This window comes from Pseudoalteromonas luteoviolacea (genome assembly GCF_018100925.1).
Lineage (GTDB): Bacteria > Pseudomonadota > Gammaproteobacteria > Enterobacterales > Alteromonadaceae > Pseudoalteromonas > Pseudoalteromonas obscura.
This window is the reverse complement of record NZ_JAGJEH010000003.1, coordinates 230,687-288,357: the sequence shown is the minus strand read 5'-3', so window position 1 is coordinate 288,357 and position 57,671 is coordinate 230,687. Positions and strand designations below refer to the sequence as shown.

The window sequence follows — 57,671 nt, the reverse complement described above, 5'->3', positions numbered from 1 at the left end:
ATGATCGCGCGATATCACTGATACGTAAATATGGTCATCAGTCAGGTGAACTTTGGCAGCATATACGTGCAGATATGCCAAATGATATTATGGACTAATTCAGAAAAAGCCCCGCAAGGGGCTTTTTTATGTCTAAAGTTTAACCTCATCGAATTTTTAGATTGTACCTATCGGATAATTCGATTGTTATTTTTCTCCAGAGCTGAATAAACTTAGGCAAATTTTTTCAAGGGGTTGTTTTTCTTAAACAGCGCCTCAATAATTAGAATCAAATTACAAAATGATTTGTATATTGGAACTAAACCTAACTATTTGGAGAAAACAATGGGTGTATTAGTTGGCCGTCAGGCTCCTGACTTTACAGCAGCAGCAGTACTAGGTAATGGTGAAATCGTAGATAGCTATAATCTACATGAGCGTATCAAAGGTAAAAAAGCGGTTGTATTCTTTTACCCACTAGACTTCACTTTTGTTTGTCCTTCAGAGCTTATCGCGTTCGACAAGCGTTTCGAAGAATTCCAAAAGCGTGGCGTTGAAGTTATCGGTGTTTCTATCGATTCTCAATTCTCACACAACGCATGGCGTAACACACCAGTAAACGAAGGCGGTATCGGTCCAGTTAAATATGACCTAGTTGCTGACGTTAAGCACGAAATCTGTCAAGCATACGACGTTGAGCACCCAGAAGCTGGTGTTGCTTTCCGTGGTTCTTTCCTAATTGACGCTGAAGGTAACGTTCGTCACCAAGTAGTTAACGATCTACCTCTAGGTCGTAACATCGATGAAATGCTTCGCATGGTTGACGCACTAGCGTTCCACGAAGAGCACGGTGAAGTTTGTCCTGCAGGTTGGACTGAAGGTAAATCAGGTATGGACGCAAGCCCTGAAGGTGTTGCTAAGTTCCTATCTGAAAACGAAGGCGAGCTATAATTAGCATTTGCGTCCATCGTTTAAAAACCCGCCTTGTGCGGGTTTTTTGTCTTCGTCAATAACCACTTCATCAAGTTCTCTCCGCAAACCATTTATGACTGATCATCTTAATGGTTTCTATTGAAAAATAAGCCAGCAATAAGCTCACTACTGGCATCGCTAATAAGCTAATCAATGTTACTTCACTAAACATATTAGTTTTCCTTTTGAACCTGCTCAGTTTCAGGTTGAGTGGTTTTAATGTCCTTATTTGTACGGATGAAACTATCTACTAGTGCCTTTTTAGTATTAAGCTTTAACTCAACTAGGCTCGATTGAATATTCTCACTCACTCGATTTTGTACATCACTTAGCATATCACTGGTCATGGTGTTCGCATTTGCTGACGCAGATATTCCAATGAAAAGGCTGGTAGTTAGTAATTTAGTAAATAAGTTCATGGCGTTGTTCCCTTTGATTGTTTAGACGTAATAACTATTACAAAGGTTGTGCCAGCTTGAATCTTTATTTTAAGCGTTTGATTTTATTGTGATTTTAAATTTGTGATCTAATTGGCCAAAAATCAATTTGGTGTTTTTGGCCAAGGGAAGTGGTTAAAATAACTAATATATAGTTAATTTTGTTCAAGCATTTGATAAATGAGCTGTTTAACGATATTTGGCTCAAATGGTTTATCACACATAGCATTGACACCTGATTGTGCGACGTTGGCAAGGTGTGTCTCGTTTGCTTCAGAAGTCACCATGAGTACAGGAACGTGGGCATGCTCGTCTGAGCGGCGAATGGCTTCAGTAAGTTCTTGTCCATTTACTTCTGGCATATTGTAGTCTGTTACTATGAGGTCGAACATGCTCTGCTGTAATACCTCTAATGCCTGCGCGCCATTCTCTGCTTCGCTGATCCGTGTTGCGCCCAAGTTTTGCAAAACCCGTTGTATGTGGTTGCGGGCCAACTTGGAGTCATCTACCACCAAAATTCTCAAATCTTGAATATCATATAGCTCAAGCTCAAGTTCCTGTGGCGACAACAAATCAAGCGTTGCATTGATTGCTTTGCCTAAATGCTCCTTTGTAAATGGCTTAGGTAGAATTGCAACCACTCCAGATTGTTTGTATGCCTCAAGCTGCTGTCTGCGAGTTTCACTTGAGACCAACATAAAGGGCAGCTGATGATCGCTAAAATGTGTGTGCACGTGGTCGAGTAATTTAAGTGCATCTCCGTCAGCAAGGTACAGGGTAGAGATGATCAAGTCGGGGAGGTTTTGGTTCAATGCGTCAATTGCTGTGCTAACAGAGTCAGCAAAATCAATATTTTGCACGCCTTCTTGTTGGAGCTCATGGGCAATAATCTTTCTTTGGGTAACTGAAGGTTCGACGAGTAATATCGTCAAATCTGTACTGAGTAAATCGTTCATTTTAAGCCTGAGGGTAGTAGCAGAAACTAAATGTACAAGGCCCGCGTTTTTATGTAGCACCCGTTGTGGGTACAACCTTCCCGCTGACTTCGTATTGTTCAGCTAATATAGCTTATTTGTAAATCTCAGGCTAGCTTGGTTGAGTAACTGCGTTAATAGTTGTTAACGATTATCTACGAAACTCTAAATTTTGTGGCAAATCAACCAAGATTAAAATCGCCCCTTTTCCACCATATTCCAGTGGAGCTTGATGCATCGCAAGAATGTCGGGGTGTTGGACTAAATAATGTGGAACTTTGTGTTTTAGAATACGCTCACCTATGCCATGTACAATGCATGCGCAGCTGACGTGCTGTTTTTTACATGCATGAATGAGAGCTGCGAGTTCATCTTTAGCTGTTTCTTTATTCATACCGTGCATATCTAAGATCAATTCGGGCGCGTAATCCCCACGTCTGAGCTGTTTTGCAAGGTATTTATCAGCACCAGGCCTGACGTAGTTAACGGTTCCGTTGGTATCAATATCGGGCACGTATTCGTCGGAAAAGTAGAACTCGGCTTGATGCTGCTTTTTTTGTTCTGCAATTACTTCGCCTTTGAAGCGCGTTGCTTTCTGTTTGTGTACCACGGTGTCTTGTTTAAGTGGTTGTGTTCCGGAAATCGCATCGCGGAATAAGTCAAAGTCGTCAGAGGCCATAGCTACTTCAGGGTATTCTCTAGTCATTTACGTATTTTAAATAAAAAAAGCATAAAAACCTAGCCTAAAAACCGCTACAATGCCGCTATCTACATAGTGTGAGAATTATCATGAGTGAATTATCAATAACCAACGAAATCGCCCAAGAGGCTTATGAAGATTTGGTAACGATACAAGATTGGCTGCGTTGGACTGCAAGCCAGTTTGTTTCAAGTGGACTATTTTTTGGTCACGGTACCGATAACCCTTGGGATGAAGCGGTGAATTTACTCTTACCTACCCTTAATCTACCTATTGATTCACCTAAAGATTTAATGCAGGCCCGACTAACAGGTACGGAGAAAAGGCGTTTAGTTGAGGTGATAAAGCTTCGCATTGAACAGCGAATTCCAGTGCCTTATTTAACAAATCAAGCGTGGTTTGCAGGTATGCCTTTTTATGTGGATGAGCGAGTATTGGTGCCTCGATCACCATTTGCAGAGTTAATTACAAAGCAGTTTCAACCTTGGGTACAAGCACCTGAAGAGGTAACTCGCATTTTAGATATGTGCACAGGCTCGGCGTGTATTGCGATTGCTTTGGCAAAATACTTTGAAAATGCACAAGTAGATGCGGTAGATATTTCATTTGATGCGTTAGCCGTAGCCGAGATGAATATTAACGATCATATGATGGATGATCGTGTATTTGCAATTCAATCAGACGTCTTTAGTGGTGTGCCGGGTCAGAAATACGATTTGATTGTCGCAAATCCACCTTATGTTGACGCCGAAGATATGGCCGATTTACCAGATGAATTCCACCATGAGCCAGAATTAGGGCTTGCATCTGGCGATGATGGTCTCGATGTTACACGTATATTGCTCCGAGATGCGGCTGAACACTTAACGGAGAGTGGTATTCTATTTGTCGAGGTGGGTAATTCTATGGTACATATGGAAGCATTATATCCAGGTGCACCATTTACTTGGCTCGAGTTTGAACACGGCGGTTTAGGCGTGTTTATGATCAGTAAACAAGAGTTGGTTGCCTATTTTAACGATTAACCTTTGCGGTACATTGCTTGACCGTGGACGATATCCATTGTTGGTTTGGTACGGCAAAGGGAGATGCGCAGAGAAATTTGTCGAATATTCGGGGGATGTTTACCCCACATAGGTTCAGATGAACCAAAACCGTAACGAGGAATGAGGAAAGTTAATGGCAGGCAATAGCATAGGCCAGTTGTTTCGGGTCACGACATTCGGTGAAAGTCATGGTACAGCACTTGGTGGTGTTGTCGATGGTGTACCGGCAGGGCTTGAAATCAATGAGGCAGATTTACAGGTTGATCTAGACAGAAGGAAACCCGGACAAAGCCGCTACACGACACAGCGTCGTGAAGGGGATGAAATTAAAATATTATCCGGAGTATTCGAGGGAAAAACCACAGGAACTAGTATTGGATTGTTGATTGAGAATACCGATCAACGCTCAAAAGATTACAGCAAGATCATGGATGTATTTCGTCCTGGTCACGGTGACTATACCTATTGGCATAAATACGGGCATCGTGACTATCGTGGTGGGGGCCGCTCATCTGCACGTGAAACGGCTATTCGTGTAGCTGCGGGCGGTATTGCTAAAAAGTACTTAAAGCAAGTTCATGGTATTGAAATTCGAGCATGTTTGTCTCAACTAGGACCGATTAAAGCTGAATCTTATAATTGGGATAGTGTTGAGCAAAACGCTTTTTTCTTCCCCGATGAAAGCAAGTTAGACGCACTTGATGAGTATATGAGAGACCTTAAAAAACAGGGCGACTCAATCGGTGCTAAAGTCAAAGTAGTTGCTAAAAATGTCCCTGTAGGCCTTGGCGAACCTGTTTTTGATAGACTGGATGCCGAACTTGCGCATTCATTAATGAGCATTAACGCGGTGAAAGGCGTCGAGATTGGTGATGGTTTTGACGTAGTCGAGCAAAAGGGTTCTGAGCATCGAGATGAGCTGACGCCTGAAGGTTTTGTTAGTAATCATGCCGGTGGTGTGCTTGCGGGTATATCTACAGGGCAAGACATCATCGCTTCTATTGCCTTAAAGCCAACATCAAGCATTACAGTGCCAGGCCAGAGTATCAATACCGCGAACGAGTCTGTGGAAATGATCACCAAAGGCCGTCATGATCCCTGCGTAGGTATTCGGGCGATCCCCATTGCTGAAGCCATGATGGCTATCACAATTATGGACCACCTACTGAGGCAGCGTGGACAAAACCCGCATGTTGAAGTTCCTCAAGGACCAATTCCTGCTCAAGTAAAATAAGAAAAGGCACCATTTGGTGCCTTTTTACGATTTTGCACAGATAACAATACCTGATTAATTTCCTTGGTTCATTTGAGTTAACTTGTCGCCAATTGGTTTTGAGAAGTTATACCCATCATACTTATCCCAATTGATTGACCAAGTCATCACACCGCCAAACTTTGGATAGTTAAATGCGGGTTTGATAGTGCCACAGCTGAGGCCTTTGGTTAAGCAGTCCAACGCTGCGATGATGTTTGCTGTTGGTGCTTGTCCTGAGTTAGCTGATTTCGGACCAGATGGCAAACCGATAGCAACTTGGTCATCTCTTAGTGGCGCAAAGCGTGTGCCATCGGCTAGGTCAAATCCTTCTATGAGCATTTTAGCGTGAGCGACCATCATATTAACGGAGCCCTCTGGTGCGCTACCTGGCTCGTATGGGTTAGGTAAACCACCATTGTTGTAAAGTTGCACGTGCAGTAAGTCTAATGTATCTCTAAGTGCGTCAATTAAAGGAATATAGGCACCCCAAATGCCGGTATATGCTACCATACCTCCATGAACATAAGGGTGCTCCGGTGCCATGGTAAGTACCATATTGCCGCCGATATTTTGTTCGATTTGTTTGAGTGCACGAGGTAGACGAGCTTGTATTTGTGAACCATGTACTAGGTTAGAGCCACTTTCTAAATCGATATCCAGCCCGTCAAATCCCCACTCTTGTATGATGTTGGTTAGGCTAGATACAAACTTTGCCTCATCAGCATCGGTATTAAGTGTAATGGTACCTTCTGCACCACCTAGGCTTAAGACGAATACTTTACCCTGTGCTTGTAGTGCTTTCATATCTGCTTTGAATTGCACCGGGTCAATCGGTGGGCAGTTGGAGCGAATGTCTTTTTCAAATGGCTGGAAGTGAACCGTGCCATCGGAATTTCGGTCATTTTCTGCAAACGCAATATCGATAATATCCCATGCAGGTGACATCTGCGCGAGTGGGATAGGGCAGCCAGCTGGATTGACAAAGTTATGCCAATAACCGATCAATTTGTGTGTCTTACCTATCGGCTTATCGATGACATTAATCGTGGTGCCAGCACTGCTTGCTTGGTTCCCGGCACTGTCTTTTGCAACAGCTGTAAGTGTCTGAGTGCCAAGCACTGCAGGTGTGTATACCCAACTGTATGGCGACGTTGTGTCACTACCTAATAGTGTGCCGTTGGCATAAAATTCCACACTGCTAACTGTACCTGTAAGTGCTTGAGCCTGCGCTTTAATATTAACCGAGTCACCAAGTGTGTATTGTGTACCTGCTGTCGGTGAAGTTAAGTCCACAACTACAGGCTTATCCGTGATATTCACTTGAATTTGCTCAGTGCTAACATTCCCTTCATTGTCTGTAGCACTCGCTGATAGAGTCACAGCACCAAGCGTAACAGGCTGCCAATTGACCGAGCCCGTTCCACTGGTAAAACTACCCAGCAATGTTTGATCTGCATAAAGCTCCAGTTGTGCCACAGTACCATCTGCATCTGTTGCTACAATGCTGACTTCACTGCTTTGCCCCTGAAGAAGTGTACTGTTTGGCTCTGGCGAAACGAAGCGAATTTCAGGTGCTATTGCGCAAATACCAAGATCGCTCCATGCATCCTGCCAATGTTGGCCCGCGCCTGGTTCGTATGCCCATTGTGCATTCGAACTACACCAGCCACCAACATCACAGCGGTATTTCCTATTGTTATGGGAAACCAGCTCACCAGTTTGGTATGTCTGGCCTGCTAGGTATGATTTAAGACCTTTACATCCACCTTGGTTGGACGATGCGATGTTGATATTAACGCTTGCATTACTGCTGGCATTTTTATCATCAACGGCAGATATCTTTATTTGCACTTGGCCGGTTGTATCACTTACCCAGTTATAAGAGATATTTCCATTTGCAAATGTCGCAACCTCTAAATTGTTGATGGATATTGATGCCCCAGAAATAGAGCCGTCCTGATCTGTTGCTGTCGCTTTGATGCTTACTGTATCACCCAGCGTAAATTGATTGTTATTGCCGGGAGATGTTAGCTCGATCGCCGGCGGTGTATTGATTGTTCCATCGGTAACCTCGATTGTTGCCGAGCTAGCTTGGCTGACAGCGCCTTGATCATCTGTTGCCACGGCTGAAACTACATGCGGGCCGAGCTGTGCTGACCATGTGACCTGATAAGGGGCTTGATTGTCAAAACCGACAGACACATCATCGACGAAAAACTCTACCTGGCCTACTGCACCATCTATATCTGCCGCATCAGCTGATAAGACAACGCTGTCATTAAGGGTGAAAACACTTCCTTGAGCAGGTGTTACTAATGTAACTTCTGGGTTTTGGTTGCCACCACACGCACCTAAGTTTTTCCAGACCTTAAAATCGCCAAAATTTTGCTGTGGGTCTTCATTTTGACTATACCACCTTGCTTCAAAGGCACTGTTTAAATGTTTTACTTGATCACCAGCGCGATACACATCGGAAGCTTGCCAAGTGGTCAAGCCGGTACAATTTGCTGCCAGTGTCTGCATGCTAGATAGCAACAGCACGCCACTGCCGAGCAAGTAACTAATATTACTATTTCTCATTGTTTTTCTCCTTACATGTTGTATGTTTTGTGAACAAAACGTTTCCAGCATAGAACTATGTAAAGGGTTAATCAATGGCTTTTTTTATGAACGCTATAATGCAGAAAGGGGCTGCAGTTGGTTTATACCACCTGCAGCACAAAGGTTTATTCTGGCTTTGATGTGTTTGATTTAATAGTGACAACTCGTTGAGGGAACGGAATTTCGATATTTTTGTCTTTAAAACCTTGGTAGATTGCTTGATTGACATTGAGCTTATTTTCAATCAAAGATGTGGTGGGTGTCCAATATCGATAGCTGATAGTGATCGCGCTATCAGAAAATGCTTCTATGCCAACTTGCGGGGCTGGATTATCTGCGACATTATCATCATCAACCAGTATTTTTTGGATAACAGATATTGCTAGGTCGACTGGTGCATCATAGGCTATACCGACCTGACCCTCGATATGAGAATAGTTAAAAGAGTTATGTAATACCTCGCCAATAATGTGTTTATTGGGCACCGTGATTTCGACTTTTTGTTCATTGATTAAAATTGTATGACCGAGCTCTATGGACTTAACTTGTCCACTGACCCCTTTTATGGCGATAGTGTCACCAACAACAAACGGGCGAGTTGCAATCAGCGCAAGACCTGCGCCATAGTTTGATAGCATACCCTGTACTGCTAAGCCGGCCCCAAGAGAGGCTGCACCAATTGCCGCGACAAAAGGTGTGACACTGATCCCAACCTTTCCTAAAGCAATGATAATAAACATGGTAACAACTAAGACTTTAACAACATTTGATACGAAATTGGTCAAGGTAATATCAATATTGTGTCGTATCATCACTGCATGGGTTGCTGAGGCTAGTTTCTTAGCAAGCCATAAGCCTACAACTAAGATCAACAAAGCAGCTATTAGTTGCATACTGTAGGTAAGTAAATAAGTACGGATCATATCGTAGTACTTTTCAAACTGTTCTATTTCTTGCTCTATCAAGTTGAGCTCCTTTGAACGTCATGTTTAGTGCCTGTTAGGCGTATAAGCTATTGAGTATAGTAAAAAGTATCGGAACCCAAAAAGCGCTTATTATGGCGCTTAAGATCATAGCGACGGATGCAAAAGCACCGGCTAGCGGGTGGTATTCCATTGCAGCAGCAGTGCCAATCGCATGGCAACTGACACCCAATGCAACCCCTTTTGCTTGGGGTTGAGAAATATTGAGCAATGTAAGCAGTTTAAGGCCAAAAACGCCGCCAAATACGCCGATTAAAATAACCATAGCAGCAGCTACACTTGGTACTCCCCCCAGCGACTCTGTGATGAGCAATGTGATAGGGGATGTGACCGACAGTGCCATCATAGTGCTGGTTAAATCACTGTCTGCTTGCATGAATACACATAAGGCATATGCAAAAATAGTAGACACGGATACGCCAATGAAAGCACAAAAGATCAATAGTTTAAATGCCGATTTTATATGGGTGTACTGCTGATACAGTGGGTAAGCGAGGGCCACAACTGCGGGTTCCAAAAACCAATCTATGGGTATACTGGCTTGGAAATAGGTCGGGTATTTATAACCGGTTAACAGCAATACTAAAGTGATTATAGTGATACAAATTAATACAGGGTTGAGCAAAGGGCTCGGCCAGCTTTTATAAACTTGTCGCGCAACTAAGAATAAGCCAATTGTCAGAATACAAACAAGTATACTAGTCACGGTACTTACCTTTTGCGGCAAGTTTACCAACACTGAATAGAACAAGGCAGGGAAGCAGAAAAAGTAACGATAATATTAAAAGTTTATGCTGTGCTATTAGCTGTAGGTGCTCAATAAAGCCAACTCCTACAGGGATAAAAAATAGTGCCATATATGCAATCAGTGATTGACATGTCGCAGCCAACCTTTGTGGCGCAAGTATACGACCTTTGAGCAACAGAAACAGTATGATCAAGCCTACTAAAGGGGCGGGAATGTTTAGCCCGGTCAATAGGATAAGCATTTTGGCGCTATATAGGCATATAAGTACATAAAACATGCCGATGATGTAATTGAACTTTTCCACTACCTTATTCACTCAAAGGGTAAGGGCACGAATAGGATGCTATTTCCATTTTGCACGCTCAAAGTAAGGTTGCTTTTCGTTATTTTTTACACCATTTTTCATAGCGATACGAGTGTTTTTTGAGCATAAAAGCTTAATTTGATACCTGGTTTCCAGCCATAATAGCTGACGAGTAACTGGTTGGTAGGCACGATTGTAGAGTTGCTTGATCGCGGCTAATGCATCGGGCGAATGGCAACTTAAAGAGTCGATGTGTTGTTTTACATATGCCAGTGGGTTTTGATCAATTTTACTAATAAGACCAAACTCCAATGCTTGTACAGCAGGAATTCGCTCGGCGCTCAGTGCCATAGCTAAAGCATGGTCTTGTTTGACGTAGGATGGCAAAACAATGCTAGTGCCCATGTCAGGGCAGAGCCCCCAACGGGACTCCATAATAGCGACCTGTGTATCGGGGTGGGCAATTCTAAAGTCTGCGCCCAGTGCAATGTGCAGGCCACCCCCTAAGCAATTACCTTGCAAGATGGCGTATACAGGTACTGGGAGAGTACGCCAACCTAATACAACTTTTTGTACCAGGTTTTGGTTTCCCGGGAGCAATTTGAATAACAACTTAAATATTTGCGAGGGGTGCTTGGTGACACTTTGTACATCTAGTCCAGAGCAAAAGTGCAGTCCTTCTCCTTGTATAACAGCAGCTCTGAGTTGGCGGTTCGATTTGATCTGTTTGATTGAGTGAGCTAGCTGTCGAAACATATCATAGTTGAGTGCATTTTGTTTGTCAGGGCGGTTTAATGTTACCCATGCGATGTTATCGATGACTTTGTACTGAACCATGGTGGCTCCTGTATATTGTTATTTTTCTTTTTGGTAAATATTAGAGCATTAACGTTAATCGATCCACTGAAGCTTATTAAGTATAGATTTAATAAGCCTCAGTGGACATAATTGCGTTTTATGAGCGTTACTGTGTTAATTTAGTTAATGCACTTTAGCGTTAAATTTATTCATTACACCCTATCCTTGTAGAAAACGAAATTACGGATTTGGTATCATGGGGCTGGTTATAAATGAGGGGTGAGGACATGTCAGCAAGACTAAGCAGTATTGAAGAAGTAACACATCAGGCATATGATATTTTTCTTGAGTTGGCTCCAGAAAATTTATCTCAAGAAGATATCGATGTATTTAATGAACACAGAGAAGAGTTTGGCTTTATTGAAGAAGCGGATGTCGATGATAGTTGGCACGCTGTCGTGGCATTTGAGCAAGAAGCTGAACGTGAGCATTTTGTACAGGTCACAATCGGCGTTGAATTTGAAGACGGTGATGAGGTGTTTGCAAAGGTATTGATCAGTCGAGACTTAGATGCGCCATTTTGCCATGTAGTTTGGAAGCAATAAAAAAGAGTCTGTTGTCGAGTGAAAAAAGAGAAGTTACTCCTATTTATATCTGCATTATGCTGTACTCAGGCGTATGCTGTTGATCCTTTTGAAGACTTTCATGAATATGGCGAGTTATCTGAAGAAGAGATCCACGAATTGCATAAAGGTGAATTTTTATATGGTGATGTTGAGTTTGGGTTTATTGCGAACAGTGGTAATACTAAAAACTCCTCATTTAAATTAAAAGGTAACCTCTATCAGGATTTTCAACATTGGCGTAACCAATTTAAAATTGATGGTCACTACGCAGATGAAACAGATATTGAAACCGGTATTGAAGATGAAACTGCGTCACGTTACTTTGTGTCTGCGCAAACAAGTTATAAGTTTGGCATAGATAACGAATCATTTTTTCTTTACGGTGATTACGAAGTTGATGAGTTTAATGGCCGAGAATATACATCGACCTTTGTTGTAGGGTATGGCAACCGCATATTTGAAGGACGTAAGAATACAGTCGACTTTCATTTTGGACCTGGTGTCCTAATATACCGGGTTGACAATGAATCTGAATTGCTTCCACACCAAGAGAGAGTCGAACGAGGGTACTTATTGCGTGCCTCACTGCAATGGGAGCGCAATATTTCAAAACGGACGCGGTTTAATCAAGATTTTAGCTACGAAAGATCTGTGTCTGGACTCGGTGCTAGGAGTTTTTCTGAAACAGCATTAATTAGCCAAGTTATTGAAGGCTTGTCACTTAAGGTTTCGTATACTTATCGGTATAATTCCGATCCAGAAGAAAATAAAAGCAAAGTAGATACCGAGTTTGGTGTGACATTTGTTTATGGTTTTGATTGAGGCAATATGTATCAAAAAACGCAGCTCGCATGGGCAATTTTTGGGATCTTGGCTTGGCTAAGTACTTTTGTTGTGATGGGGTTTATACTGCTTGGCGAAAATGTAGGGGTTATTGCCTTTGGCATCATTTTAGTTCTGGTTGCAATTGCCTTCTATGGTTTGACGATTAAAGTTGATACAACGGCACAACAGTTGAGCTGGTGGTTTGGGCCAAAAGTGGCGAAAAAAACAATTCGCTTTGAAGACATTGAATCCGTGCGCGCAGTCACCAACTCATTTAGACATGGTATCGGAATAAGAATTTCCCATGATGGTTGGGTTTATAGTGTGTCTGGGTTTAAAGCGATAGAAGTCAATATGGTGGATGGCACTAAATATCGTTTAGGCACATCAGATCAAGCTGGCTTGCTCGAAGCGTTAAAAGAAAAAGTTAAACAAGAAGTACAAGAAGAAAGCGCCTCGTAGGCGCTTTTTTTAATGGTCGTGGCCGCAGCCGCCCGCGCCATGCACGTGACCATGCTCTAGCTCATCAGCTGTTGCTTCGCGCACTTCCAAAATTTCGACATCAAAATGCAAAGTAAGACCTGACAGAGGGTGGTTACCATCGACTATGACTTCATCACCTTCGACACCTATCACAATAACAGCTTGCTCACCTTCATCTGTAGTGGCACGAAATTGCATACCGACTTCAACATCAATACCTTCAAACATGCTCTTTGGTACTGCTTGAGTTAGGTTGTCATTGCGCTCACCGTAGCCTTCTTCTGGTTTTACAGTCACGCTGACTTTGTCACCAGCTTGTTTGTCAATAAGTGCATTTTCTAAGCCTTCGATTAAAAAACCAGTGCCGATGATAAATTCTAGTGGATCTTCATCAAATGTATTATCAATGGTATTTTGGTCATCATCTAAAACCGCGTAATGCATTTTTACCACTGCATTTTGAGCAACTTTCATAGTATTTCCGTTAATTATCTTCTATAGAGTAAGGCAAAGCCTTGATGTTTAGCGATACTGAAAGGTTATCTTTCGGCCTCAGTACAGCTGAATTTTCTAGGTCGTTAGGTAAAACGGCCAATGCATAGTATGTTTTTGTTGCCGCATCATATGTTTGGCGGATAACCTTGCCAGCCCGGCGCCAATTGCCTTCATCAAGCTGCATTTCAAGATCTTGTACTTCGATACTTGATTCTGATTGTCCTTGAACAATGAACATGGCGCGTTTGTTCTTACCTAAATAACGCATACGGGCAACAGTCTCTTGACCAGTATAGCAGCCCTTTTTAAAGCTAATGCCGTTTAGCGCTTGTAGGTTGACCATTTGTGGCACAAATTCATCTATGCCATGCTCACCGAGTTGCGGTTCACCAGCGAGAATATCACGGACCTCAAACGTGGTAGAATCAAGCTCTACGGTATATTCTGTAGGTAGAGAGGTCGTATTTTCGAGAATTAAAATTAGGCTACTGTCATCTATTTTTAAGGCTTTACCGCCATTAAATGAACAGGCATTATTGTCTGTATCAAACTGCAAATTGAAGGTGTGGCAAACTTCATCAAATGAATCGGCCAGTACACCAAAACATTGGTGTTCGGACAAGTTAATGTCTACCTTAGCAAAGACGCCGTATTTACTTAACTCACGACATGCTGCTTCGGCCTCTGGCTGTGAGCCTAACAAGCAAAATGCATCATCTAAACGCAATACGCGCAGCGCCGCCCATAACTTACCTTTCGGGCTACAGTGACCAGTCCAAAGAAAGTTATTATCTTGAACTAAGTTCATATCTTGTGTTACTTGTCCGTGAAGGTAGCTGAGTTTGTCTTGTCCGGATACTAAGAGCAAGCGAAGAGGGAGTTGGTATACTGTGGCCATCAAGCTGATCCTGCGTAAATATTTTAGATTATGTTACCTGATAAATGGGTCTTGAGGTAGGCAAAAGCAAGATCAAATGACAATAATTCTTAACAATGACTATGCAGTGTACAGCTGCTTTTTAACTGCGCTTGTTGAGTTAGCGCAAATGAGTAGCGATCTGATTTTCCCCAACGACTAATTGCGGTTATACTGCTTGGCGAGATTTGTATGTTCTAGATAAGAGGTATTTAAGCAATATGGAACAATTGTATCCTAAACCCCGCATTAAGTGGGCCTGTCGTCGAGGCATGTTAGAGCTAGATGTATTGCTTGAGCCATTCGTTGATGAAGCTTATGATCAACTCAGCGATACAGATAAACTCACTTTTCAGCGTTTGTTAGAAGTTGAGGATCCGGACTTATTTGCATGGTTTATGGGACACGAGAAATGCCCGCACCCGGATTTAAGCAAAATGGTGCAATTTATTCTTGACCGAGTTCGCGTATAGCATTGCTTTTAAAAATAATTATGTAGACCGCAAAGTGCTTGCGGTCTTTTTTGTGATTTTTGCCTTCTTGTTACTCGTCTTAATTCCAGAACTGTGGTGGTTACATTTAACACTCTGTTATTTGGGTTATCGTCATGCATTGTTTACCTGCACTAAAATAATGCCCAAAGAGGGCGATATTACACTGATTGAAAAGGATATCTGGTTTAAATTAGCCAGTGAAGCTAAGCATAGCGAAGGTACGATAAGCTACGGCAAAGTATTTGCGTCGTTATTAATTGTGGAAGTGCGTTGCGAGTCTGGCGAGAAGGTTAGGTTAGCGTTTATGGCTAGTGCAATGGGCTCGGATGCTTGGTCACACCTGAGCCGCATTGCCTTGCAAGCCAAGTAAGCTAGGGCGTCAAAATTGTTGGCTTGGGCTGGCTGTGTTGCTCTGGATAATCTAGAGTGTAGTGAAGACCTCGACTTTCCGTTCTTGCCAATGCGCTGCGAATGATAAGCTCAGCGACTTGCACAAGGTTTCTAAGTTCCAATAGATTATTGCTGACTCGGAAGTTTGCATAATACTCGTGTATTTCTTGTTGTAACAACTCAACCCGTCTAAGCGCTCGCTCCAATCGTTTTGTTGAGCGGACAATACCAACATAATCCCACATAAACAGTCTAAGCTCATGCCAATTGTGTGTGATGACTACCTCTTCATCAGAGTCACTAACTTTACTTTCATCCCAAGGGGACAAAGCGGATATGTCGGGTTGAGTATCTATATTTGAAAGAATATCCTGAGCTGCTGCATGGGCGAATACAATACACTCAAGCAGTGAATTACTTGCCATACGGTTTGCGCCGTGCAGACCCGTGTAAGCGACTTCACCTATCGCATAGAGGTTTGATATATCCGTTTTACCATTAAAATCAGTCATTACGCCGCCACACGTATAGTGTGCCGCGGGTACTACAGGAATAGGTTCTTTGGTGATATCTAGCCCGACACTTAGACATTTTGCATAAATAGTCGGGAAGTGTTCGATAATGAAATCTTTGTTCTTATGTGAGATATCCAAATATACACAATTCGCACCTAATCGTTTCATCTCGTAGTCAATTGCCCTGGCTACGACATCTCGTGGAGCAAGCTCTTCTCGCTCATCGAAGTCGGGCATAAATCGCGTGCCATCAGGGCGTTTTAAATGCGCACCTTCACCTCGCATAGCTTCGGTGATCAAAAAGTTCTGCAATTCAGGGTGGTACAAGCTGGTAGGGTGGAATTGGTTAAACTCCATGTTGGCGACTTTACAGCCTGCGCGCCACGCCATGGCTATACCATCCCCACTTGAAACATCTGGGTTTGATGTATACAGGTAAACTTTACTTGCACCACCTGTGGCAAGGGCGACATATTTTCCTGCAATAGACTCTACACAGTTGTGTTTACGGTTGTATACATAAAGTCCGTTGACCCTTTTATCATCAGCGGTTTTGTCGGTGATGAGATCAATCGCATTGTATTGCTCAAGCACGGTAATATTGGCGTGTTCGAGTACGCGGTCAACCAAGGTTGTTTGCACCGCTTTTCCTGTCGCGTCGGCTGCGTGTAAAATGCGTCTATGGCTGTGACCGCCTTCGCGAGTGAGGTGATAGCGTTCTTTGCCTTTGCTATCAAACTCCATATCAAATGGCACGCCTTGCTCAATTAACCACTTGAGGCATTTTTTTGCGTTAGAAGCTGTGTAATGAACGGCTTCTCTGTCGCACAAACCACCACCGGCTTTCAAGGTATCTTCAACATGAGATTCTATACTGTCGTTCTTTTTGTCAAACACAGCTGCAATGCCGCCTTGGGCGTAAAGTGTTGAACCTTCCTTTAAATCCCCCTTACTGATTACAGTAACTTGGCAATGATTTGCCAAAGAAAGAGCGAGGCTTAGTCCGGCTGCGCCGCTACCGACAATAATTACATCTGTCTGATGCTGCATTTTTTTCTTCATGTTAGTGGTTCTTAGCTTTTAAAGTTTTATTACAACTACAAAAATTGCGTCTATCATATATCAATAATGTTCGCTGGTACGAGATAAAAATAGTAGTTGTGTATCGTCTACGACGAAGTAATACGGAGTATTTTAAAAAAAATATTAAAAAAACAGAACTTTTTATTCATGGTACAGTCAGACTAGCTGTAAAATGATGGCAACACTGCGCAAATATAAGTAATAACAAAGAGGAGTACCGGCTCGAATGAACGAGCAGGATTTGGATTTAGAATTAGTTAGAAAAGTTCAGCAAGGAGATAAAAACGCCTTTAACTTATTGGTTGCCAAATATCAAAATAAGGTGGCGGCGTTGATCTCTCGATATGTATCTAATTCAGGTGATGTGGCCGATGTGGCCCAAGAGGCATTTATCAAAGCGTATAGGGCATTGCCAAACTTTCGCGGAGACAGTGCTTTTTATACTTGGCTGTACAGGATCGCGGTAAACTGCTCTAAAAATTATTTAGTATCTCAGGGGCGAAAAGCGCCTGCGAGCGATATCGATGCTGAAGAAGCAGAGGTTTACGATGGAGCAGATCAATTACGGTCTAATGCTTCGCCGGAAAGTCTGTTATTGAGCGATGAAATTAAAGCAGTCATCTTTAAAACCATAGACGAGTTACCAGATGACTTGAAGACAGCGATCACTTTAAGGGAAATCGAAGGGATGAGTTATGAAGAAATCGCTGTGGTAATGGAGTGTCCTGTCGGAACCGTCAGGTCGCGGATTTTTCGGGCACGTGAAGCCATTGATAAAAATATTAACCCACTCATAGGTAAAGATTAAATGACGCAGTCAAAGTTTGATGTAAACAATGAGCAAATGACGTCTGAGATTTTAGACGCAGAGCGTGAACTCAATATGAGGAACCAAGCTCAATTAGATGCAGATAAATTTGCTCGCTACGCGCTGATTGGCGATGTTATGAGGCAAAAAGAGCAATCGACGCCGTGTATCGATATTACAGCGAGTGTCGCTGCTGCGATTGCAGATGAACCTGTTTACAACATGACTGAAGAAGAGCACGCACAAAAGCAGCAAAGTGAAAATAGCAATGTGGTGCAAATGTCTTTTTGGCGCCGGCCTTTATCTCAAGTAGCTATAGCGGCGAGTGTTGCATTATGTACTGTCATTGGGGTTAACAACTTTACACCTCAAAATAACATTGATGCACAAGCGCCTATGTTACAATCAATGCCTTTAACAGGCACTGTTGCGCCAGTGAGCTTATCGTCAGAACCGGCAATGCAATCAGCAGAGCGCGGTGTTAGAGAATTGCAAAAGCAACGCATTGGTGCCCTGGTATTAGAACACCAACGCCAATCTAGAATGGCACATGCTCTGTCTAAGAATACAAAACAGACAGAAAAGGATAAACAAGAGGAAAATTAAATCTTGATTAAATGGCTCGCGGTTGTACTGAGTGTCGTGCTAAGCACTCAGGTATTCGCCAACGAAACTATCAATGCACGGCAACTCCTAAAAGATATGTCTTCAGCGGTGCAAGAGAGAAATTTTGACGCATCTTTTGTCGTTGTTAAAGGCAAAGGCATGGAACCATATCGGTGGTTACATGGGCAAGTAGAGCAAACTGATTTAGAAATTCTGACTTTATTAAACGGCGCTGGCTTAGAAGTTGTGAGAGTAGACGATGTGGTGACTTACTTTGAACCACAAACAGAGCCTTACTCTTTAAGTACAGATGTGATCGCCGGGCCAATTCCTGAGGTACTGCTACGCGATATTAGTACATTGGACTCGAGCTATGAGTTTGTCCTTGGAGGGAAAGAGCGTATTGCCGGCAGGCCTGCTCAATTGGTTAGGCTGGTGGCGAAAGATGAAAGTAAATTTAACTATTGGCTGTGGGTTGATTTGCAATCAGCGCTATTATTGAAAGCCGCGTATGTTAATCAAGACTCAGAGGTATTAGAGCAGCTGCAGTTGACTCATATCTCAGTCACAGAGCGACCAGCTAGCCAGCTACTGGAATTGAAAGAGAAGACGCTGCCAACTCCAATTGCAGCGCTGTCTGATGACGGACCTGTCAAGCAACAAAATAATTGGCAAATTGGATGGCTACCGAGTGGCTTTAAGTTACTTAAAGCTGACAGGCACAAGCTAGATTTGAATAATGAGCTTGCGGATTATTTTCTCTATTCGGATGGATTGGTTGAAGTGTCTGTATTTGTTCAAAGACCATTGACTGGGCAGCGAGCGAGTGGTGCACTTACTTCTGGCGCGACCACCGTGTATGTGCACAACGCCGGGGCATTTGATGTCTCTGTGGTCGGTAAAATTCCTGTAGAAACGGCTAAAATTATTGCTGAATCTGTAAAGCGTTCCTTATGATAGAACAAACACTCACGGTGTCTGAGCTAAAAGGAAACACAGCTTGGCTGATTTCAGAACAGAAACCCGCATGCGAGGGCTGCAATGGTAAATGTGGCTCTCAAGTGTTTAGCAAGCTTTTTGGTACTCACAAAAAAGCATTCCCCTTACCAAATTCATACCAACTCAACGTCGGGCAAAAAGTGAAACTCGCATTGGATGACAGTAAAGTTGTACAGCATGCCTTGTGGGTCTATTTGCTACCCTTGTTAATGGCGTTTTTAGGCATGTTTAGCGCGTTACTTATTTTTTCTTTACCTGAACTTGGTCAGATAGGCTTTGCCATAGTGTTTGCTGCCATTGGGTTTGTGATAGCGAAAATGAAGGGGCAAAGCCTAAAACATGAGGTAAAAGTGATAAAAATTTATCCAATTAGCCTTCCAGTCACGCAAATAGATGGTGATTGAGTCAAATAAATTGTAAAATGGGCGTTTAATCTCTATTTGTGAATAACAGAAGTTTAGAATCCAGTATATGAAGCATATCCGTAACTTTTCAATTATAGCCCATATAGATCATGGAAAATCGACACTTTCGGACCGCTTAATCCAGGTATGCGGTGGCTTGTCAGACCGCGAAATGCAGCAGCAAGTACTGGATTCAATGGAACTCGAGCGTGAGCGCGGTATTACGATTAAAGCGCAAAGTGTTACCTTGAACTATACCGCACAAGATGGCGAAACCTATCAATTAAACTTTATCGACACACCAGGACACGTTGACTTCACTTATGAAGTGTCACGTTCATTGGCTGCATGTGAAGGTGCATTATTAGTAGTCGATGCAGGTCAAGGTGTTGAGGCACAGACGCTTGCTAACTGTTACACAGCAATTGAAATGGACTTAGAAGTCGTTCCAATTCTGAATAAGATTGACTTACCACAAGCCGACCCACTGCGCGTTGCAGAAGAGATCGAAGAAATTGTAGGTATTGATGCATTAGAAGCTGTTCAATGTAGCGCGAAGACCGGTATTGGTATTGATGCTGTTCTTGAAGAGATTGTAAAGGAGATCCCACCACCTGAAGGTGATGTGAATAAGCCATTACAAGCGCTGATCATCGATTCATGGTTTGACCCTTACCAAGGGGTTGTATCACTTGTACGCATTAAGCATGGTCAATTACGTAAAGGTGAAAAAATCAAAATTATGTCTACGGAGCAAGTTCATATCGTAGATAAAATTGGTATTTTCACGCCAAAGCAAACCGATACGGGTGTACTAACGAGTGGTGAAGTTGGCTTTATCATAGCAGGCATTAAAGACATTCATGGTGCACCAGTTGGTGATACTATTACGCTTGCAAAATCGCCTGCAGAAGAAACATTACCGGGCTTTCAAAAAGTGAAGCCGCAAGTGTATGCTGGTATGTTCCCGATTTCTTCAGATGATTACGAAAACTTCCGTGATGCACTGAATAAACTGAGCTTGAACGACGCATCTTTGTTCTTCGAGCCTGAAAATTCGACTGCACTAGGTTTTGGTTTCCGCTGTGGCTTCTTAGGCATGCTGCACATGGAAATTATCCAAGAGCGTTTAGAGCGTGAATATGACATGGATCTTATCACGACAGCGCCAACCGTTGTGTACGAAGTTGAAACTAAAGATGGCGTAATTCAAATTGATAACCCGTCAGATTTACCGCCGGTCAATGACATATTAGAAATCAGAGAACCAATTGTAGAAGCTAACATCTTGGTACCACAAGAATACCTAGGTAATGTAATTACGCTATGTATCGAGAAGCGTGGTGTACAAACTAAGATGAGTTATCATGGTAATCAGGTTGCCGTAACCTATGAATTACCTATGGCTGAAGTGGTTATGGACTTTTTCGATAAACTCAAATCGACTAGTCGTGGTTTTGCTTCACTCGATTATAACTTTAAACGCTTCCAAGTATCTGACATGGTTCGCTGTGATATTTTGATTAATGGTGATAGAGTGGACGCACTTGCGATCATTGTTCACCGTGATAATGCACAGAGCCGAGGCCGTCAGCTGGCTGATGCTTTGAGAGAGCTAATTCCAAGGCAGATGTTTGATATTGCGATTCAGGCTGCAATTGGCAACCACGTAATTGCCCGTACAACAGTGAAACAGTTACGTAAAAACGTAATTGCAAAATGTTATGGTGGTGACGTGAGTCGTAAGAAAAAGCTATTACAAAAGCAAAAAGAAGGTAAGAAACGCATGAAGCAACTGGGTAACGTAGAAGTACCTCAGGATGCGTTCCTTGCAATATTAAAAGTAGGTAAGTAACAGGAATTATTATTTATGGCAGGTTATTTTTCGGTCTTTCTCGTGCTGTTGACTTTGGGATCGGGCCTGATCTGGTTAATAGATCACTTAGTTTATGCACCAAAGCGTAAGGAGCGTATAGCGCTTGCACAAGGAGCATCGGAGCAACCGCTGGACCAAGAAGTTATTGACCAGATTGCACCGGTACCTGCCATAACTGATAGTGCAAAGTCTATCTTTCCAATGATCGCGGCAATTACTGTGTTTCGGTCATTTATCTTCGAGCCGTTTCAAATACCGTCAGGCTCTATGATGCCAACATTGTTGGATGGTGACTTTATTTTGGTGCAAAAGTATGCGTACGGCATTAAAGACCCGGTTTGGCGTTCACAGTTAGTTGATGTGGATGACCCAAAGCGAGGAGACATAGCTGTATTCAAATTTCCGTTAGACGAACGTATTGACTTTATCAAGCGTATTGTCGGTTTGCCTGGTGATCGTATTGTGTATCGCAATCGTCAGCTTTTCATTAACCCAAAATGTGAAGAGGGTGAGCAAAGCCGAGATGGGTTGGCGTGTGGAGAGTTCAACAAGATTGACGTAGAAATTGTTAATCGCGATGAGTTTAAGCAAGGTTCAATGCCACTAGTACGTTTGACAGAATCTCTACCTGATGTTGAGCACGATATTTTAATTAACCCGAAAGCACTGGAATTGTCAGAGCGCTATTACCAACAACCAGGTACGCGACGCGATGAGTGGGTCGTTCCAGAAGGTAGCTATTTCGCTCTTGGCGACAATCGTAATAATAGTCAGGACAGCCGCGTATGGGGTTTTGTTCCTAAAGAAAACTTAGTTGGAAAAGCTGTATTTATCTGGATGAGTTTTGATTTCGAAAATGGTCCAAATAGCTTATTGCCAGGCTGGGTTCCAACAGGGGTTCGTTTCGAACGCCTAGGTAATATTCAGTAACAATGAAAAAGAACGTCACAGAATTATATAAAAAAATAGGCTACGACTTTGCTGATCAAGCACTGCTTGAACAGGCAATGACTCATCGTAGCCACAAAGGTCAGCATAATGAACGCCTAGAATTTCTAGGCGATTCTATTTTAAGCTTTGTTATCGCAGATGCGTTGTACCACAAGTTTCCAAAGGCGCGTGAAGGTGATTTAAGCCGCATGCGTTCGACTTTAGTACGCGGTCAAACACTGGCTGAATTTGGTGTTGAATTTGGTTTAGGGGACTATCTGAGGTTAGGCCCTGGCGAACTTAAAAGTGGTGGTTATCGCAGGGAGTCAACGCTGGCTGATGCGGTAGAAGCGATTATTGGCGCGGTGTTTCTAGATTCAGACATCGAGACCTGTAAGACGCTTGTGCTTAAATGGTATAAAAGCCGTTTAGAAGCCATTTCTCCAGGACACAATCAAAAAGATCCAAAAACGCTGTTGCAGGAATATCTGCAAGCGCGAAAATTACCATTACCTGCATATCAAGTTATTGATACAAAAGGGCAAGCACACAATCAGACATTCACGGTTGAGTGTACTGTAAAGGGTATGGATAGTATTATTTCTGTCGGTAGTTCACGTCGAAAGGCAGAGCAAAAAGCCGCAGAGCAAGCATTGAAGATATTAAAAGATGAATCCTAACACCCACTGCGGCATGATTGCGATTGTCGGCCGCCCAAACGTAGGTAAATCGACTTTGCTCAATAAAATTGTTGAGCAAAAAGTCAGTATTACATCTCGTAAGCCTCAAACGACTCGCCATAGAATTATGGGGATACATACTGAGGACAATTACCAAGCTGTGTATGTTGATACACCAGGTCTTCATATCGAAGAAAAGCGCGCTATCAACCGTTTAATGAACCGTGCAGCAAGTAGCTCGATTGGTGATGTCGAGCTGATTATCTTTGTCGTTGAAGGAACATTGTGGAACCAGGACGATGAAATGGTTCTAAATAAAGTTAAAGAGAGCGGTCGTCCAGTTTTGGTCGTAATGAACAAAAGTGATCAGGTCAAAGAGAAAGAAGCCATTTTGCATCATATGCAATGGCTAGCCGAACAGCATGACTTTGTTGGTATCGTGCCAGTTTCTGCGAAGATCGGTAAAAATATTGATATGGTCAAAGAGGAAGTTAAAAATCGCTTACCGGAGTGTGAATTTTACTTCCCTGAAGACTATGTGACAGATCGCTCTATGCGCTTCCTTGCGGCGGAAATTGTCCGCGAGAAGCTGATGCGCTTTATGGGTGATGAATTACCTTACTCTGTCACCGTTGAAATTGAGCAGTTCAAGTGGCAAGACAATGGTGTATGGCAAATTAATGCGCTGATCTTGGTAGAGCGTGAGTCACAAAAGCGCATGGTGATCGGCAATAAAGGCGAAAAGCTAAAAGTCATTGGCCGCGAAGCGCGACGTGATTTAGAGGACATGTTGGACAACAAAGTGTTCTTGGAGCTGTGGGTAAAAGTTAAGTCTGGCTGGGCGGATGATGAGCGTGCTCTAAGAAGCTTAGGCTACGGAGAAGACTGATTGGATAGTGACTTTCGACAAGCATATTTGCTTCATCGGCGACCATATAGAGATTCGCAAGTGATGTTAAATATGCTCGTTGAAGGCGTTGGTCAACTATCCATGCTCGCTAGGATTAAAGGTAAGCGTGCGCTCAAACAGAATGCTGCTTTGCAGCCGTTTACTTGCTTGCTGATCCGTTATGCGGGTAAATATGACTTAAAGTATTTAAACGATTTCGAAATTCAATCACCCCCTTTGATGTTTAAAGGCACACATTTGTATTGTGCTTTTTATCTTAACGAATTGTCTCATCGAATAATTCCTATCAATGAACCACTTGATCATGTATTTTGTTTGTATCAAGACCATCTCAAGCGATTGTACAATGATGGGGATAATGGCCTTGCCATTAGTGTAAATAGCCAACAGCCTAAAAAACAAAACAACAGCGAACAAATTGAAGAGATCCTTCGTACATATGAGTTTCAGTTATTGTACGAATTGGGTGTCGGTGTTGAATTTGATTTCGATGCATTTGGCACACCCATTGATGAAGGAAGTTATTACCAGTTTGTAAGAGAAGTTGGCTTTTGTCCTAGTGAAGACATACATCGCAGCTTTTCAGGAAAAACACTGCTTGCAATTGCTCATGGAGACTACGATTCCGTAGTATCTCGCAGGCAAGCGAAGGCACTAAGCCGCTATTTATTAAAACCACTGCTTGGAAATAAACCACTAAAAAGCAGAGAACTTTTTCAACCAAGGTAGAGTAATGAAAGATATTTTATTGGGCATAAATGTTGACCATATTGCAACCTTAAGACAAGCACGTGGTACGAGTTACCCAGATCCAGCTCACGCTGCAGCTGTCGCAGAGCACGCTGGTGCCGATGGGATCACAATTCACTTGAGAGAAGACCGTCGTCATATTCAAGATCGTGATGTATATGTCATGGCAAAGACTATTCAAACACGCATGAATCTAGAGATTGCGGTTACAGAAGAAATGCTCAACATTGCGTGTGAAGTCAAGCCTGAATACGTCTGCTTGGTGCCAGAAAAGCGTGAAGAGCTGACAACTGAAGGCGGTTTAGACGTCATAGCAAACCAGCAAAAAATTACCGAAGCGGTCGAAAAGTTAACTGCTGCAGGAATTAAAGTCTCATTGTTTATCGACGCGGACAAGGGACAAATTGACGCGGCGAAGGCGACTAAGGCTCCGTATATTGAAATTCATACCGGAGCTTATGCGGATGCTGAATCTGATAGCGAGCAAAATGCAGAACTTGAGCGCATTAGAGAAGGCGTACAATATGCACATGCAAACGGCATCGTTGTCAATGCCGGCCATGGGCTGCATTACCATAACGTTAAACCAATTGCGCAAATGCCAGAGATTTATGAACTGAATATTGGTCATGCAATCATTGCACGCGCTGCGATTGATGGACTAGAGAAAGCGGTCAGAGATATGAAACGCATTATGCTTGAAGCTAGGCAAGCGTAAGTAGAGGCTGACTTGAGAATTAAAAAACCCAGCGTAGAGCTGGGTTTTTTGTTATTGCTGTGCGTTTAAGTGGTCTATCACCACTTGGTGGTGTTCTTTGGTTTTGAATTTATTAAAGACGTGTTTAATTACGCCGTCTTGCCCAATTAAAAAGCTGAGCCTATGAATACCGTCGTACTCTTTGCCCATAAACTTCTTTAGCCCCCACACGCCAAACGCGTCGGCAATTGCGTGATCTTCATCAGATAGTAGGTCAAAGTTGAGCTCTTTTTTCGTCTCAAAGTTTTTTAGTTTTTTAACTGGATCAGGGCTAATCCCAACTGCAACAGTGTTTAGTTGTGCCAGTTGCTCTTTGTGATCGCGAAGCTGCTCAGCTTGGACTGTGCACCCAGGCGTCAAAGCTTTTGGGTAGAAGTAAACCAACACTTGGTTTGACTCAAGTAGCTGACTGAGTGCTACTGCGTCGCCATTTTGATTTTCTAATGTAAAACTAGGTGCATTATCACCTGCTTTTAATGTATTCATTAATGATCCTTAGCGAATGCGTCTGAAAACATACTGTACGTTTGAAATGCTAGAAAGTTCTTCAAACTTTATTTTAAACTGGTCAAAATTCAGCTCTGATGGCGTGTTAAATTCGAGTACACAGCGCATGTGTAGTTGCTTCTCTTCTTCAAAAGTATCTGATTTAAGAGAACAAATACTGATATTTTGCTCGGCAAGAAAACGGGTGACTCGGCTTAACGTACCCTGCGTATCAATGCCTGTGTATTCCAATGTATATCCGGCGCTGTAGTCACTTTCAGTGTGGCTTGAAGTACGCTTCATCATGGTTAACAAACCAAGCTCCATACTTTTCACGGGCAATGTATGCTCGACTCGACTAATTGCCGCCATATCACCAGCCAGCAGCATTATAAATGTAAATTCATTTCCTAAAATCGCGATGCGGCTGTCAATAATATTGCAATTACACTCACTGACTAATTGAGTGAGTTCACCGACAATGCCTGATCTATCTTCCCCTATTGCTGTTAAAACAAGTTGATGTGAAGTAAAAGTAGTCATACCGACGTCCTAGTGAGCTTGCGCCAAAGTGAGTCATAGAGGCTGTTTTTAAATTTATAGCGGCGAATACTATCACAGTTTATAAACGAGTCCTACACGTTGTCAGCGATTGTGTTGAGGTGAAGTATAGACAATTCAAACGCGTGATTCTTGTGTTTGCCAAGTTTGCCAAGTAACATAGTGCAGATTTTTTGAAATTTACTTGTCTGGCTAAATAGAAAATTAGTGTAAATGGCAGTGAACCATTTCAGCATTCCTTAATCTTAAGTGAAAGAATAATTACATAGTGGGTTTGCTAAGGAGTTTTATTAGTGCAGTATTGGGTCCCTAAAGCGCTAACGTTAAGCGTTATACTCGGTTTATCAGGTTGTAGTGTTTTTACCAATGACACGCATCAAAAGAAAAACTATCGTGTCCACGAGGCTGTGCAAGTTCCAGCAGATCTCGAGCAACCTTATCAAGATAAAGAATTCCAAATGAATGTGGCCGTCTATAACAATGACGCTGAGCCACTGAGTTTTCGACCACCTCAACAAGTACTGACACTTGCCAAAGGCAGCTGGGCTGAGGACAAAGAAGATGTTGCGCGTATATATTTTGATAAAAATGATGGTATAGACGCACTTGATGCATTTATTTGGCAAGCAGTTGAAGGCGTGATTGAAAACCATCAGTCTTCAATTAGTGCAGATGATCGTGCCAACGGCAAGCTCACCACAGGTTGGTACTCCATAATCAAAGCTGAAGAAGGTTGGTTTTGGGAAACAGTTACTGAGGTTTCAAGGCAGAAGTTTGAATTTACATTGTCACAAGAGGAACATCAGCGCACAGCCTCTTTAGAAGCAAAACTGGTTGATTACCAAAGTGACAAGGTTGAACTTGACGACATGTTGCAGCAGCAGCTTGAAGTACGTGCGTTGAATGAAGTTGTTGCAGAATTCGACTACAGATACCGCTTACTTGAAGTCGAGTTGCGTAAACAACAAGGTGTACTGTCACTTGAATTAGGCTTCGATAAAGACGGCGAGGCGGCGCTTATTACACTTGCAGATAGAAGTTCTGTCATGGAACGACTCTCTAACTTCTTAGAAAAGCTGAGCTTTACAGTTATTCGTCTTGACGAAGAAAAAAATGAAGTGTTCGTTAGATACGAAGCGCCAGAAAATAGTGTTTGGGACTCTATATGGGGTGACGAAGTAACAACGCTTGCCATTGAAAATGGCGATTATACGATTGAAGTGGGTACAACAGACGATGGGCAAACCTCGTTAACCTGGTCAGATGCTGAGGGGAATGTACTTGACTCAGTGGCTATGGAAGCACTTCAAAAAGGGTTGGTCGAGGCCCTGCGTAATCGCGGACTGAGTATATAAATACAAACCGCTAAGTAGTTCAGAAAAGAGCGAATGCTCTTTTCTTTTTTTTGGATAAAGAAATGATGTCAGATACAACGCAAACGTCGCCTGTGAATTGGCAAACATGGTTCGCATTTATTGTGCCGTCACTAATAGGTGTATTTTTATTTATGACGCCTGTTGCTGTCGGCGATGCAATGACAATCCCAATCGCGGTGTTGGCAAAAGAGTTGCAGCAATTGACTGGTCCTTTTATACACGCGCTGATTGTGACCATCGTGTGTATTACCGGTGTGTTTAGTTTAGTGATTAAACTCTTTAAACCAAGGATATTGCTAAACAACGAACTTATTAAGCACTTGTTTGATGTAAGCTGGTTGTGGGTTACTACCAGACTTTTTGGTATGGCATTCATTCTAATGACTTTCTTTCAGGTTGGCCCTGAGCTTATCCACTCAAGTGGTACGGGAGCCTTAGTTTTAAATGACCTATTGCCTGTACTATTCTCAGTATTTGTATTTGCGGGCCTGCTCCTTCCTTTATTGCTCAACTTTGGTTTGTTAGAACTTGTGGGCACCTTGCTGACCAAAGTTATGAGGCCTTTGTTTGGTGTACCTGGGCGAAGCGCAGTGAACTGTGTTGCATCATGGTTGGGCGATGGTAGCGTTGGTATTCTGATGACTTCTCGTCAATATGAAGACAAACATTACACACAAAGAGAAGCTGCAATCATAGGTACCACGTTTTCAGCGGTATCGATTACGTTTTGTCTCGTTGTCATTGGCCAAGTTAAACTAGAGCACTTGTTTGCACCGTTTTACTTGACCGTTTGTGCTGCGGGTGTTGTAGCGGCCATCATAGTGCCTAGACTACCGCCGTTAAGCTTCAAAAAAGACGTTTACGTTGATGGCAGTACACATAATCAAGACTCTGAAGCTGTGCCTGAAGGCAAAACCCTATTTGGCCATGCTTTAGATGTCGCGCTGGTAAAAGCACATAAGGCCCCTGGTGTAAAAGGGACTGTTAAAGAGGGTGTTCACAATGCCCTAGATATGCTATTTGCGGTTCTTCCAGTTGTTATGGCCGTTGGTACATTTGCCCTAATCATTGCCGAAGAAACGCCTATATTTCAATTCTTAGGTCAACCTTTCATTCCTTATTTGGAGTTGCTACAGGTGCCTGAAGCCGCAAAAGCTGCTGAAACAATTGTTGTAGGTTTTGCTGATATGTTTATTCCGTCGATTCTGGCTGCTAGTAATATAGAAAGTGATGTAACGCGTTTTATTGTAGCTGCGCTTAGTGTGACACAATTGATATACATGTCTGAAGTTGGCGCTTTGCTATTAGGCAGCAAAATACCGGTCAACATTTTTGAGTTGTTTGCAGTATTTATTTTGAGAACATTGGTTACTTTGCCAGTGATTGCGCTGATGGCACACTGGTTAGTGGGCTAATAAGTCTGTGCAGTGAGTATTGCTAGATACTCACTGCCTATTTAGGTTCTTCTTTCTCTTTCTCTTTCTCATCACTTTGTTCGGGTTTGATTTGCTTATTAATCTTGTCTTTGACGTTAAATTTATTCGCATATTTAAGCAGCATAATATTGCCAATAACATAGCCAAAAACAGCGACGATGATGAGGATAACTTTCCAAGTTTCTAATTTTTCCAAAATAACTCCGGTGTACCTATTCAGCCTAGATAAACTTACGATCCATAGGCTATTGCTAGGTTGTATTATTACATGGATCACAGTCTACTAAATTCAGTGTCATTGTACGACTGATACGTTACTCATGCTCATTGCTTGGTATGCATGTAAATAGTGTGAGATATTCGCAGCTTTTTCTGTTTACACTTGGTATTATCTTGCTGACTAAGCATCGTGATAATTTTAGTTCTTAGTAAAAGTAAATTTGGTGATTTTATTAAATGGTTTGTGCATCCATGGAGCAAGTTTTAATTTGGCCTTCTCAATTTCCACTTTTGTTAAAAGGCCTAGTGGAAGACAATGGTGCATTCATTCTTGATGCACTCGAAGCGTGGCCTGAGTGCGACGTGGTAAAGGATGAGCAAGGAGTCATATCTCAAGTCTTGCCTCCCATATTTTACGTTGCATGGTTAAAACCTCTGGATCCATTCGAATCCTGCTTTTTTCAACATATTGATGAATATGATGATGAACAGCACAACTATGTTATTCAGTTGCTCAATCATATTGAGCAAGCCGGGATCTCTCGAGACGAGTTAACCTTGAAGTTACTGGGATGCTTGTCTCAGTATTCAAGCATTGCATCACAGGCTAAAATTCAAAACAAAATTTCATTTATCGATTTATTGCTCAAGTATAAACAGTTTAAGACGCTATGTTGGCTGTTACCGAATGGCTTTAAGCTTACGCCAGCACAAACTTGTGAGCTTTGGCTTTATGGTGAAGAGAGTAGTAGGCGATGTATACAAGAGGGTTATCAGGGTATCTTAGAAAATACCTCGTTAACCCAGGCAGAAGCGGTCAAATACTTAAATGAAGGACAGGACTGCGAAGGTTTGCTTACACTCCTGTGCAACGAAGAAGAACGCTTACGAATACTCGACAATGCACTATTGGAGCAGGTTATGTCAGGTGCTGCGAAACAGTCGAGTATGCTCTCCTTAATAGAGAAGGGAGCCAGAGGTCATGGCGCGGACAGTGCTGGTAAATCAGCGATGATGTGGATCGTTGAAAAAGGCTTTGTTAGTGCAGCCAAGGCCTTACGAGAGTTTCACTGTGGTGTTTCACTGGATGATTTGGGCAGGAACCTGATGCATTATGCGGTGCTATCAAATTCTAGACCCATGCTTGAGTTGATTGAAGATATGGGTGTAGACCCAAGATTAGCAGATGCGTCAGGTTGTACCCCTTATCGATTGGCAACAGAGAATCAGTCTGTAAATTCGAAGAAGTACCTGGAAAAGCGTGGCATCATTGAACTCAGTGAGGAAGCAAAGTACCAGAGAATTTTTAGGGTGTATGTTTTAAAAGCATTTGCTGTACTATTTTTGCCTCTGCAATTAGCACTTTTTTTAGATGCCTCACGAGACAATAAACTATCAATGGTGTTACTACTGTCAAGTTGCACATTATTTATATTTGCTTTGGCGAGATTATTGAAAAGAAGGCGACTTTTTCCTACCACAAAACTGCCTTTGAGCTTGCGCTGTATAGGGGTGTTGAGCTGGTTGAGTCTGTCTATTCAAGCAATATTTACGGTAGTGATGTGTTTGGCTGTGGTCAGTATTTAATTTTATGCGGTTACTTTAGCGTTTAGGTGTGAGGCAGGTTAGGATTACCTGCCACAAAGCGCAATAACTTAGTTATCGAGTGGCGTGTTGAACTCAGCTGGTGTTTCAAAATCGCCTGATAACTTAACCAGTTTGTCGTTCTCAAAATGGATCACTAAACTTTTACGCACTTCAGAGTCTCTGTCTATGTTAAATACATATTTATAGTGCCACTTTGAAGAGTCAAAAGCATCTTTAGCAACTGGCGTGCCCAATACGAACATGACTTGTTCTTTTGTCATTTCTATTCTGAGCTTATCTACATCAGATTGCTCTAAGAAATTGCCTTGAGGCACATTTATTCTATAAACCCAGCTTGAACAACCGGACAGAAAAATAGTCATCATGGCTGCTACGAGCCAAGTCAAAAGGGGTTTATTGTACTGCATGTATGTGTATCCTTATTTTAGGTTATTACGAATGATACAGATTGCACTAAGAAGGTAAAGTAGATTGTGCATTTCGACTGCGCATTTTGATAAAAGTTCTAGATTTGAGAAATTTAAATTTGAGTGAACATGAGCAAGTAAAAAGAGATTGGTACCTATATATTGTCGAAAACAAATTAGGGCAGTGGTATACCGGGATCACCAACAACCTAACAAGAAGGTTAGAGCAGCACCGCAACGGGACAGGCGCTAAAAGCTTGCGTGGCAAAGGTCCAATTGAACTGCAAATTGCATTGTCTGGTCTCACTAAAGTTGAGGCTGCAAAATTAGAATGGCAAGTTAAACGTTTGAGTAAAAAGAAGAAGTGTCAGCTGGTTGCCGCAGCATTGTTGGAAACTTGCGATAGCACAAACTTGGTTATCGCATTCGACACTTGTGTGAGCTTTTCAAAGTTAATTTTATCTAGTGAATCATTGACTGAGTGATGATGCTTATCCACTCCTGCACCAAAATAGATAAACGGGATGTCTGCTCTGTAGAATGGGTAGTGATCACTGGCCCGTAACCAATCGATTTGAGGTGCATTTAGCCGTCTAGCCATTATTTTCGCTGAAAAATAAAGCTGGAACTTAACTGGAGTACTGGCAAATGTAGAGGTGATTGTCTCTTTCATTGGTTGTAATGACCTTGAAGCAAGCGCATAAAGCTTGTTTTTTCTTTGTAGGTCGAGCATGTCTAGATTGATGTTCATATGTATTTGGGTGTCTGATAGTTGCTTAACGAACGCTTTGGCACCGTGGAGGCCTTTTTCTTCGGCGTCCGTAGCGACGAAAATAACGTCACGATTTACGTCGATGCCTTGCAACTGCCTGGCAATGTCAATCATCACTGCAACACCGGATGCATTATCATTTGCGCCAGGAAAGTACCTACTACCACGGGTGCCTAAGTGGTCATAATGCGCGGTGATGACAATGGGTGAATGGCATTGCATCCGAGTACAGTACTGAGTCGCGACTACGTTGTGGCCAGTCGCAGAATCAAAGAAGCCGTATTCAAATTCGAACTGATCAAATCGTACTTCTAACCCATATTTTTCGAATTGGCGAGTAATATAGTAGGCGCTGCGGTGTGGTTGAGCCCCGCCTGAAGGTCGACCTTCAAACTCGGGGCTAGTTAAAATTAGCATATCTCTTTCTAGAGAGTAGCTCTGACAGCTAAACAAAAACAATAAAGTGAAATTAATTCTTAGCCACTGCATCTAGCCATTCCAATTTGCCTTTATATTGTTTTTGGTTGTGTTCAAATTCAGCCAGTGCTAGGGCTCGCTTCATGTGAAGTCGGGTAAGCTTTAAATTGCCCAAGCTGTAATATGCCTTTGCGAGAGCAAAGTGGCCCTCATGGAGGCGGTTATTTATTTTGAGTGCGTTTCTATAGTGTTTGATTGCTTTTGTAAAGCTACCTTGCGCCATGGCCTCATGACCGACTGTTAATATGTAATACGGGTTATTTCTGCGTATTTGATGGAGACTAGCCCTAATATCTTCCGCTTGTTTGCGTCTGTCGGTTAATTCATACAGCAACGCTAAATTACCTTTTGCTGTGTTGTTATCGGGGTCTAGTACTATTGCTTGGTCATATAGCCTTTCAGCCGTATTATACTGCCCCGCAATACGGTAGAGTATGGCAAGGTTTGCCCATGCACTGGAATAGTAGTTGTCCATCTCTATGGCCGCTCGAAAATAGCTAAATGCGAGATCATGTCGGTTCTCAACCATATTGAGTGCCCCTTTGTTGTTGTAAAACATGGCTGTGACGCGATCTTTGCTAATCGGGGTGGTTTTAAAGGCTTGGCGACGGCTATTTGGATCAAAGTCAATGGTTAAGGTTTTTGGTGCGGTATGCAGTACCTTTTTAGTGAAGTACCGAGATCGGTCTTCGTGAATTTTTACATTGACATGGCCACTTAAAAAATTATACCCGCGGCTACTTGCCCAGTATTCTGGTACATGTACTTTTTGAAATTCAGCGCCCAAGTTCAAAAACTCAGACAAACTGTAAGACAAAATTGAGAGAGACAAGCAGTTCGCGTTTAGGTTTTGGTATGTTTGCGAGGCTGTGAGATTGGCATCACTCATATAGGAGAGTGAGGCATCCCCGTTTTCTAATAAGAACTGCATAATGAGTTCAGCGTGCTTTAACTCAGGGGGGGCATCCTTTTTAAAGTATTTCTCAAGGGATTTAATGATTTGCTCATCTAAGACGAATATCTCTGATTGTGATTCAACTTCTAGTGTTTTAAACGGAGCCTGATTGAGTAAAGCTAAACTTTCAGGGGCAACATTCTTGCTTGACTGACACCCACTTATAAAGACTGTGGTCGTGATGATAAACAAACTTAGTAAAACGCTTTGATAACATAACTTCATATTATTTACTCCCAAACGCCCTTTCTTATTAGACTAGCGAAACTTGAGAGTAAATAAAGAAAAAATTGTTACAAAGCGTTGCTTAAAGTTCGACCTAGCTTATTAAAAGCTCGCCACTAATTTATCCAACGCTTTTGCTGAGTCAGCGAGTCGTTGAATTGCTTGCTCGGTACTAAGCTGGTCATTCATCACTTCGTCACTAATGACACTGATCTGTTCGATACTTCTACCTACATCAACCACAACATTACTTTGTTGCTCTGTCGCCGTGGCGATAAGTGTTGTCATATCATTGATTTGATTGGCTGTTTCAGTGATCTTATCCATTAATTCAACAGAAGTTTGCATTTGTGAGACACTTTGCTCCGCTTGCTGCGAGGATAGTGCGATTTGTTCGACGATGGAATCAGATGCAGCTGTGAGCTCAGTGATCGTGGCTTGAATTTCATCTGTGGATTGAGATGTGCGGCTGGCAAGCGCGCGTACTTCATCTGCCACCACAGCAAATCCTCTGCCATGCTCACCGGCGCGTGCTGATTCTATCGCGGCATTAAGTGCTAACAAGTTAGTTTGCTCAGATATCGCCCTTATCACGTCAAGAATATTGGCGATAGATTGTGTTTTACTCGCGAGTGTTTCAACTTGAGAGGCCATATTTTGTATATCAGTTGCCAGTTCCATAAGCGTTTCTTGGCTGGTCTGTACGCAGTCATGGCTCTCTTGCGAGCTCTCTTTACTCGCCAGTGTCAACTTAGCTGTATTGTTTGCACTGCCTGCAATTTCTTGTACTGTGGCCGCCATCTCATTGATTGCTGCTGCCACAGAAAGCGTCTGGTTTTTTTGCTCGTCTAATGACTGTGAGTTGCGTTGTGACTGCTCGAATACCAATTCACTGGCCGCGCGAATATCACGGCTTTCAGTCGCTACATTGCTAATTGCACTGTCTATTTTATCGATAAATTGATTAAACCCATCACCTAGCGCCGCAAGTTCAGGCTGCTCTGAGCGCGGTACACGATAGTTTAGATTGGCATCACCACTTCCCAATTGCTTAAACACGTCGGCCATTTTCAGCAGTGGGGCGCTCAGGGTACGAGCGAGGAGTACGCTGATGACACTAGCCACCAGAGCTATTATCAGGGCAAAGGTCACAATTTGCCATTGTAATTCGGTAACTTGGGCAAATACTTCTTGCTGCGGAACTTGCGCTATTACATATAGATCGGTTTCAGGAATGCGATTGGCCGCAACCAAAACGTCTTGGCCGTTGGCTGACATCTCGAGGATATTGAGTTTGGAGCTATTCAATAATGCACTAACTGAACGGGCTCCGTAGAAGTCATCGAGGTTTGAGGTGGCGACCAAACTGGCATCTGGGTGAAGCTGTACGAGTCCTTGTTGGTTAACGACAAATACAAAGCCACTTTGTTCGATGCGCATATTGGCAAGTTTTCGCTGCATTTCATCAATGCTTTTTGCGAGGCCTGCTAGCCCAATACCGTTGGTTTGCTGATGATTAACAAACATTTTTACATCACCAGGCGCTTCTTGAAAGATACTAATTGAGTAAGCTTGGTTACTGTTGGTAAAAGCAAAAAACCAATTGTCTTGCTGTTTATTTAACACTCTCAAAAAGCCATTTTGATTCCAGTACTTATGGTTTTGTCTGTTGGCCCAAGAGGCCGTTGCTAAGCCATACTGTTGCTGTAACCGATTTAGCTCTGCGAGTAACAAAGGCTCATTTAGTTGACCATTTTTTGCCGAGTCAACGATAAACTTGTTGCTAGAAAGCTGCTCCGCTGCATTTTTTAGTACCACAATTTCTTGTTCAATAGACTTTGTAATACTTTCAACTTTGCTGGGCAATTCGGAACCGAGCATCCTCGACTCTACCATGGATTTAGATTGAAAAATCGAAATAAATCCTATTAAACAGGCAACTACAATTGCAGTGGCGCTGCCGAGAATGGTGATTTTTTGAGTGATTGTAAAGCTTGTGTTACTCATTTAGCCTTCTAAAATTGATAACCGCATGGCGATAATTCTAGCATGGTCAATAATTAACACATATAGATTTATTAATTTTATCGTATAGATTTATTAGCTTGTGATGGTTTTTATCATGTAAATGTATGAAAAAAAGCCCAAAGTTTTCACTAATGGGCCTTGGTTCTAACAAGCGAACTGATTTATACGATACGTTTCATTGCGGACATATAACCTCGCAATTCTGTACCTATAATTTCAACTGGGTGATTTCTTATTGCACTGTTAACTGCGATAAGTTTTTGATTATCAACATGGTTGTCTTGTGAGTCCAAACCTGCACCGATCACATCCGTATTGATTTTCTTCATAAACGGCTGAAGCAGAGGTATGCAAGCATGGTTGTAAAGGTAGCATCCATATTCAGCTGTATCTGAGATGGTTCTATTCATCTCAAAGAGCTTTTTGCGTGCAATTGTGTTAGCAATAAGTGGTGTTTCGTGCAAAGACTCGTAATAAGCTGACTCGGCGATGATCCCTGCGGCTGTCATTGTTTCAAACGCAAGTTCTACACCCGCTTTAACCATCGCAACCATCAGAATACCTTTGTCAAAGAACGTCTGCTCAGAGATATGTTGCTCAGTATTAGCCTGCTTTTCAAAAGCGGATTGCGCGGTTTCTTCACGCCAAGCGAGTAGTTTAGCATCACCCTCAGCCCAGTCTGCCATCATGCCAGTTGAAAATTCACCACTGATGATGTCGTCCATGTGTTTATTGTAAAGTGGTGTCATAATGGTCTTAAGCTCTTCACTGAGGTCATGAGCTTTAATTTTCGCAGGGTTTGACAACCTGTCCATCATGTTGGTAATCCCACCATGTTTTAACGCTTCAGTGATGACTTCCCAGCCATACTGAATCAACTTTGACGCGTAGTCTGGTGCGATGCCTTGTTCAACCATTTTATCGAAGCACAGTAAAGAGCCTGTTTGTAACATGCCACATAAAATGGTCTGTTCACCCATTAAATCGGACTTTACTTCGGCGATAAAAGAAGAGTTAAGGACGCCAGCACGGTCTCCACCTGTACCTGCCGCATAAGCCTTGGCTTGTGCTAAACCTTTACCTTGGGGGTCGTTTTCAGGGTGCACCGCAATGAGTGTAGGCACGCCAAACCCACGTTTGTATTCTTCACGTACCTCAGTACCTGGACATTTTGGGGCTACCATTATAACCGTAATGTCTTCACGCACCTGCATGCCTTCTTCGACGATATTAAAACCATGAGAATAGGCAAGTGTAGCGCCTTGCTTCATTAGTGGCATAACTGCATTAACAACAGCTGAGTGTTGTTTGTCTGGTGTTAAGTTGAGTACTAGATCTGCTGTTGGGATCAGCTCTTCATAAGTACCAACAACAAAGCCGTTGTCGCTAGCATTAAGAAACGACTGTCTTTTTTCATCAATCGCAGATTGTCTCAGTGCGTAAGTAACGTCCAAACCTGAGTCTCTTAGGTTAAGGCCCTGGTTCAAACCTTGTGCGCCACAACCAACAATCACCAACTTTTTGCCCTTCAATACATCTACGCCCTCACTAAATTCTGATGGGTCCATAAAATTACATTGAGCTAATTGAGCAAGTTGCTCACGTAGAGGTAAAGAGTTGAAATAATTCGCCATGTCAGATCCTGCTTTATCGTCTTAAAATAACTGTATATGTGTTTACTCTAAGATAGAGAGATAATGTGCTTGCGTAAAATGATATATTTAAATTATTGTATTTCATATTATGAAATACTTTAGGCGTGCTAATGGACCACAAACAACTTAATTACTTTTTAGCGTTAGCAGATACATTGCACTTTTCACGCGCAAGTGAACGATGCTATATCAGTCCACCGACCTTGAGTCGACAGATAAAACAGCTAGAGAGTGAAGTGGGTGCCCCGCTGTTTATTAGAGACAATCGCAGTGTGTCTTTAACGCCTCAAGGTAAGGCTTTTGTCCACTATGCTCAGGCTACCTTAGCTAGTTGGCGACAGTTTAAAAGTGAATGTCAGGATGAGTCTAAACCGCTCACAGGTGAATTGAGTTTATATTGCTCGGTTACTGCATCCTACAGTTTTATATATGATTTGTTTGCGCGATACCGCAAGGAGTACCCTCAGGTTGAATTGAACCTGATGACGGGAGATCCCGCGTTTTCAATTTCTCAAGTACAGGGGGATTTGGCTGATGTAGCCGTTGCAGTAAAACCTGCATCGTTACCACAAGGGCTTGAGTATCAATCTATTGGTCGCTCCAGATTGGTATTTATCGCACCGACCATGACGTGCCCGTTAACTGACTTAATTGACAATCATAGTGCTGGCGATATGCCGTGGGGGGCTCTGCCTTACATTGTGCCAGAGCAAGGGGTGTTGAAAGAGAGGATCGACCATTTTTTTAAACGTAAAGGCATTCAACCACAAGTGTATGCACATGTCTCAGGTCATGAAGCGATGGTCGCTTTGGCAAGTTTAGGGTTTGGTGTTGCATACATTCCCGAGATCGTACTCTCACAAAGCCCATTTAAAAACCAAGTTCAGCAGCTAAATTTGCAATCCGAAGAGATTGATATTGGATTGGTTACAAAGAAAAAACGGCTACAAGATCCGGTAATTAATAAATTGTTTTCAGTCTCTTGTGGAATATTTAATTCGTAAAGCTGATGTTCAGTTAAAAGGAGTAGACTCGCAAAAAATTAGGTGCCATGAACAGGGGTAGGTAGTGCATACCGTACTGATCGCTGAGAGTAAAAGTAATAGTTTGGCCGTGCCACAAGCCGCACTTCAAGGTCAGGGGTTTGATGTGCAAAAATTGGTGCTAGAAAGCTTGGATCACATTAACCATAAAAACAATCAAGGACTTGTGAGTAGCATTGTGATTGATCAGGCAATTGCAACCAGTGCAAAGTTCGATACCATTAATACACTGAGGACGTATTATCAAGCACCCGTTTTAGTTTCTGTCGATGACAATAATGACGATATGCAGAGTCTATTATTGGAGTTGGGAGCGGATGATGTGATTGCGACAAATGCAAAGCCTAGGTTATGGCGGGCACGACTAGACGCAATATTACGCAATAGGCAGATTGTTACGCCAAATAAAAGCAATGTTAAAGAGACAAACCTGTCATTTGGCGCTTTGACAATTAAAGGTGATGAGCGCACTGTATTGATTGACAACAAGCGCGTAAGTTTGACAACCCACGAATTTGATCTAATTTGGTTATTGGCGTCCCGAGCACCAAAAGTAGTAAGTCGTGAAGAAATTTACCAAACAATTATTGGTCAAGGTTATCAAGTTAGTAGCCGCACCGTTGATGTACGCGTCTCTTGTTTAAGGAAAAAGCTAGGAGACAATGCATCGAGCCCACAAAAGATAAAAACCGTGTGGCGACAAGGTTACCTCTTTGTGAAAGAAGCTTGGTAAGGATTTATAGTTCGAATTTTTCGAACTATAAATCAACTAAACCCTGTGAAAAATATAAAACGAAATAATCTATAATTTGTATACAAAATTTCAAATCCATTAAAAAACATTAAGTTATAAAATATTTCGTTACAAATACTACTGACTCTCATTTTCTCTTCTATATTTAGTCCTAACTCTACCTGTCAATTTGTATACTTTTAACAACGCAAATAATATTGATTGCTATTTAGGTCAGTGTATACTTGCTCCGTGAATTGAATGCAAATACAAATAATTTTCATAGGAAGACGTCTAATGGCATTAAGAAAGTCTCTGCTTGCAACTGCAATTTTGGCAGCTACAGTTGGTTTAACAGGTTGTGGTGGCTCTAGTAGTGATAACAACACAGTAACTACACCAGAAACTCCAGCACCTACAACTCCTTCAAACAAAGCACCAACTATTACTGTTGAAACAGCAAGTGTTATGGAAGATACGCTGGGCGCCGAAATTACAGGTATCACTATTGCGGATGACAATGATGATGCAGCTGCACTTACATTTACAGTAAGTGACGGTCGTTTTGAGGTTGTTGAAGGTAAGTTAAAACTAAAAGCTACTAACGCATTAAACTTCGAGCAAGAAGCTGATCAAAAAGTTAGCTTAACAGTAACTGCAACTGACTCTGCTGGCGAAAAAGTTGAGCAGGCAATCGAAGTTGCTATCACTGATATGCAGCCTACAGCTGGTAAAAATCTGTATGCATTTGAAAATAATGGTAATTCAAGCGTAGCTTACTCAGGTCAAACATCTCGTCATGCCGCTATGGCTGAAGCTAAGTCTCTGCTTGGTAAGCTGACGACTGATGTAAGTGTTGAAGACCGTAATACAACACTTACGGTAGCTGAAGGTTTCATCTTAGCGCAAGATGAGAGCTTCCACGGCTCTGCTTTCACGTTTACAGAAGGTAAAGGTGTAGCACAAAGCAACTTGGGTGAAATCAGCAGCAAAAAAACAGTTGCAGGCGAAGGCGGTAAGATCGCTGGTAGCGATGCGTCTCCAATGAATAAAACATGGAATGATGGTACATCATTTGTTGGTTGGAATGAGTTTGGCACCTTTGATAAGACACCAAATGGTCTAGTTGAGTACTACTTTGACTTGATTAAAAAGCAAGTAGAAACGGCTAATAGCGGTACTAAAATCTTTGCTGAGCACAACGAAGGTAGTGTTGAATTAACCAAGCTATATGTCACGCCTGAAGGTCTAGACCTTGCGCAGCTTATCCAAAAGCACTTAAATGGTGCTGTTTCACTGTCACAAGGTGCAGATGATTATATGGATGAGTTGTTGTTTAACAACCCAAATGGTAACACTGAGATCACGCCAGCTCAGAACGCTGAGGTTGATGCTGACAAAAACTACACCGATATGGAGCACAAGTGGGATGAAGCTTATGGCTACTTTGGTGCAGCAATCAACTACTTAGAGTACTCTGATGATGAAATTGCTGGTAAAGGTGGTCGTGATGCATTTAAAGGCGGCTACAACGATTATGATGGCAAAGACGGTATTGACCTGAAATCAGAGTATAACTTTGGTAATTCGGGCAATGCAGCAAAGCGTGACCGTGGTACGAAGAGCAATGCAAATCCAACTGACTTCAGTGCAGCAGCTCAAATTGCATTTATAAATGGTCGTGCAATCATTAACAAAAATGTAGGTACTAACATTGATCAGTGGTCTTCTGAAGATCAAGCTGAACTTAAAGAGTACCGTGACCAAGCTCTTCTTTACTGGGAAAAGTCAATTGCAGCGACAGTAGTACATTACATTAATGATACTATCAGCCATGAAGATGGTGACCTGAAAGACATCGCTAGTGGTACATACACTGCTGATCAGTTCTATGCTGTTGCTAAACATTGGTCTGAGATGAAAGGCTTTGCATTGAACTCACAGTTCAACCCTCACTCACCAATTACGGATGAAAAGTTCAAAGAAATCCATGAGTTAATGGGTGATGCCCCTACGTTGACTGCAGCTGGTGTGGATGCTTACATCACGAATTTAGAAAAAGCACGTGATATCATCGCAGAAGCATATAAGTTTGATGCAGATAATGTTACTAACTGGTAATCTGTTTTATAATTTATAACGTAAAGGTTAGCTGCGTATGTAGCTAACCTTTTGTTTTATTTATAGGTATCAAAAAAGAGAGACGCAATGAGAGTGTTAACCCCATTGAGTGCAGTCGCTGTGGCAGTCACCTTGCTATTAAGTGGCTGTGGAGAAAGTAGTTCAAGTACAGCAGGCTCTGAGTTTGCCGGTGGCAATGGCACGACTAATCCGACTACGCCAACGACTCCGACTACGCCAACGTCGTTTGATGAGGCTGCGCTGGTTGCAAACTTGGTTAATAATGTATTGACGCCAACGTTGACTCAATTCGATCAGTTCGCCAGAGCACAGCAAACCCAAATAGCAGAGTACTGTGCTGCAGAAAAGTCGCAAAGTGACACGGCCGCTGAGCTTCATGACAAAGCTAAAGATAGCTGGCGTGCGGCTATGGTAGGTTGGCAATATGTTGAATTAATGCAAGTTGGCCCATTGCTAGAGAATGGCGAAGCATTAAAGAATAATATTTACTCTTGGCCTGCAGGTGGTGCGCTTTGTAGTATTGATCAGGATATCGTTTATCATGAAGATGGCTTTATTAATGGTGACTCTAGTAAGCCTTATGATATCAAAGCTCGTACATCTGATCGAAAGGGTTTAATCGCTATTGAACATGCGTTATTCAGTACGAACTATGACCATAGCTGTAGCTTTGCAAATGAAGCCCTTGCTCCATGGAACAGCCGCACGGTTGAGGAGCGAAAAGTTGCTCGTTGTGAATTCGCCCACACAGCGGCAGGCGATATAGTCGTTAATAGCGCTGCAATTTTGGCTCGCTGGCAAGGAGATAACGGTTTTGCTAATCAATTAATTAATGCAGGTAGCTCAGGCTCGCAAATCGACTCTGCACATACTGCATTAAATGAAATATCAAAAGCCTTGTTTTACATGACTAAAGAGCTTAAAGATATCAAGTTAGGTGAACCTTTGGGTTTGTTTACAAATAGCTGTGGCTCTAATATTTGTCCGCAGGATGTTGAGTCCGACATCTCTGAACATTCAAAAGAAAATCTACTGGCTAATATCCGCGCATTTAAACAGATCTTTACGGGTGAAGGCAGTAGTACAGACAATACGCTAGGGTTTGACGACTTCTTAGACGCAGAGCAGGGTTCTGATGTAAAACAGCGTATGTTAACCGGTTTAGCGGAAGCTGAGGCAGCTTTATTGGCAATTGATGGTTCATTAAAGCAAGCTGTTGAAAATGAAACTGCTGCGGTGACAGCCGTTCATGACAAGGTCAAAAATGTGACCGATGAGCTTAAAAATGACTTTATCAATAAGCTAGCCTTAGAACTTCCTCAAACATCGGCAGGTGACAATGACTAAATACAAAGGTATGAATAAATCACTGTTGGCAATGGCCGTCGCTGTTGCATTACCAAACGCTTACGCAGATGAAAATGCGAAAGACGACATCGAGCATATTCAAATAATCAGTCACTATGACAAGCTAAGAACAGAGGCAGGCTCTGCCACTTTGCTTACAGAAGAGCAACTTGGTGAATATGAGTATGATGATATTCACCGTGTACTTTCTTCTGTGCCAGGTGTGAATATTCGTGAGGAAGATGGTTATGGCTTGCGTCCAAACATCGGATTTCGTGGTGTGACACCAGAGCGCAGTAAAAAGATCACCATAATGGAAGATGGCGTTCTAATTGGCCCAGCACCATATTCAGCGCCTGCTGCCTACTACTTCCCTCAAACTACGCGCATGACAGCGGTTGAAGTATTCAAAGGGCCTGCGGCGATTAAACATGGTCCACAGACCATAGCTGGTGCGTTGAACTTGGTGACGCGTTCAGTGCCTGAATTTACAGAAGGTGCAATAGATATTGCCGCTGGTGGTGACGGTTATACCAAAGCGCATGGTTATTTTGGCTCTGTAGTAAACAATATTGGCTTTTTAGTAGAAGCGGTTAACGTCCAAGCAGATGGTTTTAAAGAGCTTGATGGCGGTGGTGATACAGGTTTTGATAAGAATGATTTCTTAGCTAAATTTAACTACCGCCTGCAGCAAGGTGATATTGAGCACAATTTCGGCTTAAAACTAAGTTACGCAGATGAGATATCAGATGAGACATACCTTGGTTTAACCGAAGCGGATTTTGCAGAAAATCCATATCGTCGATACGCAGCAACAGCGCCTGCAAAAATGGACACGGAACATCAACAGGTGATGTTTACCCACAGTATGAGCACAGATAATTTGAGCTTAACAACGCGATTATATCGCAACGATTATGAGCGTGCTTGGCTGAAATTAAATAGTGTTGAAGGTAAATCACCTCAGGAGATTTTGCTAAACCCTGAATCGGAAGATAACCAGCGTTTATATGAAATCTTAAAAGGTGAACAAGACTCTGTGGTTCCTGGCGCTGCTAATTTCCTAACAATGGGCACGAACGATAGGGAATACTATTCTCAAGGGTTACAAATTGATGGCGATTTTTCGTTTAATTTGTTCGACTTAAATCATGACTTATCATTTGGTGTGAGATTCCATGAAGATGAAATCGAACGCAAGCACTTTGAAGAAAGCTATGAAATGAAGTCGGGAGTATCTTCACTGGTTGAAAATAGCAAACGCTTCACAACATTGAATACAGAGCATACTGAAGCATGGTCTGTGTATGTTGAAGACAAGATTAAGCTGGATGCATTAACTCTGGGTGTAGGTGTGCGTGGTGAGCTGATGGACATGCATTACCAAAACAACAACAACCCAAATGATTGGCTTGATAAAACGACTCGTATTTGGTTACCTGGCGTCAGTGGTTTCTACCAATTAAGTGAAGACTCAGGTGTATTATTTGGTATTCACCGTGGTTTTTCTCCAGCTTCTCCGGCACAATCGTCAGAAATTGAGATAGAGAAGAGCACTAACTATGAATTTGGTGGGCGCTATAATGATGGTGTGACCGAATTTGAAGTTGTGAGCTTTTTCAATGACTATAGTAACTTAAAGGAGAGCTGTGGACAGTCTAACTGTGGTGACAGCTTGCAACAAGATGCTGAGTTTAATGGTGGTGCAGCCCATGTTTATGGTCTTGAAGCGCAGTTCTCGCAGCGTTACCCACTTAATTTGCAGTTAGATATCCCGTATAGCTTCGTTTATACCTACACCAAGGGTGAATTTAAGAACGATCGTCGTACTTCATTTGCTCAATGGGGCGAAGTAAAAAGTGGCGATCCGCTGCCTTATTTACCGGAGCACCAAGTTAGCTTTAACGTTGGCCTAAGTGCAGACAAATGGCGCACGTCTTTAGCGGTTAAATATATTGGCTCTATGCCTGAAGCTGCTGGCCGAAGCTGGCAAGAAGGTACTCAAGAATTTACTTTATACTTAGAAGGTCAAGAAGTTCCTTCATCGACAACAGTCGATCTGTCAGCAAGTTACGATTTTGATGATTATGGTCAGGTATACCTAAAGGTAGACAACTTACTTGATGAAGATAAAATTGTAAGCCGTAGACCTTATGGTGCGCGTCCAGGAAAGCCAAGACAGGTTACTGTTGGATACAAATACCAATTTTAGACATCCATGATGTTTAACGCTACGCATACATAAGTAAGGCCGCATCATGCGGCCTTTTTTACCAATTTATGGGAGTGTATAGGCTTAATGTTTGAGACTATTTGGCAAAGTATTTCTACATTGCCAGGCTATTTGGTCGATGCAAATAAACGTATTTTCTGGCTATATCTGGCATCGGCAGTTGCAATGGCTTTTTTTGTATACTTCACGACCAATACAACTCGCAGCTTAAAAGGCTTCTGGCAATTTTTATTTCCCCGTTCTGTTTGGTTGCATGAAAGTGCCAAACAGGATTACGGACTGTTTATTATTAATCGTATTATTAAAGCCCTCACTTTTGCGCCTATTGTATTAACCATGGTGCCAGTTGCAATTGGGTTATCTGATGGGCTTGAGGCTTTATTTGGCCCATCTTTACATTTACAGTGGCCTCAGTCAGTAGTAATTGGCTTGTTTACACTGATGTTATTCATTGTCGACGATTTGACGCGATACCTACTTCATCTTGCATTGCATAAAGTCCCATGTTTGTGGGAAATTCACAAGGTTCATCACTCTGCCAAGGTACTTACACCGTTTACTATTTATCGCTCACACCCGATAGAAAGCTACTTCTATGCATGTCGTATGGCTTTAACACAGGGGATTGTTGTTGGTCTCGGTTATTTCTTTTTTGGGTCTGCGCTGAGTATGTTTGATATTTTGGGGGCTAATTTATTCGTTTTTGTATTCAACGTTTGTGGGTCTAATCTCCGCCATTCTCATGTCTGGTTTAGTTGGGGCGATAAATTGGAAGGCTGGTTTATTAGCCCAGCACAACACCAAATTCATCACAGTGATAACCCAAAGCATTTTGATACAAACATTGGTTCGGCATTGGCTATATGGGATCGCATAGCAGGCAGTTTAATTCGTGCATCGCAAGCACAGAATATTTCAATTGGGGTGGGCAAATACGACGCTGGTCACGATAGTCTTTGGGCGATTTACTACAAACCTGTAGTGGCTGCACTCAAGGCGCTTTATCCAGCAGCACTCATGAGCAAAAAACAAGACAATCAGTAAAAAGAAGAGAAGGTAGGCTGGCGACGGGCATGGCCAGCCTATTTAAGAGGGAGTAGGCCCTCAAAAAATCGATTGTTTAGTGCATTACACGAGAAGATGAACGATAGAAGCCTAATTCATTTAGCTTATCAATAAGGCTTGGGTCGTCTAAACGTTCTGGTGTCGACTCAGTACGCAAGTAGTGATCTTCGGGTACAGCATGTAAATCCAGCATTTTTTGAAATAAAATATTACGAATTGCTAGCGCTGTCATCCCCGAGTCCTGAATGCTATCTAGGCGTTCTTGTATGTCGGCGAATGGGCCCGCATTCACATCGTCAACCGCTGCTGGAAAGTACGAATTTAACTTATTCTTGCTCATGCAAACCCTCATAAAATATCTCGTTAGGATCCGTGGGTGTTCCCCAAAAAGGATACTAAGTATAAGATTTAAGTACAAAAAATTATTGAACCAGTCTTTAACTGACACAGCCAGTGTACTCTGTTTCTATGTCGAATTACTAACTTCGATGTAAAGTTTTGTAAATCGCACTAATACAAAAAAGTACGAAAAAGCAGGTGGGGTTTTAGACGTCTAGATGTAACTATATGACAGGAAAATAAAAATAGTTCTCAGTACCCTTTAAAGGGTCTGAGAACTGAAATAAATAATTTAGAATAATTTTTCTTTTACATGTTCAGCAAAACCACTTCCTGCTTCTAAATAGAAGTTATAGGTTGAGTGGACGCCCATATCTTCAAGCTCTTTTTGTTGATCTGGGTAATTAGCGATCGCAGTTACTTGACCTGTATAACCAGATGCTTGCAGCTGCTCCAGTGCATAGATGTTCTGCATATGTTTGGGCATAGCAAGCATGACCATTTCTACACTAGAATGGTTTACCCTTTGCCAAAAATCTGGGTCCGTTGCATCCGCAAGAAGTACACGCCTGCCGCGCTTAATGTGTTTATCGACGACTTCCGGTTTTATGTCGATACCAGCCACAGAATTGGGATGTGAGCAGTGAATTGTTTCATATGCACCAGTACCTATTCTGCCCATACCAAATATCACGATCCGGGTGTCTGTGAGGTTCACAGGCAGCTCTTCTTCTAAGCGTTTTGGGCTCTCAAACTTTTGTAACACATGTTCTAATTTGACATAAATCTCATTGGCGCGTTTGTTTAGTGGCGACGCGAGAATAAAGGTGATTGAGACTGCAATAGCAACGACGGCTAGCCAGTCTGGCGCAATCAGTCCGGAGCTTGCTGCAACGGCACATACAATGAGACCAAACTCACTATAATTTGAAAGGGTAAAGGCGCTTAGCAGCGACGTACGAGCGCGCAACCTAAACATATTTGTTAGCACGTAATATAAGAGTACTTTAATCGGTAATACCAGCACTAGCAGTAAGCCGATCATAAAGGCATTGACAGATATACTGGCATTTAAACCGATGTTTAAGAAAAAGCCTACGAGAAGAATGTTTTTTAAATTTAACAATGATTTAGAAAGCTCGCTTGCCTTTTTATGCGGGGCAAATATCATCCCGATAATTAACGCACCTAAGTCGCCTTTTAACCCTGCAAATTCAAATGCATGGTAGCCAACGACTAAAGCGAAAAAGAATCCGAATAAAGGTAGTAGTTCACCATGTTTGGAGCGGCTGAGCACCCAAAACATCACTTTTCTAAATACGAATAGACCTGCAATAAGCGCCAGCGCCCAAATATTAGGCATTTTACCAGTGCTGATCGCCAAAAATACAACGGCAAAGATATCTTGCATGACCAAAATACCAATGGCGATTTTGCCATGCAGGCTCGCCATTTCCCCTCGTTCTTCTAACACTTTTACTGCAAATACCGTACTTGAAAAACTAAACGCAAAGCCCACCAATAAAGCACTTTGAAGATCCAGTTGATTAAATAGAGGTAAGTTAAAAACACACAATAACAGCAGCAGAGAAGCGAAGAAGGCACTACTTAAAACAATATGCAAAGTTGCTGGAGCCCATACCTGGGGCTTTACAAGGTTTTTTACTCTGAGCTTTAGGCCAATACTAAAAAGTAGGATAGTGACGCCCAAGTCGGCAAGTTGAGAGAGTAATGGTGTTGTTTGTTGACCCATGAGGTTGAGAATAAACCCGGCCATCAAGAATCCTATCAGAGGTGGTAGCTTTAATTGATAAATTGAAAAACCACACGCGAAAGCAATTGCAAAGTAAAGTAGTTCCATAAGTTACGCTGGTTGTGATTGGTAACTTGATTCTACCAAATCGCGTTGGTTTATAAATCAATTCTGGACAAAAGTATATGGCACTTTGCATTAGTAATATGCAAACAAATCTATATTTATCAAAAATAGCCAGATTTTCACTGACAAGCTTGAATAAATGTGTTTAAGATGCCTTAACGGAACATCCTCGAGAGGAGTAATGATGTTTAAAAAACTCTTAGCATCTGTCGGAGTAGGTGCAGCAAAAGTAGACACAGTATTAGAAACGGAACATTTACATCCGGGTCAAAAATTTCAAGCCCAAATTATTGTGATGGGCGGAGATGTAGAACAAGAAATATCTGGACTTGAATTGGCGTTAATGACCAAGGTCAAAGTTGAGAATGATGATGGCGAATACTTCACCAATCACGTCATAGAAAAATGGCGAATCCCAGAAGAGTTTACAATTTCCCCTGGCGAGCAAAAAGTGATCCCATTTGAAGCTCGACTACATTCAGAAACGCCAATAACACAGATAAACGCGCCCTATAACCATTGTCATGTGTGGCTGGAAACGGGTTTGGATATTGATCTAGCACTAGACCCGTCAGACAAAGACGCGCTGCATATCTATCCGAATGAAGCGGTAAAAGCTGTACTTAGCGCAATGGACAAACTGGGCTTCCAACTGGTTAAAGCGGATGTTGAAAAAGGCTATTTACGTGCCTCAAGCTTCCAGTCAATTTCGGGGTGTTACCAAGAGATAGAATATCGACCGAGCAGTCGCTCTATGTTTGGTTTACAAGAGGTGGAGCTTTCGTTCGTACCTGAAGCGCATAAAACCCATGTATTAATCGAATTAGATCGCGCTTTCCGTAATGACGGTTATGTTGATTTAACGATCGAACATGATCAAGTTAACTTGTCGCGTATATGTGATCAGCTCGAACGCTTATTTGCCTAAATAATTGAAGAAGGCATCTTGAATCAATGACTAATTTTAAAGATAAGTCATTTTATGAGCTCAGTCATGATGAGCTCTTTGACGTGTTTAAATTGCGTGTTGATGTGTTTGTGGTGGAGCAAAATTGCCCTTATCATGAAATAGATGAAGTAGACCGAGTACCAAGTACGCGGCATATTTTGTTTATCGGGAGTGACCGCTTACAAGCATATGCGCGCTGTTACTCAAAAGAAAATGGTGCAGCAGCAATAGGGCGCGTTTTGATCTCGGCCGAGCAGCGTGGCTCAGGCATTGCCTATAAACTTATGGAAAATGCCCTGGCGTGCTGTAATGCGCACTTCCCAAACAGGCCAATCGAAATATCGGCACAAACATATTTGCAGCCATTTTATGAAAAGCTAGGCTTTAAAGCTGTGAGTGAAGCTTATTTAGAAGATGGTATTGAACATATAGATATGCTGTTGAAGCTCTGAAGGCTCTGCTTCATTGAGCTAAATTGTCATTAAGAAGTGAAAAGGCGCTAATAGCGCCTTTTTTATAGTGAATTAATGAAGACCAACGCAATTGCAACAGGGCATACAAATTTAATATACCAAGGCCAAATCTTCCAAAAGAAAGAATGTTCAACCGCGTCATTACCTTCTTTAATCGCAGACAAAAGCTTGCCCCTATGCCAAATCCAACCTGCAAATACACAGCACAACATGCCAATCAATGGCTGTGCAAACTGTGTCGTTAGCTGCACAACAAAGCCGAATAAACTATTGAAGTTAAGAATAATTGTAACACTGATCACACTGACGATGACGCCGATTAACCTGGTCGCTTGTACACGTGCTAGTGCAAATTTTTCTACAACATAAGAAACAGGTGCTTCCAGCATTGAAATAGAGCTGGTTAAAGCTGCGATACTCATTAAAGCAAAGAAAGCAAAACCAATGAATATCCCAATGCTGCCCATGCTTTCAAACAAGGCGGGTAAAACTTGAAATACTAATGTGTCTTCAGACAGTAGTTCGCCAGTCTGAGAGAAAATTTCAACCCCTTGTGCCTGAGCAACGTACATGGCTGGAATGATCAACATACCCGCGACAAAAGCGATGAAAACATCGATCAGAGTAACGTAGGCCCCCAAAGAAACGAGGTTTTCTCTTTTACTGATATAAGAGCCATATATGATCATGACACTGGTACCTAATGAAAGAGAAAAGAATGCTTGCCCCAGCGCGCTCACGAGTAAGTTCGGGTCTAGAATAGAGCTAAAATCTGGCACTAAATAAGCTTTCAAGCCCGTCATTGCGCCTTCTTGTGTTAGCACATATCCGATGAGGGCAAATAAAATGAACAGTAGTGCGGGCATGAGGCGTTTAGACCACTTTTCAATGCCATTCTCAACGCCCTTACTAATGATGGCAACGGTCAGCAAGATAAATGCCGCGGTGAATAGTAAATCTCTAGATAGTGAGCGCTCGCTAAGCCATGTGGTAGCGGTTTCACTGCCACTGAGTACGGTGATCGGTTCCAATGTTGCACTGAACATCCAGCCTGCAACAATTGCGTAGAAGCTTAATATTAAGCCTGAACAAATAATTCCGCCGAATCCGACGATAAATGCAAAACGCTTTTGAGCATTGTTGTTTGCTAGTTTTTGCAAAGAGGCAACAGCATTAGCCTGGCCATGGCGACCAATGACTAACTCAGCCATTAATGCTGGATATGCAAGGCAAAATGCGAGCACCAAATAAACTAATACAAACGCAGCACCACCATTGCTTGCCGTTTGTGTCGGGAATCCCCAAATATTGCCTAGGCCCACCGCGGAGCCAGCAGCGGCCATAATAAATCCAAACCGAGAACTAAACTCTCCTCGAATACTGCTCATGTTTTTATACTTCTCTTTTTTTAAAGACGGCCGCAACAATCTACTGTAATTGACGCGAAATAAAAAGGTTTATCTGCACTGATCCAGCACAAGTTTTTGATGGAAAAAACACCGTAGACTGGAGTATCCATAATTTTTCATTAATTTCGCATTTAAGTGTTTGTTTTATAGTTACTATATTGTACTTTAATACAATGACTGTCATTCACTCTGTACAGCTTGAGATACTGCTTTACAGGGGAGAATTAATGTAAACTTGGCACCACCTAGCAACTCAGAGCGACTAACAGACGCTTTTCCATGGTGCCAATCGACAACTTTTGAGACGATAGCGAGACCCAACCCATAGCTCTTCCCGGCTCTATTTCGGTGCCCTTGCTCTTGGAAAAATGGGTTGAAAACTTTATTCCAGTTTTCAGGCTCGATACCAGGGCCATCGTCTTCGACTGTGATTTCGATTTCATGGTCATGTAATTTGGCGCTGATAAACAGCTGCATTTGTGCAAAGTCACACGCATTACTTAGCAAGTTAGATATAGCACGGGCAAGCCAGTGTAGATCTGCTTCCATTACGAGCTCTGCTTTAATCGACAGGTTTGCAGTTAATCCATTTTTAGACATTTTTGGATGCATCTGGTCAACGATGTCGGATATATAGCCTTGCAGTCTTATGGGCTCAAACTTAAGCAAGTGTGACTTTTGTTCTAAGGTTGCAAAAGACAGGTAGCTCGATAACATATCTTCCATTTGGTCGAGATCTTTCTCCATTCGCTCAAGCAAATGGTGTACTTCTTCAATATCAGTTTCTTCTAGTGCAGCATCGAATCCAAACCTTAAACACGCAACAGGTGTTCTTATATCGTGAGATAAGCTTGATGCCATTAATTTATTTTCGGCTAACAATTTTTCGATTTGGTTTGCCATTCGATTAAATGTGAGCTCAACATCTTTGATGTAAGTGAAATGATTAACTTCTATCCTAGTATCTAGGTTGCCCCCTGCAAACTGCTTTGCTGCGTGAGTGAGCACTGACAATCTTTTTGCAAGCGGTGCTAAGACAAACCACATAAAGGCACAGACGCCGGAATAAAAAGCAATAGTGAGTATGACGTCATAGCTATTTCGTTCAGGGGGCTTTTCCAATTGCAGCTCTATATAGTCCGGCTTTATGGCAGGTGTTGATTTTAGTAGATAAAAATACCCCTCATCAGAGTCAATAAGCAGCCCTTGAGGGCGATGCATTTGCTCGGTGAGTTCAGTCGGTAGTGCAAGCGAAGCGCCTGAGTGATAAGCTATTTTTAAGTCGAAGTCTTTGCCAGCTTGCTCGATAAAGCTTGCTCTGTTATTTAATGGGTTATTGCCAGCTTGATTGGCTATACCTACCAGTAGTTTTGCTTGCCAAAAAAAATTATCCTCATCTGGTGCAGTTTGCTCACTAAAGGTATCAATGAGCCAACCCAATAAGATAATTGAGATGATCACACCGGTTAGTAAGGATAAATAGAGTTTTCTCATTAATTAGCTCCAATGAGAGTGGCACAGAGCTCCGAAAAATGGGACTGTAATACTTTTAAATATGCAGTAGCTTTGGTAATTGACCTCAGCTACACGCAATACTACCAAGCCGACGGCACGAGCAAATAGCCTTTCCCCCAAATGGTTTTGATCTTTTCAGGGTTTTGAGGGTCGTCATCAAATTTTTTACGTAGCGCTGAGATCAGCACATCGACACTTCGATCAAGGCCATCATATTCACGGCCCTTAGTTGCTTTAAACACAGCGTCCCTAGAAACAACTTCACCTGCGTTGGAAGCTAAGAAGTGCAACAGTAAGTATTCGGCACTAGAAATAACGATTTCTTTATCAGAAACCAATACTTTTCGAGACTGTGTATCTATTTTAAGATTCCCTACAGTCAAAATGGCGCTGTTGGTTTGCTCATTATTTGAAGAGTCTTGTGCTGCGCGCGCATTGGCCTTAATTCTAGCAAGCAAGGCTCTTGGTCTGACAGGTTTTATTACATAATCACTGGCACCGACTTCTAGACCAATTACTTCGTCCATCTCTTCATCTTTTGCTGTTAACATGATGATGGGCTTGTTATAAAACTGGCGCAGCTCTCTACAGACACTAATACCGTCCTGACCAGGTAACATAATATCTAGCAATACTAAGTCTGGGTTAATTTGCTTTACCATTGACACCACTTCATCACCACGGTGGCAACAATGCGTGTTATAGCCTTGATTATTAAGGTAGTCAGCAACCCACTGTGCGAGTGATTCGTCATCTTCGACTAGTAAAATAGTCCCGTATTGCTCCATGAACAAGCTCCTTTAAATCGAATAGGTATCATTGTTAAAGATGACACTTATTTGGTAGTAAAACCATACTAACTTTTAATTTTAAACGCGCCAATTATAATATTTGTTTCACTAAAAAATGTAATGAAGTGTATGAGTTTGTTGATTATTGAACATTGAGTTTATCAACAAGGCCCTGAGTTAATTTCAGTAGCATTTTAGGTGTCAGTGCATTGACTTCATCTTGCTCACAGGCTCCTGCTACCTTCACCAGTGGGGTTTGGACTGGCTCTACAATATACTTTGGGATATCGACAGACGCTTGATAGCGAGCACGCCTTGCTTCATCTGTGTTTTGTTGTTCGATGAAGTTTTTTACATCTTTCTCATTGGTAATGTTTTGTGTTTCAGTAAAGGTATATTGCATTGGGATACCTTGAAAACCTGCGCTATCTACTGAAGACTTGGCAAACCAAACCACATCCGTTGATTGGTTGTGAGTTAGTCTCATACTTAGAGAAGCCGTAATATTGCTGCACTGCTTTGTAGGCATTGTTTGAGATATTTTAGCAATGTATGGGTGATCACTACTCGGTTTGTTTAACACATATACTTTGTCTTTGCCGTAAGTTAAATCGATTTGTTGCACCACTAAGCGATAATCTGTTGCTTCACTATTGTCTACAATAAGTCCTTTCTTACTGAGAATATTTGCCAGTGCTTTGTGCAGCTCGTCGGTCATAGATACTTTACTGGCATCTATAAAGACAGAATCTAGCTTTTTAACTGTATGCGCAGGCAATTGTACCGATTTAATTCGAGCTGATTCGAGCTCGCTGCTGTAGCTTATTTGAAATATGGACTTTTGTAGCAGAGGCTTAGGAGGCGTATTGAGCTTTGGCGCAAGTGGCTGAGTCACCATGCAGCCAGCTAGCCCTGTCAATGCAATACCGCCAATGATTATTCGCATTACTAAACACCTCAAATTACTTTTCTTCATTATCTTGTACAACCAATGTGCTAAATTCTACCTTGTAATCATTAGTCACTTACAGTCTAAAAATGTTCAAGATTGTAACCAGTTATGCACTGTAACTTTAATTCTACAAAAAGATTAGCGGTTTAAATTAATGTATGTCGTGAGACAGCAACTTACGTGATACCATAACATCGCGTGTTAATGAACTGAGTCATTATGAAGTCACTATTTATATTTTCAAAATGCTTATTATTGATGCTTTTATCTCATTCTGTAAAAAGCAATGAGATAGACAGAGCCAAAGCTTGGGAGCATTTTGTAAACGACTATTCTAAGCAAGTCCGACAAAAACTAAAAGAAAAATCGGTTCCCGGGGCTGCATTGAGTATCACCCACCTAGAGTTTGGAGATTTAGCCAAAGGTTATGGGCGTACTAAGGTAAAAAAAGGCCGTCAAGTAAATGGCAAAACTCGATTTCGCTTGGCGTCTGTGTCAAAAACATTTGCGGGTTCTTTGGCGGCAAAATTAGCGGCAGAGAACCGCGTCGACTTAGATAAATATGTAGCTGACTATCTCCCCATCTTCCTCGATAGTCAGTATTCAGGACTGCGTGTATATCACCTATTAAGTCATTCAAGCGGCCTAGTGCCCAATGCTTATGATAATTTGATAGAGTCACGAATGTCCTATCAAGATATCTACCCACGCCTTTTAAAAGTCGACAGGCTGTGTCGGCCTGGTATTTGCTATGGTTATCAAAACGTCATGTTTAGCTTAGTCGGCAATGTTATCGAACAGGCGACAGGGCTCAGTTATGAGACTTGGCTCAATGAATTTATCTTTAAGCCACTGCGAATGAAAGATGCTGGGGTCGGCTACGCTCATATGATCCAAGATGAAAACTATGCTTTACCTCATGTCAAAGGAAGAAAGTATTGGCATACTGCAAAGCTGAAAAAGCACTATTATAAAGTAGCACCTGCGGCTGGAGTTAATGCCAGCGCCGAAGATATGGTAGTCTGGCTTAAGGCACAGTTAGGCCTATACCCCAATGTTTTGTCACTGGATGCTTTAACTATTCAATCTCGGCCATTTACTCGCACTCAAAGAGAGTTGAAGCGTCGAGTGTGGCGAAAGTATGTCGACCATGCTCATTACGGACTAGGTTGGAGAATATATGACTTTGCAGGTGAAACAGTGTACTACCATAGTGGCTGGGTACAGGGATATAGAACGGATGTTGTTGTGTTACCTTATCTAGGTATAGGGTTTAGTCTGTTATTAAATGCAGAAAGCGGAGTTATTAACCAGTTGACGACTAACTTTATTCGGGATGCGATTGCTGTTGTGCGAGAAAACGAGCCGCAATAGCGGCTCTGATTAAGACAGATTAGTTGCGAGGCAGAACAATCTTTTTCTCTTCGCTTTGACGATAAAGTACTAAAATATGGCCGATCGCCTGAACTTTGTGCGCGCCTGTTTCACGGACGATAGCATCAAAAATAAGCTGTTTTGTTTCACGGTCATTAGTAGGGACTTTAACTTTGATCAATTCATGAATTTCTAAACATTGTTCAATTTCTAACAATACGCCCTCTGTTAAGCCGTTTCCACCGAGTAAAACGACAGGTTTTAGAGCGTGAGCTAGCCCTTTAAGGTGCTGCTTTTGTTTATTTGATAAAGTCATATTGGTACAATTTACTAAATTAAGGCTTGAATTCTCGTTATTCTAACGCCATCTAAAGAAGATTACTAATGAGTTGCAGTGAATATGGCAAATAAAAAACACTCAGCGAGCTCAAAACGCTGGTTAAAAGAGCACGTAGACGATCCTTTTGTACATGAAGCGCAAAAGCGAGGCTACAGATCACGGGCTGTATTTAAACTTGAAGAAATACAACAGCGCGACAAATTGATCCGTCCAGGTATGCACGTAGTTGATTTAGGCGCGGCCCCGGGAAGTTGGTCACAGTACTTGGCTGAACAAGTCGGTGACAAAGGGGAAGTCATTGCATGTGACATTCTGCCAATGGACTCATTACCTGGTGTTGCATTTTTGCAAGGCGATTTTCGCGAAGAAAGTGTGCTAAACGCGTTGCTCGACCGTATTGGTGGTAAAAATATCGATGTTGTTTTTTCGGACATGGCACCGAATATGAGCGGTAACAATGTAATAGATCAAGCTGGTAGTATGTACCTTGTTGAGCTAGCACTGGATATGTGCCATCAAGTACTCAAGCCAAATGGTGCGTTTGCGGTGAAGGTTTTCCAAGGCGAAGGGTTTGATCAATTTGTACAAGAAGTGCGGAATGCTTTTAAAGTTGTAAAGATCCGTAAACCAAAAGCGTCTCGACCTAGGTCTCGTGAAGTATATATAGTGGCGACAGGATACAAACTGTAGTACAGTTGAGGTGCATTAAAGATGATTTTAAATAAATTGGATACAAGAGGTTAACCCCTTGAGCGATATGGCGAAGAACTTAATTCTCTGGCTGGTCATTGCAGTTGTGCTTATGACGGTGTTTCAGAGTTTCAATAATGGCGAGCAAATTGATCGTCAAACTAGTTACACTCAGTTTGTTAAAGAAGTGCGTAGTGGTGCGATCAGAGAAGCAAATATAGACCGTACAGCTGGTACTATTTCAGGGACTAAAAGTAATGGTGAACGTTTTCAAACAATCATGCCATTATATGACGAAGACTTAATTAATGACTTGCTCAAGAATGATGTCAACGTGAAAGGCGTTGCGCCAGAAGAGCAATCGTTCTTGGCAAACGTCTTCATTTCTTGGTTCCCAATGCTGCTGTTAATTGGGGTATGGATTTTCTTCATGCGTCAAATGCAAGGCGGTGGCGGCAAAGGTGCAATGTCATTTGGTAAGAGTAAAGCACGCTTGATGAGCGAAGACCAAGTTAAAACGACATTTGCAGACGTTGCCGGTTGTGATGAAGCGAAAGAAGACGTAACTGAATTGGTAGACTTTTTACGCGACCCGTCAAAGTTCCAAAAGCTAGGCGGTAATATACCTAAAGGTGTCCTCATGGTAGGTCCTCCAGGTACAGGTAAAACACTACTTGCTAAAGCTGTTGCTGGTGAAGCAAAAGTACCTTTCTTCACTATTTCAGGTTCAGATTTCGTTGAAATGTTTGTTGGTGTAGGTGCATCTCGTGTTAGAGACATGTTTGAGCAAGCCAAAAAAGCAGCACCTTGTATTATCTTCATTGATGAAATTGATGCTGTAGGCCGTA

Annotated in this window: 60 protein-coding genes (2 of these 60 running past the window's edge); 34 read left to right on the top strand and 26 right to left on the bottom strand. The window is 42.2% G+C overall.

The genetic code is table 11. The features are described 5' to 3' along the window. A protein-coding gene (fadR, locus tag J8M00_RS07300) for a fatty acid metabolism transcriptional regulator FadR (RefSeq protein WP_211009653.1) crosses the window boundary here: on the top strand, positions 1-98 show its 3' end. It extends 616 nt beyond the left edge of the window; the window shows 98 of its 714 coding nt (coding positions 617-714); the start codon falls outside the window, past its left edge; the stop codon is at positions 96-98. Positions 99-324: 226 nt separating this feature from the next. Next, a complete protein-coding gene (locus J8M00_RS07295) occupies positions 325-930 on the top strand; it encodes a peroxiredoxin C (protein WP_211009652.1) in 606 nt (201 codons plus the stop codon). A gap of 194 nt (positions 931-1,124) precedes the next feature. Here the strand turns inward: J8M00_RS07295 and J8M00_RS07290 are convergent, their stop codons facing one another. The 3 genes from J8M00_RS07290 to smrB form a co-directional block, all read right to left on the bottom strand. Beyond that, positions 1,125-1,370 carry a hypothetical protein gene (locus J8M00_RS07290; protein WP_211009651.1) on the bottom strand — a complete coding sequence of 82 codons (246 nt, stop codon included), beginning with the start codon at positions 1,368-1,370 and terminating at the stop codon, positions 1,125-1,127. 173 nt (positions 1,371-1,543) lie between these two features. Next, positions 1,544-2,344 carry a response regulator gene (locus J8M00_RS07285; protein WP_211009650.1) on the bottom strand — a complete coding sequence of 267 codons (801 nt, stop codon included), beginning with the start codon at positions 2,342-2,344 and terminating at the stop codon, positions 1,544-1,546. A gap of 169 nt (positions 2,345-2,513) precedes the next feature. Next, positions 2,514-3,068, bottom strand: a complete 555-nt coding sequence (smrB, locus tag J8M00_RS07280) for an endonuclease SmrB (RefSeq protein WP_023398645.1) — start codon at positions 3,066-3,068, stop codon at positions 2,514-2,516. An 83-nt stretch (positions 3,069-3,151) separates the two neighbouring features. Here smrB and prmB point away from each other — a divergent pair, with 83 nt between their 5' ends. Further along, complete coding sequence (gene prmB, locus J8M00_RS07275) at positions 3,152-4,087, top strand: 50S ribosomal protein L3 N(5)-glutamine methyltransferase (protein WP_211009649.1); 936 nt, start codon at positions 3,152-3,154, stop codon at positions 4,085-4,087. A 154-nt stretch (positions 4,088-4,241) separates the two neighbouring features. Then, the gene (gene aroC / locus J8M00_RS07270) at positions 4,242-5,342 is read left to right on the top strand and encodes a chorismate synthase (protein ID WP_211009648.1); all 1,101 of its coding nucleotides are present in this window, start codon (positions 4,242-4,244) and stop codon (positions 5,340-5,342) included. A 54-nt stretch (positions 5,343-5,396) separates the two neighbouring features. On the opposite strand, the gene J8M00_RS07265 is transcribed toward aroC, so the two are convergent. The 5 genes from J8M00_RS07265 to J8M00_RS07245 all read right to left on the bottom strand — a co-directional run bounded on the left by J8M00_RS07265 (position 5,397) and on the right by J8M00_RS07245 (position 10,836). Further along, positions 5,397-7,943: an Ig-like domain-containing protein gene (locus J8M00_RS07265; RefSeq protein WP_211009647.1), complete on the bottom strand. Its 2,547-nt coding sequence runs from the start codon at positions 7,941-7,943 to the stop codon at positions 5,397-5,399. A gap of 146 nt (positions 7,944-8,089) precedes the next feature. Beyond that, positions 8,090-8,929, bottom strand: coding sequence for a mechanosensitive ion channel family protein (locus J8M00_RS07260; protein ID WP_211009646.1), 840 nt, complete (start codon positions 8,927-8,929; stop codon positions 8,090-8,092). Between the two features lie 34 nt (positions 8,930-8,963). Beyond that, positions 8,964-9,653, bottom strand: coding sequence for an LrgB family protein (locus tag J8M00_RS07255; RefSeq protein WP_211009645.1), 690 nt, complete (start codon positions 9,651-9,653; stop codon positions 8,964-8,966). Next, positions 9,646-9,999: a CidA/LrgA family protein gene (locus J8M00_RS07250; protein WP_211009644.1), complete on the bottom strand. Its 354-nt coding sequence runs from the start codon at positions 9,997-9,999 to the stop codon at positions 9,646-9,648. Before J8M00_RS07250 ends, J8M00_RS07255 begins: the two co-directional genes overlap by 8 nt. Before the next feature lie 39 nt (positions 10,000-10,038). Beyond that, positions 10,039-10,836: a crotonase/enoyl-CoA hydratase family protein gene (locus J8M00_RS07245; RefSeq protein WP_211009643.1), complete on the bottom strand. Its 798-nt coding sequence runs from the start codon at positions 10,834-10,836 to the stop codon at positions 10,039-10,041. Between the two features lie 248 nt (positions 10,837-11,084). On the opposite strand from J8M00_RS07245, the gene J8M00_RS07240 reads away from it, so the two are divergent. The 3 genes from J8M00_RS07240 to J8M00_RS07230 are packed head-to-tail and all read left to right on the top strand — an operon-like array spanning position 11,085 to position 12,710. Beyond that, positions 11,085-11,402 (top strand): DUF440 family protein, encoded by a 318-nt coding sequence (locus tag J8M00_RS07240; protein WP_211009642.1) that lies wholly within the window; start codon positions 11,085-11,087, stop codon positions 11,400-11,402. A gap of 18 nt (positions 11,403-11,420) precedes the next feature. Continuing rightward, entirely contained in the window at positions 11,421-12,245 is an 825-nt protein-coding gene (locus tag J8M00_RS07235) for a DUF481 domain-containing protein (RefSeq protein ID WP_211009641.1), read from the top strand. A 6-nt stretch (positions 12,246-12,251) separates the two neighbouring features. Further along, entirely contained in the window at positions 12,252-12,710 is a 459-nt protein-coding gene (locus J8M00_RS07230) for a hypothetical protein (RefSeq protein ID WP_211009640.1), read from the top strand. A 9-nt stretch (positions 12,711-12,719) separates the two neighbouring features. Here J8M00_RS07230 and J8M00_RS07225 read toward each other — a convergent pair whose 3' ends face one another. Together J8M00_RS07225 and J8M00_RS07220 are read right to left on the bottom strand one after the other, a co-directional pair. Next, the gene (locus J8M00_RS07225; protein ID WP_211009639.1) at positions 12,720-13,205 is read right to left on the bottom strand and encodes an FKBP-type peptidyl-prolyl cis-trans isomerase; all 486 of its coding nucleotides are present in this window, start codon (positions 13,203-13,205) and stop codon (positions 12,720-12,722) included. Positions 13,206-13,215: 10 nt separating this feature from the next. Further along, complete coding sequence (locus tag J8M00_RS07220) at positions 13,216-14,124, bottom strand: YgfZ/GcvT domain-containing protein (protein WP_211009638.1); 909 nt, start codon at positions 14,122-14,124, stop codon at positions 13,216-13,218. A 239-nt stretch (positions 14,125-14,363) separates the two neighbouring features. Here J8M00_RS07220 and J8M00_RS07215 point away from each other — a divergent pair, with 239 nt between their 5' ends. Continuing rightward, positions 14,364-14,615: a succinate dehydrogenase assembly factor 2 gene (locus J8M00_RS07215; RefSeq protein ID WP_211009637.1), complete on the top strand. Its 252-nt coding sequence runs from the start codon at positions 14,364-14,366 to the stop codon at positions 14,613-14,615. Further along, the gene (locus J8M00_RS07210) at positions 14,596-15,006 is read left to right on the top strand and encodes a hypothetical protein (protein WP_211009636.1); all 411 of its coding nucleotides are present in this window, start codon (positions 14,596-14,598) and stop codon (positions 15,004-15,006) included. The genes J8M00_RS07215 and J8M00_RS07210 overlap by 20 nt, the downstream gene beginning before the upstream one ends. Position 15,007: 1 nt before the next feature. On the opposite strand, the gene nadB is transcribed toward J8M00_RS07210, so the two are convergent. After that, complete coding sequence (gene nadB / locus J8M00_RS07205) at positions 15,008-16,603, bottom strand: L-aspartate oxidase (RefSeq protein WP_211009635.1); 1,596 nt, start codon at positions 16,601-16,603, stop codon at positions 15,008-15,010. A gap of 247 nt (positions 16,604-16,850) precedes the next feature. Here nadB and rpoE point away from each other — a divergent pair, with 247 nt between their 5' ends. The 10 genes from rpoE (at position 16,851) to pdxJ (ending at position 25,305) form a co-directional block, all read left to right on the top strand. Next, the gene (rpoE, locus tag J8M00_RS07200; protein WP_023398661.1) at positions 16,851-17,432 is read left to right on the top strand and encodes an RNA polymerase sigma factor RpoE; all 582 of its coding nucleotides are present in this window, start codon (positions 16,851-16,853) and stop codon (positions 17,430-17,432) included. Continuing rightward, positions 17,433-18,038 (top strand): sigma-E factor negative regulatory protein, encoded by a 606-nt coding sequence (locus J8M00_RS07195; protein WP_211009634.1) that lies wholly within the window; start codon positions 17,433-17,435, stop codon positions 18,036-18,038. It abuts the gene before it with no gap. Positions 18,039-18,044: 6 nt separating this feature from the next. Then, positions 18,045-18,995, top strand: coding sequence for a MucB/RseB C-terminal domain-containing protein (locus J8M00_RS07190; RefSeq protein WP_211009916.1), 951 nt, complete (start codon positions 18,045-18,047; stop codon positions 18,993-18,995). Further along, positions 18,992-19,441 (top strand): SoxR reducing system RseC family protein, encoded by a 450-nt coding sequence (locus J8M00_RS07185; RefSeq protein ID WP_211009633.1) that lies wholly within the window; start codon positions 18,992-18,994, stop codon positions 19,439-19,441. The genes J8M00_RS07190 and J8M00_RS07185 overlap by 4 nt, the downstream gene beginning before the upstream one ends. 67 nt (positions 19,442-19,508) lie before the next feature. Then, entirely contained in the window at positions 19,509-21,296 is a 1,788-nt protein-coding gene (gene lepA / locus J8M00_RS07180; protein WP_211009632.1) for a translation elongation factor 4, read from the top strand. 15 nt (positions 21,297-21,311) lie between these two features. Continuing rightward, entirely contained in the window at positions 21,312-22,247 is a 936-nt protein-coding gene (gene lepB, locus J8M00_RS07175) for a signal peptidase I (protein WP_023398666.1), read from the top strand. 2 nt (positions 22,248-22,249) lie between these two features. Next, entirely contained in the window at positions 22,250-22,927 is a 678-nt protein-coding gene (gene rnc / locus J8M00_RS07170) for a ribonuclease III (RefSeq protein ID WP_023398667.1), read from the top strand. After that, positions 22,917-23,816 (top strand): GTPase Era, encoded by a 900-nt coding sequence (era, locus tag J8M00_RS07165; RefSeq protein WP_211009631.1) that lies wholly within the window; start codon positions 22,917-22,919, stop codon positions 23,814-23,816. The genes rnc and era overlap by 11 nt, the downstream gene beginning before the upstream one ends. Beyond that, positions 23,817-24,566: a DNA repair protein RecO gene (gene recO, locus J8M00_RS07160; protein ID WP_211009630.1), complete on the top strand. Its 750-nt coding sequence runs from the start codon at positions 23,817-23,819 to the stop codon at positions 24,564-24,566. Positions 24,567-24,570: 4 nt separating this feature from the next. Continuing rightward, complete coding sequence (gene pdxJ, locus J8M00_RS07155; RefSeq protein WP_211009629.1) at positions 24,571-25,305, top strand: pyridoxine 5'-phosphate synthase; 735 nt, start codon at positions 24,571-24,573, stop codon at positions 25,303-25,305. Positions 25,306-25,356: 51 nt separating this feature from the next. Here the strand turns inward: pdxJ and bcp are convergent, their stop codons facing one another. Both bcp and J8M00_RS07145 read right to left on the bottom strand, forming a co-directional pair. Continuing rightward, positions 25,357-25,830, bottom strand: a complete 474-nt coding sequence (gene bcp, locus J8M00_RS07150; protein ID WP_211009628.1) for a thioredoxin-dependent thiol peroxidase — start codon at positions 25,828-25,830, stop codon at positions 25,357-25,359. 9 nt (positions 25,831-25,839) lie between these two features. Next, positions 25,840-26,373, bottom strand: coding sequence for a glycine cleavage system protein R (locus tag J8M00_RS07145; protein ID WP_211009627.1), 534 nt, complete (start codon positions 26,371-26,373; stop codon positions 25,840-25,842). A gap of 311 nt (positions 26,374-26,684) precedes the next feature. Here J8M00_RS07145 and bamC point away from each other — a divergent pair, with 311 nt between their 5' ends. Together bamC and J8M00_RS07135 are read left to right on the top strand one after the other, a co-directional pair. Then, positions 26,685-27,746: an outer membrane protein assembly factor BamC gene (gene bamC, locus J8M00_RS07140; protein WP_211009626.1), complete on the top strand. Its 1,062-nt coding sequence runs from the start codon at positions 26,685-26,687 to the stop codon at positions 27,744-27,746. A gap of 65 nt (positions 27,747-27,811) precedes the next feature. Beyond that, positions 27,812-29,182 (top strand): YjiH family protein, encoded by a 1,371-nt coding sequence (locus tag J8M00_RS07135; protein WP_211009915.1) that lies wholly within the window; start codon positions 27,812-27,814, stop codon positions 29,180-29,182. Between the two features lie 37 nt (positions 29,183-29,219). On the opposite strand, the gene J8M00_RS07130 is transcribed toward J8M00_RS07135, so the two are convergent. Then, entirely contained in the window at positions 29,220-29,399 is a 180-nt protein-coding gene (locus J8M00_RS07130) for a DUF2897 family protein (protein WP_211009625.1), read from the bottom strand. Positions 29,400-29,674: 275 nt separating this feature from the next. Between J8M00_RS07130 and J8M00_RS07125 the strand changes: the two genes are divergently transcribed. After that, positions 29,675-31,009, top strand: a complete 1,335-nt coding sequence (locus J8M00_RS07125) for an ankyrin repeat domain-containing protein (protein WP_211009624.1) — start codon at positions 29,675-29,677, stop codon at positions 31,007-31,009. Between the two features lie 68 nt (positions 31,010-31,077). Here J8M00_RS07125 and J8M00_RS07120 read toward each other — a convergent pair whose 3' ends face one another. After that, positions 31,078-31,437: an outer membrane protein assembly factor BamE gene (locus tag J8M00_RS07120; protein ID WP_211009623.1), complete on the bottom strand. Its 360-nt coding sequence runs from the start codon at positions 31,435-31,437 to the stop codon at positions 31,078-31,080. An 86-nt stretch (positions 31,438-31,523) separates the two neighbouring features. Here J8M00_RS07120 and J8M00_RS07115 point away from each other — a divergent pair, with 86 nt between their 5' ends. Continuing rightward, positions 31,524-31,922 (top strand): GIY-YIG nuclease family protein, encoded by a 399-nt coding sequence (locus J8M00_RS07115; protein WP_348772547.1) that lies wholly within the window; start codon positions 31,524-31,526, stop codon positions 31,920-31,922. Here J8M00_RS07115 and J8M00_RS07110 read toward each other — a convergent pair. From J8M00_RS07110 to ilvC, 4 genes are all read right to left on the bottom strand, one after another. Then, a complete protein-coding gene (locus J8M00_RS07110; RefSeq protein ID WP_211009622.1) occupies positions 31,805-32,626 on the bottom strand; it encodes a M20/M25/M40 family metallo-hydrolase in 822 nt (273 codons plus the stop codon). The genes J8M00_RS07115 and J8M00_RS07110 overlap by 118 nt on opposite strands. Before the next feature lie 52 nt (positions 32,627-32,678). Beyond that, positions 32,679-33,866, bottom strand: a complete 1,188-nt coding sequence (locus tag J8M00_RS07105) for a tetratricopeptide repeat protein (protein ID WP_211009621.1) — start codon at positions 33,864-33,866, stop codon at positions 32,679-32,681. 102 nt (positions 33,867-33,968) lie between these two features. Then, positions 33,969-35,873: a methyl-accepting chemotaxis protein gene (locus tag J8M00_RS07100; protein WP_211009620.1), complete on the bottom strand. Its 1,905-nt coding sequence runs from the start codon at positions 35,871-35,873 to the stop codon at positions 33,969-33,971. Between the two features lie 182 nt (positions 35,874-36,055). Beyond that, positions 36,056-37,528: a ketol-acid reductoisomerase gene (gene ilvC, locus J8M00_RS07095; protein WP_211009619.1), complete on the bottom strand. Its 1,473-nt coding sequence runs from the start codon at positions 37,526-37,528 to the stop codon at positions 36,056-36,058. 131 nt (positions 37,529-37,659) lie between these two features. On the opposite strand from ilvC, the gene ilvY reads away from it, so the two are divergent. The 6 genes from ilvY (at position 37,660) to J8M00_RS07065 (ending at position 46,091) form a co-directional block, all read left to right on the top strand. Continuing rightward, positions 37,660-38,553, top strand: coding sequence for an HTH-type transcriptional activator IlvY (gene ilvY, locus J8M00_RS07090; RefSeq protein WP_023398682.1), 894 nt, complete (start codon positions 37,660-37,662; stop codon positions 38,551-38,553). A 64-nt stretch (positions 38,554-38,617) separates the two neighbouring features. Further along, positions 38,618-39,325, top strand: a complete 708-nt coding sequence (locus tag J8M00_RS28600) for a winged helix-turn-helix domain-containing protein (RefSeq protein ID WP_211009618.1) — start codon at positions 38,618-38,620, stop codon at positions 39,323-39,325. 297 nt (positions 39,326-39,622) lie between these two features. Continuing rightward, positions 39,623-41,446, top strand: coding sequence for a DUF4856 domain-containing protein (locus tag J8M00_RS07080; protein WP_211009617.1), 1,824 nt, complete (start codon positions 39,623-39,625; stop codon positions 41,444-41,446). Positions 41,447-41,533: 87 nt separating this feature from the next. Beyond that, positions 41,534-42,814: an imelysin family protein gene (locus tag J8M00_RS07075; protein ID WP_211009616.1), complete on the top strand. Its 1,281-nt coding sequence runs from the start codon at positions 41,534-41,536 to the stop codon at positions 42,812-42,814. After that, a complete protein-coding gene (locus tag J8M00_RS07070; protein ID WP_211009615.1) occupies positions 42,807-45,026 on the top strand; it encodes a TonB-dependent receptor family protein in 2,220 nt (739 codons plus the stop codon). The genes J8M00_RS07075 and J8M00_RS07070 overlap by 8 nt, the downstream gene beginning before the upstream one ends. A gap of 87 nt (positions 45,027-45,113) precedes the next feature. Beyond that, positions 45,114-46,091: a sterol desaturase family protein gene (locus tag J8M00_RS07065; RefSeq protein WP_211009614.1), complete on the top strand. Its 978-nt coding sequence runs from the start codon at positions 45,114-45,116 to the stop codon at positions 46,089-46,091. A gap of 76 nt (positions 46,092-46,167) precedes the next feature. Here J8M00_RS07065 and J8M00_RS07060 read toward each other — a convergent pair whose 3' ends face one another. Then, complete coding sequence (locus tag J8M00_RS07060; RefSeq protein WP_211009613.1) at positions 46,168-46,452, bottom strand: hypothetical protein; 285 nt, start codon at positions 46,450-46,452, stop codon at positions 46,168-46,170. Positions 46,453-46,743: 291 nt separating this feature from the next. Next, on the bottom strand, positions 46,744-48,312 hold the full coding sequence (locus J8M00_RS07055) for a cation:proton antiporter family protein (protein ID WP_211009612.1): 1,569 nt from the start codon (positions 48,310-48,312) through the stop codon (positions 46,744-46,746). Between the two features lie 202 nt (positions 48,313-48,514). Between J8M00_RS07055 and J8M00_RS07050 the strand changes: the two genes are divergently transcribed. Both J8M00_RS07050 and J8M00_RS07045 read left to right on the top strand, forming a co-directional pair. Further along, positions 48,515-49,258, top strand: coding sequence for a sporulation protein (locus J8M00_RS07050; RefSeq protein WP_023398690.1), 744 nt, complete (start codon positions 48,515-48,517; stop codon positions 49,256-49,258). A 26-nt stretch (positions 49,259-49,284) separates the two neighbouring features. Continuing rightward, positions 49,285-49,731, top strand: a complete 447-nt coding sequence (locus J8M00_RS07045) for a GNAT family N-acetyltransferase (RefSeq protein WP_211009611.1) — start codon at positions 49,285-49,287, stop codon at positions 49,729-49,731. A 62-nt stretch (positions 49,732-49,793) separates the two neighbouring features. Here the strand turns inward: J8M00_RS07045 and J8M00_RS07040 are convergent, their stop codons facing one another. From J8M00_RS07040 to J8M00_RS07025, 4 genes are all read right to left on the bottom strand, one after another. Then, positions 49,794-51,140 (bottom strand): sodium-dependent transporter, encoded by a 1,347-nt coding sequence (locus tag J8M00_RS07040; protein ID WP_211009610.1) that lies wholly within the window; start codon positions 51,138-51,140, stop codon positions 49,794-49,796. A gap of 201 nt (positions 51,141-51,341) precedes the next feature. After that, positions 51,342-52,655, bottom strand: a complete 1,314-nt coding sequence (locus J8M00_RS07035; RefSeq protein WP_211009609.1) for a sensor histidine kinase — start codon at positions 52,653-52,655, stop codon at positions 51,342-51,344. Between the two features lie 101 nt (positions 52,656-52,756). Then, a complete protein-coding gene (locus tag J8M00_RS07030) occupies positions 52,757-53,464 on the bottom strand; it encodes a response regulator transcription factor (protein ID WP_211009608.1) in 708 nt (235 codons plus the stop codon). A gap of 145 nt (positions 53,465-53,609) precedes the next feature. After that, positions 53,610-54,413, bottom strand: coding sequence for a hypothetical protein (locus J8M00_RS07025; RefSeq protein ID WP_211009607.1), 804 nt, complete (start codon positions 54,411-54,413; stop codon positions 53,610-53,612). Between the two features lie 225 nt (positions 54,414-54,638). Between J8M00_RS07025 and J8M00_RS07020 the strand changes: the two genes are divergently transcribed. After that, on the top strand, positions 54,639-55,793 hold the full coding sequence (locus J8M00_RS07020; RefSeq protein ID WP_211009606.1) for a serine hydrolase domain-containing protein: 1,155 nt from the start codon (positions 54,639-54,641) through the stop codon (positions 55,791-55,793). A 19-nt stretch (positions 55,794-55,812) separates the two neighbouring features. Here the strand turns inward: J8M00_RS07020 and yhbY are convergent, their stop codons facing one another. Beyond that, a complete protein-coding gene (yhbY, locus tag J8M00_RS07015) occupies positions 55,813-56,109 on the bottom strand; it encodes a ribosome assembly RNA-binding protein YhbY (protein ID WP_023398697.1) in 297 nt (98 codons plus the stop codon). Between the two features lie 84 nt (positions 56,110-56,193). Between yhbY and rlmE the strand changes: the two genes are divergently transcribed. Continuing rightward, positions 56,194-56,823: a 23S rRNA (uridine(2552)-2'-O)-methyltransferase RlmE gene (rlmE, locus tag J8M00_RS07010; RefSeq protein ID WP_023398698.1), complete on the top strand. Its 630-nt coding sequence runs from the start codon at positions 56,194-56,196 to the stop codon at positions 56,821-56,823. 67 nt (positions 56,824-56,890) lie between these two features. Further along, positions 56,891-57,671 carry the 5' portion of an ATP-dependent zinc metalloprotease FtsH gene (gene ftsH / locus J8M00_RS07005; RefSeq protein ID WP_211009605.1) on the top strand. The gene runs 1,157 nt beyond the window's last position, so 781 of the gene's 1,938 nt are visible here — the first part of the coding sequence; it begins with the start codon at positions 56,891-56,893; its stop codon lies beyond the right edge, outside the window.

Coding starts and splice junctions, on each gene's coding strand:
- J8M00_RS07025 (WP_211009607.1), bottom strand. CDS start 54,413: ATGCGAATAATCATTGGCGGTATTGCATTGACAGGGCTAGCTGGCTGC.
- J8M00_RS07120 (WP_211009623.1), bottom strand. CDS start 31,437: ATGCAGTACAATAAACCCCTTTTGACTTGGCTCGTAGCAGCCATGATG.
- J8M00_RS07145 (WP_211009627.1), bottom strand. CDS start 26,373: ATGACTACTTTTACTTCACATCAACTTGTTTTAACAGCAATAGGGGAA.
- J8M00_RS07225 (WP_211009639.1), bottom strand. CDS start 13,205: ATGAAAGTTGCTCAAAATGCAGTGGTAAAAATGCATTACGCGGTTTTA.
- J8M00_RS07295 (WP_211009652.1), top strand. CDS start 325: ATGGGTGTATTAGTTGGCCGTCAGGCTCCTGACTTTACAGCAGCAGCA.
- J8M00_RS07065 (WP_211009614.1), top strand. CDS start 45,114: ATGTTTGAGACTATTTGGCAAAGTATTTCTACATTGCCAGGCTATTTG.
- J8M00_RS07105 (WP_211009621.1), bottom strand. CDS start 33,866: ATGAAGTTATGTTATCAAAGCGTTTTACTAAGTTTGTTTATCATCACG.
- J8M00_RS07100 (WP_211009620.1), bottom strand. CDS start 35,873: ATGAGTAACACAAGCTTTACAATCACTCAAAAAATCACCATTCTCGGC.
- lepB (WP_023398666.1), top strand. CDS start 21,312: ATGGCAGGTTATTTTTCGGTCTTTCTCGTGCTGTTGACTTTGGGATCG.
- yhbY (WP_023398697.1), bottom strand. CDS start 56,109: ATGACTTTATCAAATAAACAAAAGCAGCACCTTAAAGGGCTAGCTCAC.
- J8M00_RS07265 (WP_211009647.1), bottom strand. CDS start 7,943: ATGAGAAATAGTAATATTAGTTACTTGCTCGGCAGTGGCGTGCTGTTG.
- nadB (WP_211009635.1), bottom strand. CDS start 16,603: ATGAAGAAAAAAATGCAGCATCAGACAGATGTAATTATTGTCGGTAGC.
- ilvC (WP_211009619.1), bottom strand. CDS start 37,528: ATGGCGAATTATTTCAACTCTTTACCTCTACGTGAGCAACTTGCTCAA.
- J8M00_RS07220 (WP_211009638.1), bottom strand. CDS start 14,124: ATGGCCACAGTATACCAACTCCCTCTTCGCTTGCTCTTAGTATCCGGA.
- J8M00_RS07035 (WP_211009609.1), bottom strand. CDS start 52,655: ATGAGAAAACTCTATTTATCCTTACTAACCGGTGTGATCATCTCAATT.
- J8M00_RS07030 (WP_211009608.1), bottom strand. CDS start 53,464: ATGGAGCAATACGGGACTATTTTACTAGTCGAAGATGACGAATCACTC.
- aroC (WP_211009648.1), top strand. CDS start 4,242: ATGGCAGGCAATAGCATAGGCCAGTTGTTTCGGGTCACGACATTCGGT.
- J8M00_RS07075 (WP_211009616.1), top strand. CDS start 41,534: ATGAGAGTGTTAACCCCATTGAGTGCAGTCGCTGTGGCAGTCACCTTG.
- rpoE (WP_023398661.1), top strand. CDS start 16,851: ATGAACGAGCAGGATTTGGATTTAGAATTAGTTAGAAAAGTTCAGCAA.
- J8M00_RS07240 (WP_211009642.1), top strand. CDS start 11,085: ATGTCAGCAAGACTAAGCAGTATTGAAGAAGTAACACATCAGGCATAT.
- J8M00_RS07125 (WP_211009624.1), top strand. CDS start 29,675: ATGGAGCAAGTTTTAATTTGGCCTTCTCAATTTCCACTTTTGTTAAAA.
- bcp (WP_211009628.1), bottom strand. CDS start 25,830: ATGAATACATTAAAAGCAGGTGATAATGCACCTAGTTTTACATTAGAA.
- J8M00_RS07060 (WP_211009613.1), bottom strand. CDS start 46,452: ATGAGCAAGAATAAGTTAAATTCGTACTTTCCAGCAGCGGTTGACGAT.
- J8M00_RS07230 (WP_211009640.1), top strand. CDS start 12,252: ATGTATCAAAAAACGCAGCTCGCATGGGCAATTTTTGGGATCTTGGCT.
- J8M00_RS07055 (WP_211009612.1), bottom strand. CDS start 48,312: ATGGAACTACTTTACTTTGCAATTGCTTTCGCGTGTGGTTTTTCAATT.
- J8M00_RS07040 (WP_211009610.1), bottom strand. CDS start 51,140: ATGAGCAGTATTCGAGGAGAGTTTAGTTCTCGGTTTGGATTTATTATG.
- rlmE (WP_023398698.1), top strand. CDS start 56,194: ATGGCAAATAAAAAACACTCAGCGAGCTCAAAACGCTGGTTAAAAGAG.
- J8M00_RS07020 (WP_211009606.1), top strand. CDS start 54,639: ATGAAGTCACTATTTATATTTTCAAAATGCTTATTATTGATGCTTTTA.
- J8M00_RS07050 (WP_023398690.1), top strand. CDS start 48,515: ATGTTTAAAAAACTCTTAGCATCTGTCGGAGTAGGTGCAGCAAAAGTA.
- J8M00_RS07110 (WP_211009622.1), bottom strand. CDS start 32,626: ATGCTAATTTTAACTAGCCCCGAGTTTGAAGGTCGACCTTCAGGCGGG.
- J8M00_RS07135 (WP_211009915.1), top strand. CDS start 27,812: ATGTCAGATACAACGCAAACGTCGCCTGTGAATTGGCAAACATGGTTC.
- J8M00_RS07215 (WP_211009637.1), top strand. CDS start 14,364: ATGGAACAATTGTATCCTAAACCCCGCATTAAGTGGGCCTGTCGTCGA.
- J8M00_RS07285 (WP_211009650.1), bottom strand. CDS start 2,344: ATGAACGATTTACTCAGTACAGATTTGACGATATTACTCGTCGAACCT.
- J8M00_RS07195 (WP_211009634.1), top strand. CDS start 17,433: ATGACGCAGTCAAAGTTTGATGTAAACAATGAGCAAATGACGTCTGAG.
- smrB (WP_023398645.1), bottom strand. CDS start 3,068: ATGACTAGAGAATACCCTGAAGTAGCTATGGCCTCTGACGACTTTGAC.
- era (WP_211009631.1), top strand. CDS start 22,917: ATGAATCCTAACACCCACTGCGGCATGATTGCGATTGTCGGCCGCCCA.
- J8M00_RS07080 (WP_211009617.1), top strand. CDS start 39,623: ATGGCATTAAGAAAGTCTCTGCTTGCAACTGCAATTTTGGCAGCTACA.
- J8M00_RS07290 (WP_211009651.1), bottom strand. CDS start 1,370: ATGAACTTATTTACTAAATTACTAACTACCAGCCTTTTCATTGGAATA.
- pdxJ (WP_211009629.1), top strand. CDS start 24,571: ATGAAAGATATTTTATTGGGCATAAATGTTGACCATATTGCAACCTTA.
- J8M00_RS07045 (WP_211009611.1), top strand. CDS start 49,285: ATGACTAATTTTAAAGATAAGTCATTTTATGAGCTCAGTCATGATGAG.
- ilvY (WP_023398682.1), top strand. CDS start 37,660: ATGGACCACAAACAACTTAATTACTTTTTAGCGTTAGCAGATACATTG.
- J8M00_RS07070 (WP_211009615.1), top strand. CDS start 42,807: ATGACTAAATACAAAGGTATGAATAAATCACTGTTGGCAATGGCCGTC.
- prmB (WP_211009649.1), top strand. CDS start 3,152: ATGAGTGAATTATCAATAACCAACGAAATCGCCCAAGAGGCTTATGAA.
- J8M00_RS07185 (WP_211009633.1), top strand. CDS start 18,992: ATGATAGAACAAACACTCACGGTGTCTGAGCTAAAAGGAAACACAGCT.
- lepA (WP_211009632.1), top strand. CDS start 19,509: ATGAAGCATATCCGTAACTTTTCAATTATAGCCCATATAGATCATGGA.
- rnc (WP_023398667.1), top strand. CDS start 22,250: ATGAAAAAGAACGTCACAGAATTATATAAAAAAATAGGCTACGACTTT.
- J8M00_RS07245 (WP_211009643.1), bottom strand. CDS start 10,836: ATGGTTCAGTACAAAGTCATCGATAACATCGCATGGGTAACATTAAAC.